We start from the raw sequence: 57,524 nt of genomic DNA, 5'->3' as shown, positions 1-57,524 counted from the left end.
GAATCTGTATTTGTTCTTATCCCTCGTGCTAAAATGCTTGATGCCGTCAATAAAGCAGTTCAGCAGATAATAAAATCTTTTCCAGGAAAGACTGCTGCATGTAGTAATGGTGTCCAGACTATATTCAAAAATTTATTTGGTTCTAACGCGTTGGATGGTAAAAGAGCCAATGATATGGTAAAATATTGGGAGGAGACTTCTGCTTCATGGAAACAAATTCCAATGTCTTCGGCTCAACGACTGGCGAATGATGGTTATTTTGTTGTTGCAGGACGATTTGAGTCCAGGCCAGGACATTCTGGACATGTAGTAGTTGTGGTACCGGGAGAAGAAAAACCAGGATGGGGTGGTTTGGTGCCGGTTGTAATGGATACCGGGTATGGAATGAGGTCTGTACAACAAAAGTTAAGTTCGAGTTGGAGAAAAGAGGCTAAAGACGAAATTCAGTTTTATTATTATAAAAACAAAAAATAATTGTTAGAAATGAAAAGGTTTTTCTTAATAATTTTGATATTCCAGGGGATTTGGTGTTCGGACCTTGTCGCTCAGGCATTGTTCACTCCTGTTTTTTCCTATAATGCCGTTGGAAAACCGGTCGCGAATAGTAAGTATTTGAAAATATTTACTTTAGGAAGAGAGTATGATTATATGAGAACATTGAAAACTTTCAGTTGTGCTTTGGCTACGCAAGATAAAAGCGGGAAGTATACGATCAGTCTTTCACGTTATGAGGAGAATGCCGACGATTCCGAGGTCTATAATCTGATATCCGTTTATCCGGACGGAGCGGCTAAGCCCTACGTTTTGAAACAGGCGGATGCATGGGAAAAACTTCCCGACGATTTGCGAAAATACGCCGCGAACGAGTATTTCATTACGATTCCGCTGAAAGATAATGCAGTGGCTTTGTTGTTCATCGGCCGTGCCTATGCCAACGATCCGCATCAACTGACTATTCTCGTTATGAGTAAATCTTATGTATGTACGGTTTACAATCGTCTGGCTAATATCACCGAAATCAGGCCTGCAACCGCTACGGCGTCTTTTTCCCTTAAGGGTGAGGCCTGGGGGATTTCTTTTACGATAAAGAATGAAAACGGAATACTGAAAATCAACGAGTAACCTGAATTATTCCGATTGTCGCTGCTTTTTTTGTGTATTTTTGAGGTAGTTGTTTTATTTGTCGTGAAATGAAAAAGTTTTTTTTAAGCGCTTTATTATTGTTTGCATTTGTCGTTGAAAGTACGGCCCAATGGGGAACGATGAAAAGTTTGTTGGAGAGTATTCCCGTGACGGCTCCTCCCACTTCGGATATGTCCAAACAGCTCAAAAAATGGGTAGTTCTTAACGAAGAGAATCGTAAATTTCCGGATGTTATATATCGGGATTTTCAGCGGACTCAACCGGAAGTTTATTCCGATCCGGATCGGGAAGAGTACTGCGCTGCATATTGCCAGTTCCGGAAACCCGGTAATGATAATTATACCGTTTTGGGCGTATCCCTCGGGGAGGCGGATGTGACGTCTACGCTTTTGGTTACTTATGATTTGAATGGAACCCAATTGGATTGGGTCGAGGTTGATGCTAAATTCTCTGATATCAAACTGAAACAATACAAGATCACACCTGAAATGAAACTTTTCGTTTACGAGTTGAAGCCGACTTCGCCGACACCGATTTATTATTACGAAGATTATATCCAGAAAAAAGTCGCTTCGCTGAATGCCCGGCGGATCGACACGGTCTATCAGATCGACGACAACGGCAAGGTCAATAAACTGTCCGAAAAGAAATATCAGCCGAAGGACTATTCTATGACGACCCTCGAAACCGCCGATATCTGGAACGGGAACGAAACGCCGCTACAGTAACGGAACGCCGGAATATGCGGTAAGGTGCAAAAGAAAGCGCGGCCCGGTTCGCCGGTCGCGCTTCTTTTTATATCTTTGATTATCTAATCTTTGTCGGATCGGAATGAAAAAAAACGATACCTGCCGGGGATTTCGGCCGGAATGCATACTGATTTGCTGGATAGGAGTAAATTTGTAGGATATCATCAAACCGGAGATTGCCTGCTTACAGCGAAGGCAATAATGGATAATTATGGATTGAAAGGACAATATGGGGGGGCGGATCATGTGTATCAGTTGATGTGGGAAGAGCGAGGAATGCTTAAACATTATGGAGTGGATTACAAGACTACTTTTGGGTTGGCTTATAAATGTATTAAACGGCATTTAGAGGCGGGGAGGCCAATTATAGTTGGTGTTGATCGTAAATTGGGGCTAAATTCTAACGAAGGAACGACCGATCATTGGATTCTCGTTACCGGGAGGGGGTACGATGACCGCCAAAAAATGTATTATTTTACTTATATTGAAACGGGAACAGACTTTGTAGATAAAGGTTGTAATAATAGTACGAACAGATTGTATTATGAAATTGAGAAAGTTGTATTATTTAATCCGTTCGCAAATGATAATAAAAGTTGCTATACTGTAAGCCAAGTTAGACCGAATGACGGAAAAAATCTTGAAGAAACCATATCGCAACCGACAAAACCGTAAAGAATAATTAAACTAAAGTTATGAAAAAAATATTTTTAACTGGATTTTTGCTTTTGATTTTTGCAACTCATGGCATAGCCCAATCGGAATGGATGAAAACGGTTATTGACAATATTCCTGTTACGGCTCCTCCATCCTCGGATATAACTAAACAACGTCGAGCTGCTTATAATGTCCCTGGTGAAGACAGGGGGTTCCCGGATTATACTTACAAGGATTTTCAACGTAATCAACGTATTACTTATAAAGATCCGGATCGGGAAACGGATTGTACTGCATATTGTCAATTTCGCAAACCGGGGAATTCCGAATTTACGATTCTGGGGATTAGTATCGACGAAGGGGATTACAGGGACATACTTCTGGCGACCTATGAATTCGACGGTTCTCCGATTGATTGGGTCGATGTGGAGGTTAAATTCGGCGATATCAAACTGAAGCAATACAAAATCACGCCAGAGATGAAGCTTTTCGTTTACGAGTTGAAGCCGACTTCGCCGACGCCGATCTATTTTTACGAAGATTATATCCAGAAAAAGATCTCTTCGCTGAATGCCCAGCGGATCGACACGGTTTACCAGATCGACGACGACGGCAAAGTCGAAAAGTTGTCAGAGAAGAAGTACCGGCCGAAGGATTATCCGATAACGACCCTCGAAACCGCCGATATCTGGAACGGGAACGAAACGCCGTTACAGTAACGGAATGCCGGAATATGCGGTAAGGTGCAAAAGAAAGCGCGGTCCGGTTCGCCGGTCGCGCTTCTTTTTTATATCTTTGATTATCTAATCTTTGTCGGATCGGAATGAAAAAAGTACGATACCTGGTTTACGGTCTGTTCGGGGGCTTCGTCGTTTTGTGCCCGCTGGTTTTCGATTGCTTTTCCGCGCTGTGCCGTTTCCGGGCGGCGTTCGTCTGCCTGTATGCTCTGGGTTTTATTTTTCTGTTGAAGGCGCTGCTGGTTCCCGGTAGACGGCTCCGTATCGCGCTGCCGGACGTGCTGCTCGCGCTGTACCTGTCGTGGGGCGCGTGCAACCTGTTGTTCGTTAAGGCCGGGGGAACGGACGCCCTGCCGATTTTCGAGTGGATTTCCCTGTTGCTGGGATACCTGTTGGCTCGCAGCGTGCCGGAGCGCGCCGTGCCGCTCGTCCTCGGAGCGATCGTCTGTTCGGGTTGCGTGCAGGCGGCGGTCGGATTTTTACAGTGGCTGGACGTACTTCCGTCCAACCACAACCTTTTTCCGGTTACCGGCAGTTTTATGAATCCGGGGCCTTACGGCGGTTACTTGGCCGTTTGCTGGGTCGTCGGCGCCGGTTTGGCGATCCGGGCGGTACGCCGGAGACGCTGGCCGTCGGCTGCCGGATGGGCGGTTGCCGTGCTGGTCGTCGGCTGTCTCCTGGTTCTGTCCGATTCGCGTGCCGCCTGGCTTGCCGTGCTGCTGGCGCTGGCCTGGCTGCTTTGCCGGGCCGCCGGGATTCGGTGGACGGGGATTCCCGTCGGACTGAAGATCGCGGCGGCAGTCGTTTTTGCCGTCGTCCTGTGCGCGCTGTACGGGTATAAAAAAGGTTCGGCCGACGCTCGGCTGCTGATCTGGCGGGTCAGTTGCCGGATGTTCGTCGAGTCGCCCGTTACGGGCAGCGGGATCGCTTCTTACGCTTCGCGCTATATGGATGCTCAGAGCGAATATTTTGCGGAGAATCCGCAGTCTCCGTTCCTGGATGTCGCCGGGAACAATCACCGGGCGTTCAATGAGTTTATTCGTGTGGGATGCGAGCAGGGCGCGATCGGCCTGCTGCTCGCGGGCGGATTCCTGCTGTCCCTTTTCGGAAAATCCCGTGCGGGCCGTTTCCGCGATCCGATCCGGGGCGGGATACTGGCGTTGCTGGTTTTTTCGTTTTTTTCCTATACGTCGGATATTTATCCGCTGAAATTTTATTATGCCCTGTTGCCGGGGCTGTTGCGACTGCGTCCGCTTCGCACCGCGACGGTGCCGGCTGTCGGACGGGGCGTCGCGGTCGCGCTCGTTCTGGCGGTCGCCGGCATGGCCGTTCGGTTTCAGGGGCGTTACGAACGCGCTTCCGACCGTTTGCAGGATTATATGCGGTCTCCTTCCGAAGAGAGCCTGAACCGGGTGAAAGACTGTCTCCCGGACGTGATCTATCATCCCGGTTTCATGTGGGAATACTGCCGGCATCTTTATCTGAACCGGCGGTATTGCGATTGTCTGGGCGTATTCCCCGTTTATCATGCCCATGTGCGGAAAACGTCGGAAACGCTGTGCGATCTGGGAAACGCTTATTTGAACGTTTACGGGTTCCGTGAAGCGGAGGCGTGTTTCGAGCAGGCCCGGCAGATGATTCCGACGCGTATCTATCCGCGGTACTGCTTGTTCCGGCTGTATCGGTCGCAGGGAGATACGCTCCGTGCCCGACAAACGGCCGAAGCGCTCGTCGCCTTTCCCGTCCGGATCATGAATTCCACGTCGATCCGCATAAAAGCCGAAGCCCGGAATTACCTGAAGCATCTCCGGCGGAACGATTGGTGATGCTGCGGAGAATCGGCGCCGGGGCTCTGCTCGCGGCGTTTACCACCAGACCTGTTTGCCGTCCTCGATGGTGAATATGCGTTCCTGAACCCCGCGCGTGTAATCGCGGATGAAGAACAGAGCGTGGGTGGGGATGCTGTCGTAGTGCAGTTTCAGGTTTTCTGCCTTCTGTTTGCCGAGCGAGGCCCAACCGTGTCGGTCTTTCCAGTAGAACAGCTCGTATTCGTCTCCGATCCACACGTTGTTGTCGTCGCTTCGGTAGACGAACAGGATGCGGTCCATCGAAACCGGTTTCCCGTAGTCCATGCCGGCCCATCCGTCGTAAGGGAACGGCGCGTCGAAGAACGTGAACGGATCGTTGTCGAACATGGCCTCCTTGTGGTTTTTCGGGTCCCCGATTCGGGTGCCCGGCGTGCCGATGATTTTACCTGTGTTCGGGACGGTGTCGCCGGCGAGGTAAAAGCGGACTTCGGCCATCTGGTTGTGCCGGTCGGGCGGAGACAGGAAACGCCAGTAGCGGTATTTGGCCGTATCCCGGCTCAGGTCGATCGTCCCGGTCGGATCGTTCCACCCTTCCGGAAATTCGAATACCGTGACCGAATCCCGAAAGTCGGGTCGGTTCGCCGCCTGGAATTTGCCGCCGATCAACCTTTTGGTCGTGTTGTACACGTGGTAATGGGGCGGGTATTTGCGCGTCAGGTCTACCGATTGCAGCCGGGTCGTGTCCGGGATCATATACTCCGCCCGTCCGTTCGCATCGAGCGTGAACGGATAGGAAAACGGGACGACTTTACCGTCGATGTAATACGACGGCAGGTAGGCGACGCTGCGCCCGATGTCTTCGAAGCGGACTTTCGACCGTTTCACTTCGCCCCATGCGATCGGAACCCAGTTCTTGTTGTCGAACATGGAGAGGTAGGCGAACCTGTTCTGCTGTTTCAGGCTGTCCGGAATGGATACCTCGATCGTCTGCGTGGACATGTACTCGGACGTTACGTCCTTGATGAAACTGTTGCGCAGAAACGGAGGAACGTCTTCTCCCGAGCGGTTGATACGGAACAGCAGCGGATTGATGGCGTACCCTTCCCGGAAAGCTTTCGCCATGGTTTCTCCCGGACGGTAGGCTTCGCCCGGAAACCCTTCGAACGGATCGAACTTTTCGTAGTTGCCGCCGGCGGTGGTCAGCACCGCGCACCAGGAGTGGCCCTCGTAACCGGTCGGCCACTGGGGCGTGTAGTCTACGGCCATCGGAATGCCTTTGCTCCGCATGACCGCCATGCAGACGATCCCTTTTTCGCCGCACGAGACGAAGTGTTTTTTCATCCAGGTCGACATCCTGATAGGTTGGTTGCCGTTGTAGGTATAGGGGCCGATGATCCGCATGTTCGGGAGCAGCGCGCTGTTGACGAACCGGGCGGCCCAATGGATCGAGTTTTTGTAATATTGGCAGCGATCCATGTCGCTCAGATCCACGATCGAATCGCAGAATTTCCGGCAGTATTCGCGCCAGTCGTCGGGCAGGAACGGGTCTTGCACTTTGTAGGGGAGGATGAATTCGCAGAAGTGGTCGAAATTCAGATGTGCCGACCACGGCGACGTCTTCCAGGTCGCGAAAGCGCTGTCGATATTTTTAATCAGGTAATCGGCCTTGATTACCTGGATGTCGGGTCTCAGGGATTCCTGTTTGAAAGGCATCTCTTTCGAAATCTTTTCGAGGGCGGGGACTTTGAACTTTTCCCAGTCCAGATTCCGGGCCATGTTGAAATCCGTTTTCGATAGCTCCAGGAACGACGTGTCCAGCGGGATCGCCATCACCGAGTCGGCCTTGTCGCAAAAACGGTTGGCCAGAACGGAGTCGACGCTGTAATGCCCCGGCATGTTCGTAATCAAGTAGACTGCGGCACGGTATTTCTGGCTGTCGGCCGGATTTTGTTTGTAGTGGTCGAGCACCCGTTCCAGTTCGGCCCGGTTGTCGCCTGCCAGGCTGAGCGCCCATTCCAGCGTAAATTCGCGTTGGGTGCAGCAGCAAAGAAGTATTCCCGATAGGAGTACGACTGATAGATAAAAATGGCGCATTTTTAATATTAAATAGGTTGAGTCTGCGGATCGGTCCGGACACGGCCGGGAACGATCCGGCGGGTACGGGCGGTTAATTGATTGCAAGATAAGAAAAATAGCGAAACGATCGTACATATCGTCGGTTTTATGCGCCGACGGAACGGCGTTCGTGGCGGGGTTCGTTTCGTTTGTCGTGAAATCCCGGTTTCGGAATCCGTTCCGGTTGCCGGATTCCGTCCCTGACCGTCGCGCGTGCGTCTTTGTCCGGGTCGGCTCTTCGCCGCTTCCGCCTTTTTTTTGCGGGAGACGCAAGATGTGCGGTCTGCGTTTTGTAATTTTTGTCGCGCGGCGCTTCCGGATCGGTTTTGCGGGGCTTCCCGGCGGGATTTCTGCCGGAAAACGGAGCCGGTTTTTCCGATGGGAGCGGCGGAGCGAACGAAATTTGCGCAGCGCGTTGAAAAGTGGGATAAAAAGAGCTTTTTATATTTTCGGAAGATTGAATAAATTCAAGACGGTTTGCCGTATTGACCGATTTGTTCTTGAAAAAGAGCGCGTTTTTTCAATTTTTAATGCTATTTTTGCAATATTATCTTGTTATATGTTGCGTCATTTCAGGACAAATGATGTACATTTGCAAAATAAAATAATAATACCGCATGTTGGATACGTGGCATAGACTTGAACGCGTAATAAAGTGGACCGGGTTGTCTGTAAACTCGTTCGCCTTGAATATCGGTTTAAAGAGGAGTGAAAACCTCTACCAGATAAAACGAGGCAATAACGGGATCAGCCGCGACCTGGCGAACCTGATTACGACCAAGTATCCGACGGTAAGCAAGGGGTGGCTGTTGACCGGCGAAGGGGATATGTTTATCGAATCGCAGCCGGCGACCGTCCCCGAAGGAGGCGGAGTGCCTTATTACGGGATGGACGTGCTTTCGGCCGTAGAGTCCGACTTGCGTTCCGAACCGCGTTTCCGGATCAATGTCCCGTTGTTCAACGACTGCGATCTCGCCGCCCTGAATATCGGGACGGCCATGCAACCCGAGATTCCGGCGGGGTCGATCGTCATTCTGAAAAAGTGGACGGTTCCGGCCATTATTCCCGGGGAGGCTTATCTGGTGGTGACCCAGTATTTCCGGGGAATACGCATTATCCGTTTCGGCGAAGATCCGACCGATATCCAACTGCTGGCGAGTAATACCAAACAGTACGATCCCATTTCGATCCGCAGCAGCGAAATTACGAAGCTGTTTATCGTAAGGGGGATTATCATCAAAAAAAGTTTGTAAGATTATGTTTTCGGGAATTGTAGAGACGACGGGGCGGATCGTGGCGATCCGCGAGGAGCGGGGAAACCGGCATTTCACGTTGGAATGTCCGTTTGCCGGAGAGTTGAAAATCGATCAGAGCATCGCGCACAACGGCGTGTGCCTGACGGTCGTAGAGCTGGACGGCTCCCGCTATACGGTCACGGCGATCCGCGAAACGCTGCTCAAGTCGAACCTCGGAGGGCTGACCGAAGGCGATCTGGTCAATCTGGAGCGCAGTATGCGGCCCGATGCGCTGCTGGACGGTCATATCGTGCAGGGGCATGTCGACCAGACGGCGCGCTGTACGGCGATCCGCGAGGCCGACGGCAGTTGGTACTATACGTTCGAATACGATCCGTCGGCGGGCAATATCACGGTCGAAAAAGGGTCGGTCGCCGTGAACGGGGTCAGTCTGACGGTTGTCAATTCGGCCGAGGGTTCGTTTCAGGTGGCGATTATCCCGTACACGCACGAGCATACCAATTTCCATACTTTTCGGGTGGGAACGGTCGTTAACCTGGAGTTCGATATCGTCGGCAAATACATTACCAAATTGGTGAAACAATATATCAAGGCGTGAGTTTCCCGCCGCCGGAACGAAGCGCCGCGATCCGGGTCGCGGCGCTTTCGCTTTCCGGATAATCGCCAAAGGGCTGTCGGGTGTGCTACTTTGGCTAAAAATAGCTATATTTGTTCGAAATACCGGGTTCGTACGACCCGTAGTAATCCGATCAATTCCTGGAATCGAAATGATGAATTCGCTTTTACCGTTGTTTGTCCGATGGGACGTGCATCCGACCCTGTTTACGTTCGGGCCGGTCGAGATCCGCTATTACGGTCTGATGTGGGCGCTGGCGCTCGGAATCAGCGCCTATATATTCAGTAACTTGATCAAACGCGAGGGGTACAGCGACAAGATGTTCGATTCGATCTTCTGGTACGGCGTCCTGTCGACGATCATCGGCGCTCGTCTCGGGCACTGCTTGTTTTACGATCCGGGTTATTACCTGACCCATCCCGTCGAAATCCTGTATATTCACCAGGGGGGACTGGCCAGTCACGGAGCCGCCGTCGGGCTGCTCGTCGGACTGTGGCTCTTTTCGCGGAAAAACAAGATGCCTTACATGTGGTCGCTGGACCGCATCGCGATTGCCGTCTGCATTGCCGGCGCGCTGGTGCGGATCGGGAACCTGATGAATTCCGAAATTTACGGCGAGGCGACTTCGCTGCCGTGGGGATTCGTTTTCGTAAGGGCCGGAGAGACCGTGCCGATGCACCCGACCCAGATCTACGAGGCGCTCGCCTACTTGATCCTGTTCGTCGTGCTGTGCTGGATGTATTACCGCAAGGACGTCGCCCGGAAGCGGCCCGGCGTGATGTTCGGTATCTTCCTGATCGCGCTGTTCGGCTTCCGTTTTTTCGTCGAATTCATCAAGAATCCGCAGGAAGAGTTCGAACGTGGCATGTTGTTGGATATGGGACAGTGGTTGAGCGTCCCGTTCGTGATTCTGGGCGTCGTCATCCTGTACCGGGCGCTTAAACGTCCTGCAAAAGAACTTTCTAAGAAAACGAAATAATGGATCAGGTCAGTAATTTGGTGTATAACGCGCTGGCGAAGCGTCAGGGCGTTGTCCTGCCGGGGATCGGAACGCTGTATGCGGTGACGGTTCCCGCAGAAATGCAGAAGCCGGGCGTCGTAACGCCGCCGGTCAACCGGGTGGAACTCGTAACGGACGAACTGCCGGGGATTCCGCACATCGTGGATCTGATCGCTGGGTACGACCAGACCGATCCCGAACAGGCGCGGGAGATCTATAACCGCTGGCTCGCCGAAAACTGCTCGGAGGAGGGAGTGACGATCGGGGCGGTGGGCAATATCCGCGAGGGCGTTTTTACGCCCGATCCCGGTCTGGAGGAGGCGTTGAATCCGGTGGATACGGGTGCGGTGCGCCTGCCCGGGCGGATCGATGCGAAACGGGTGGCGATGTGGGTCGTTTTCGCGGTGCTGATCGGCGTCGGAATTTCGGTCGGCGCGATCGTGTGGTACGAATACAGCGAACAGATGCGGATCGTGCGGCTGTCCGAACAGCCCGTATTGCCGGCGTCTGTCCCGGCCGCGCCGGATTCTCCGGCCGTGAAGGTTCCTGTGGCGGCCGGTTCCGATTCCTCGGCCGGAGAGTCCGGCGCTCCGGCGGGAGCGGATTCGTCTGCCGCCGTGCCTGCGAAACAGCCCGAACCGGTGCGCGAGCCGGCGACCGTTCCTGCGGCAAAATTAGTTCCTGCGACTGCTGCGATGCACTATTACGTGATCGTGGGTACTTACAGCACGGATCAGAATGCCGAGAAGTTCATCGCGTCGGCCAAAAAGAAAAACGATCAACTGGAATATGCGAAAATCCCGATGCCGAACGGAAAGATTCTGGTTTCCGTTTTCGGGGCTACGGCCGAAACCGAGGCGAATCGGATGAAGAACGAGGTGTCCGGCCTGTTCCCGGATGCGTGGGTTTTCAAATCCAAATCCGCACGATAGCTTCCGGTGCGAAGACGAAAACGGCCTGTTCCTTTCGAAAAGAACAGGCCGTTTTCGTTCTTGCGAGCGGGGTTTACAGTCCGAAATGACGCAGCGCTTTGGCGATTCCTGCGCGGTCGACGCCGGTGGTGACGTAGTCCGCCGCCCGTTTGACTTCGTCCGCCGCATTTCCCATCGCGACTCCGATTCCTGCGTGGCGCAGCATCTCGATATCGTTCTGGCCGTCCCCGAAAGCCATCGTTTCGGCGAGGTCGATTCCGTGCGCGCGGATCATCGCGTCGATTCCGAGTCGTTTGCTGCCGCCTGCCGGGACGACGTCGATGAAGTACGGGTTCCAGCGCGTCGAGTCGCAGTGCGGGAGCGAATCCATCAGCGTGCGTTCCTGTTCGGGGCCTACGAACGCCATGAGTTGGTAGATATCGTTGTGCAGTGCGGTTTCGGCCGGGACGACCGGCGGATCGGCAAAGTTGATCAGCTTTTGCGAAATTTTTACCTTGTCGTCGATCCGGTTGATGTACATCCGGTGCTCTTCGATGAACAGGCAGCCGAACGGGTCGCGGGCGAGCAGGTCGACAGTCGTTCGGATATCTTCCGCACGGATGCAGTTCTGGTAGATCACGCCGCGGTCGTCGTAACAGTACTGGCCGTTCAGCGTGATGTAACCGTCGAATGCGAGTCCGCCGAGGTTGTTCAGGTCGGCGTGGTGACGCCCGGTGGCGATGAACAACTTGATTCCCCGGGCGCGCAGTCTTTCCAGCGCTTGTACCGTCGACGGGGGAACCCGGTGGGTTTTGAAACTTACCAGCGTGCCGTCGATGTCGAAAAATACCGCTTTAATCATGGTCGTTGCGTGTTTGCCGGCCGGATGCCGGTTTTTATTTGTGCGGCAAAGATAAAGAAATTAATTTTGCCGCAGGATTTTGCCGTTTTACTGTGGCGGACCGATTACGAAATCATGCTGAAAACGAACTATCATACCCATACCGCCCGTTGCCATCATGCCGTGGGCAGCGATGAAGATTACGTGCAGAGCGCCATTGCCGGCGGGTTCCGAGTACTCGGATTTTCCGACCATACGCCGTGGAAATACGATTCTCCTTTTGTTCCGGAAGTGCGGATGATGCTCGACGAACTGCCCGGCTATCTGGCGAGCGTGCGCGCCCTGCGCGAGAAATACCGCGATCGGATTGAGATCAGGGTCGGACTCGAGTGCGAGTATTTTCCGGAATACATGCCCTGGCTTTGGGAGACGATCCGTCGCGAGCGGCTGGATTACGTGATTTTCGGCAATCATTTTTACGAATCGGACGAGCGATATCCTTATTTCGGTATGCACACCCGGACGCTTGAAATGCTCGAAATGTACGAAGAGAGCGTACTCAAAGGGATGGAAGCCGGAATGTTTGCTTACCTGGCGCATCCCGATCTGTTCATAAACAGTTATAAAACGTTCGACGAGCACTGTGCCCGGATCAGCCGCCGGATTTGCCGCAAAGCATACCGGACGGGCCTGCCGCTGGAATACAACGTCAGCCTGCTCGGTTACCGGGAGGAGCGCGGAGAGGTTATGTTCCCGCATCCCGACTTCTGGAAAATCGCGGCCGACGAAGGGTGTACGGCCATCGTCGGCATGGATGCGCACGACAACCGGATGCTTGAGAATACGGTTTTTTACGAACGGGGGGTGCGGGCGCTGCGCGAACTGAATATCAAAACCATCGATACCATTCCTTATTTCAGCTATTGACGCTTTCTATACGAACAGGGCCCGGATCACGTAATAACCCATTGCGAGCGATGCCGCCAGTTTCAATCCGGTACTCAGCAGAAATGCGACGAACGAACCGATCGCTACCCGGACGGCTTTCCGGAGATCGTCGCGGTCGTACAGCAGTTCCCCGATCAGCGCGCCCGCGAAAGCCCCGACGATCAGCCCTGCCGGCGGGAAAAACAGCAGTCCGACGATCATACCCACCGTCGATCCGGTCGCGGCGTATTTCGATCCGCCGAAACGCCTGGCCAGGTAGCCGGGCAGCAGATAATCCAATGCCGAGACGATCAGCGTAACGGCCGCCCATATCCACAGGAAGCGGCTGTCGAAACCGGCGTGTCCGCTCCAGCGCATCAGCAGCAGGGCGAGAAAGTTCAGCGGCGGCCCCGGCAATATCGGCAGGATGCAGCCGGCGACGCCGCCCAGCGTACAGAGGATCGCGAGAATGATCAACAGGGTATCCATTTTTTTCGGATTTTGTGATTTTCCGAAATTTGCGGCATCCCTTCCAACGTCGGAGAAAAAGGACTGCCGTAAACGGGTTGAAAATTATGAAAATCTTTTGAGACCGTTGCATTTTCGCGATTATTTTTCTAAATTTAAAGCTGTTTAGTGAATCTGAATCGAAGTCGAACCTAAAACTTTTTTCGATTATGAAGACATACACAACGCACGAGATCAAAAACGTAGTCCTACTCGGTGCCTCAGGCTCGGGAAAGACGACTCTGGCCGAGGCAATGGCTTTTGACGGAAAGGTGATCGACCGCCGCGGCAGTATCGAAAACGACAATACGCTGTCGGACTACACGGAGGTCGAACATCTGTATAAACGGTCGATTTACCCGACGATCCTGTTCGCCGAGTACAACGGGTGTAAGCTGAACATCATCGATACGCCGGGTTCGGACGACTTTTGCGGCGGGCTGTTTTCGGCGTTCAAAGTAGCCGACGTGGGCGTGATGTTGCTGAATGCGCAGAACGGTTTCGAAGTGGGGACGGAAATTCAGGCGCGCTATGCGCGTGCGCACGAGAAACCGATCATCGCCGTGATCAATCAATTGGACAGCGAGAAGGCTTCGTGGGAAAATACGCTCGAATCGCTGAGGGTGGCTTCCGGCGTGAAACCCGTGCTGGTGCAATATCCGGTCAATCCGGGGCCCGGTTTCGATGCGTTCGTCGATGTGCTGTTGATGAAAATGTACAAGTTCAAAGGCGATACCGGGATCCGCGAGGAACTCGAAATCCCCGAATCCGAAATGGAGCGGGCCCGCGAACTGAATCAAATACTGACCGAAGCGGCCGCCGAGAACGACGAGTCGCTGATGGAACTCTATTTCGACAAAGGCGTGCTGACGCAGGACGAAATGCGTTCGGGGCTGAAACTCGGGTTGGCCAAACGCGACTTGGTGCCGGTGTTCTGCGCTTCGGGCAAACGCGATATCGGGGCGAAACGGCTGATGGAGTTTATTATCAACGTGGCTCCCGGCCCGATCAAGGCTCCCGCTTTCCGGAACGTGGACGGCGGCGAAGTCCCGGCCGACAGCAAAGCTCCGACCGCGCTGTTCGTATTCAAAAGCGCCGTCGAACCGCATCTTGGCGAGATGACCTTCTTCCGGGTGGTTTCGGGTCGGGTGGCCGAAGGCATGGAACTGATCAATTCGAAAACGGGAAATAAAGAGAAGATATCGCAGTTGTTCGCCGTGGCAGGCAAAGGGCGCGTCAAAGTGACGGAAATGGAGGCCGGGGACATCGGCTGCACCGTGAAACTGAAGGGCACGCGTACGAACCAGACGCTGGCCGCCGCCGGATCGGGAATCGAGATCGAACCGATCAAATTTCCGGAACCCCGTTATCGGGCGGCCGTCCGGTCGGTCAAGACGGGAGAGGACGAAAAGCTCGGCGAGCTGCTGAATCGGGCTCATTTCGAGGATCCGACGATCCTGGTCGAGTATTCGAAAGAACTGAAACAGACGATCGTGCAGGGGCAGGGCGAACACCACCTGAATATCCTGAAATGGCAACTGGCGAATCAGAATAAGATCGACGTGGAGTTTTTCGCGCCGAAAATCCCTTACCGGGAAACGATTACCAAAGTGGCTGTCGCCGATTACCGCCATAAAAAACAGTCCGGCGGCGCGGGCCAATTCGGCGAGGTGTGGATGATAATCGAGCCTTATTTCGAAGGGATGCCCGATCCCGGGAAATATAAGGTGGACGGTAAGGATTTGGTGCTGAATATCAAAACCAAAGAGGAAGTAGCGCTCCCGTGGGGCGGGAAGCTCGTATTTTGCAGCGCCGTCGTGGGCGGGGCGATCGACGCCCGCTTCATGCCGGCCATCCTGAAAGGGATTATGGAGAAGATGGAAGAGGGGCCGCTGACCGGTTCGTATGCCCGCGATATCCGGGTGGTGGTTTACGACGGCAAGATGCATCCGGTCGATTCGAACGAGCTGTCGTTCAAACTGGCGGGCCGCAATGCTTTCAAGGAAGCTTTCAAAAAGGCCGGCCCGAAGATTATGGAGCCGATTTACAGCGTCGAGGTGCTCGTGCCGTCCGACAAGATGGGCGACGTGATGAGCGATCTGCAGAACCGCCGCGCGATGATCGAAGGGATGAGCAGCGACAAGGGATTCGAGCGTCTCGTAGCCCGGGTTCCGCTGGCCGAGATGTATCGTTATTCGACTACGCTCAGTTCGCTGACCAACGGGCGCGCGACCTATTCGATGAAGTTCGCCTCTTACGAGCAGGTGCCGGCCGATGTGCAGGAGAAACTGCTGAAGGCGTATGCCGATACCGATAAAGACGAATAACCGCCGTCGCTTCGACAATTCCGGGGAAGTCTCGCGCGAGACTTCCCCGGTTTGTTGCCGGGCGGCTTTTGGTTTTCCCGCCGTTTGTACGTACCTTGCATCGGTAAACGGATAAATGCCTGATTTATGATTGTCGATACGTTATCAGGATCGGGGCGGTACGACGCCCTGCATCCCCGGTTCAAAAAAGCTTTCGATTATGCCGTCGCCCGAATGGATACGTTGGCTCCCGGGAAATACGCCATCGACGGAGACGATCTGTATATCGTAATCAGCGAAGGGTTGCTCCGGCCGGAGCAGGAAGCTCCTCTCGAAGCGCACGATCGATACATCGACGTACAGATCCCGCTCCGGGTTCGGGGCGAAGAGCGGTTCGGATGGCGTCCGCGCGAACGGTGTATTCTGCCCCGGGGCGAATTCGACGAAGCGGCCGATATTGTTTTTTTCGACGATAAGCCTTCGTGCTATGTGTCGCTGCATCCGGGGGAATTCGTCGTTTTTTTCCCGGAAGACGCGCACGCCCCGCTGATCGGCAGCGGCAATGTCCGGAAAGCGATCCTGAAGATCCGGGCTGTGTGAGAGCCGGCGTTCGCTATTCGAAAAGGCGGACGATCGCCTGTTTTTTCTGCCTTAGGTAGGTGACCGGGAACCGGAAGAAGGACACTTTGTTCCCTGAGACGGAGTATATTTTCAGCGAGTCCGGACAGTTGCCTCTCATCAGTCCGACGGCGGTCTTTTTATCGAAAGCGCTGAAATAGAGTTTACACTCTTTGTCGTCCCGGAGCAGAGCGCTGCGGTACAGGCCGCCGGCATAGAATGAGCCCAGTTTCGGGGACGGGGCGAGCAACAGCCGCCGTTTTTCGAAAAAGAGTCCGTCGCGGCTGCTCCACAAGGTCAGGTTTCGGAAGTCGTAAATCACCATGTAATAGATGCTGTCGATCCGTTGTACGTCGATGTGCCAAGGGACGACGGCGGTGTCCGACAGCCGGCAATACTCTTTTTTCTGCCAATTTCTGCCATCGTCCGAGAACGAACGGCAAATGCTCCGGGATTCCCCGATATCGTTGACATACCACATGCAATACCGGCCGCCGATCTTTTGGATCGCGGGACTGACGATCATGCCTCCGGGGCCTTCGCGGACGACCGCCGGATCTTGGAGATCGATGACCGTTTCCCGTTCCGACCAGTGTATGCCGTCGGCGCTGTATTTTCGCAGGATGTATGTTTCGTCTCGCTGTGTGCGGCTGATGCGGTACCAGCACTCCAGCGTGTCGCCGTTCATCACCAGATGGGTGTCGGAAAAGAAATCCCGGTTCTCGATCTCGGTTTCGTTCAGGTCGTCGATCGGGTTGACCAAGTCGCCCGGCGTTTCCCAGTGTATGCCGTCGTGCGAGGCGTGGATGCACGGGTTTTCCCATCTGGCTCGGTAAGGAGGCAGGCCGTTCCAATCGCCGTCCGGCCCCAACGGGTAGGGCGTTTCCGCCATCCAGTAAGCATACCCGTTCCATCCTCCGGGAATGTATACCACCGAAGGATGGTAAGGTTGGGCGTTTCCTTCCGGCGTTTCGATGTCCAGCGGACTTTGGTTGTACGGTTCGAAAGCGAAATACCGATATACGTAGTCGATGGCGATCAATAGCGTGATTGCGAAAACGATATATCCGTATTTACGCTTGGTCCTAATTAGTTGCATGATGCAAAAGTAGACATATTTTCATACGTTGTATGCAGGATATAAGGTAAAATCCAAATAAATTCCGTCCGAAAAATTTGCAGATTCGAAAATTCGATATATATTTGCATTCGATTAATAGTTGTAATTAATACAAAATTGTAGATGATTCAGGATTTGCACCGTTATTTGATGGAATACGGCATCCGGCCTTCGTTGCAGCGGCTCGCGATCATGGAGTATCTCGTGACGCATCCGACGCATCCGACGGCCGACGAGATCCATACGGCGCTCAGTCCGTCGATGCCGACGCTTTCCAAAACGACGGTGTACAATACCCTGAAGTTGCTGGCTGCGCACCGCGCGATCCTGTTGCTCGATATCGACGAGCGGAACAGCCGTTTCGACGGGGATGTTTCTCCGCATGCGCATTTTCGTTGCCGGAGCTGCGGCGCGGTTTACGATCTGCCGTTGGCGGTCGATCCGGAAGCGTTGGAGGTGAGCGATCCGCGTCACGAAGTCGACGAAGTGCAGGTCTATTATAAAGGCTACTGCGAGCGGTGCCGGAAAAAATCGAACTAGTGGGTAAAATGAAATAATAACAGAATCAATCACTTAAAAACTTGATGGCTATGAAAAAGAAATTTATTTGTACGGTTTGCGGTTATGTTCACGAAGGGGATGCAGCTCCCGAATTTTGTCCGCAGTGTAAACAACCCGCGTCGAAATTTAAGGAAGTGGTCGAAGGAGAAGCGCTGACGTGGGCCGACGAACATGTGATCGGCGTGGCCAAAGGCGTAGACGAAGAGGTGCTCGAGGGTTTGAGAGCGCATTTTGCCGGCGAGTGCAGCGAGGTGGGCATGTACCTGGCGATGAGCCGTCAGGCCGACCGCGAGGGATATCCCGAAATTGCCGAGGCGTTCAAGCGTTACGCATGGGAGGAGGCAGAACATGCGTCGAAGTTTGCCGAACTGCTGGGTGAAGTGGTTTGGGATACCAAGACCAATGTGAAAGCCCGGATGGAAGCCGAAAGCGGCGCCTGCGAAGATAAGAAACGGATCGCTACCCGTGCCAAACAACTGGGACTGGATGCCATTCACGATACCGTCCACGAAATGTGCAAAGACGAAGCGCGTCACGGAAAAGGTTTCGAGGGACTTTACAACCGTTATTTTAAGAAATAACGATTCGAAAACGGATTTGACGGGCGGAACCCTCTGTGGCTCCGCCCGTTTTTCGTGTGCCGCGGGGTCGGATTTATTCGTCGGGGCGGGGGCTGTCCGGGATGTCGGGTACCGGATCGTTCGCACGAATGGAATCGTTGCGGAACGGAGGCGGATTTGTTTCCGAAAAATTATTAACTTTATCGCACGAACCTAACAGGGATGAATATGGAAGAGGTTGAGAAAGAGATTGATCTGGATGCCGAATATTACCAGCCGTTTTTGGATCTGGCGCGTTCGGTATTCGACGACGAGGTTTTCGGGGTGGTGCGTTCGGCATTGTGTCTGGCGGTCGACCGGTTGAAAGGGCTGGTTCGTCACGACGGGACGCCTTTCGTTACCCATTCGATCAATACCGCGATGATCGTGATTCAGGAGGTGGGACTCGGGCGGAATTCGACGGTCTCGACGCTGCTGCACGATGTGGTGCGCCTGCAGTTGATGGATGTTCATAAGCTCGGGAATCATTTCGGAAAACAGTGCGTCGGCATCTTGCAGGGGTTGTGCAACATCTCGGACGTCGATCCGAAAGTGGCCAACGACCAGGTCGATAATTTCCGGGAGCTGATCGTTTCTTATTCGACCGATCCCCGCGTGATTCTGATCAAGCTGGCCGACCGGCTCGAAGTGATGCGCCGTCTGGAGATTTTTCCGCCGGAGAAACGGGCCAAAAAATCGTGGGAAAGCCTGAACCTGTATGCCCAGATCGCGCATAAGCTGGGATTGTACAATATCAAATCCGAACTGGAGGATCTCGCCCTGATGCACCTGGAACCGGACGATTACGAGTACATCCGCAAGCGGTTGAACGAAACGGCCGCCGAACGCGAGGTATTTATCCGCCGGTTCGTGCGCCCGATCGAAGAAAAAATGCGGCATCTCGGGTTCAAATACCATTTGAAAAGCCGTACCAAGTCGATCTATTCGATTTGGCGCAAAATGAAGCGGATGCGAATCGGCTTCGACGAGGTGTTCGACCTGTTCGCGATCCGGATTATCATCGACTGTCCGCAGGAGCAGGAGAAGGCGCAGTGCTGGGCGATCTATTCGATCGTCACCGATTTTTATACGCCGAATCCCGACCGGATGCGGGACTGGATATCCATCCCGAAGTCGAACGGTTACGAATCGCTCCATACGACGGTCGTTTCCAATGAGGGGCGCTGGGTCGAGATACAGATTCGCAGCGAGCGGATGGACGAGGTCGCCGAACGCGGCGTGGCGGCCCATTGGCGTTACAAAGGCGTCAGCGGCGGAACGATGGGAACCGAGGAGTGGTTCACCAAGCTGCGCGAGATCATGGAGACGACTCAGCCGCAGGAGATCGCGCAGAAGTTTGATGCAAAGCTGTCGTCCGGCGAAATCTTCGTGTTCACGCCGAACGGCGACCTGCGCAAACTGAGCGAAGGGGCCACCGTGCTCGACTTCGCGTTCGATATCCATACCAATCTCGGAGCTACCTGCGTCGGCGGTAAGGTGAACCACCGTAACGTGTCGTTCCGCGAAGTGCTGCGCAACGGCGATATCGTCGAGATACTGACGTCGAAAACCCAGAAACCGAAAGCCGACTGGCTGAATATCGTCACCACGAGCAAAGCGCGCAACAAGATCCGGGCCTACATGCGCGAGGAGCAGGCCAAGGCGGCCAGTCTCGGGCGGGAGGAACTCGAACGCAAGATCAAGAACTGGAAACTCTCCATCACGATGGACGACGCCGTGATGGTGCTGAGCAAATACTACAAATTGCGGACGGGAACCGAGCTGTACGGGCAGATCGCACAACAGAAGATCATCCTGCCCGACATCAAGGAGATCCTGACCCGCCACCTGAACGGGACGCTGGACGACGGGCATCCGTTGAAAGCTCCGTCGGCCGCGAAGATCGTTTCGGACAACGACGACGCGCTGATTATCGACAATTCGCTAAGTAATATCGAATACAAACTGGCCAAGTGTTGCAATCCGATCTTCGGGGACGAAATATTCGGTTTCACGACGATCAACAGCGGGATCACGATCCACCGGCAGGATTGCCCGAACGCCCAGCGGCTGAAGGAACGTTACCCTTACCGGGTGTTGCCGGCGCGCTGGCAGCAGAACGCGGCGAAGGGCGCGTTCGTCGCGACAGTGCGTATCCAGGCCGAAGATGCGACCGGCCTGGTGAATAAAATCGCCGAAGTGATCAACCGCGACCTGAAGATCAATATCCGTTCGATGAGCCTGAACTCGTCGGGAGGGATGCTCTCCGGGTTGATCAACATCGAGGTGACCGGTACGCAATTGGTCGATGCCGTCGTCTATTCGCTGATGCGAATTAAAGGGGTGCAGAAAGTGTTCCGGGTAAATAAATAACCGCAGAGATGCCGGCTTCCACGCATATTTCTCTCAGCGAACTGCAGGCGCTTATCAAGCGCGGGATCGACAACGCCCATCCGCTGCCGTACTGGGTGACAGCGGAGATCAGCGAACTGAAGGTGAACTATTCCGGCCACTGTTACATCGAACTGGTCGAAAAAGGCGGGGCGAACCATGTGCCCAAAGCGAAAGCGAGCGCCGTGATTTGGCGCAGCGGTTATCCGATGATCGCGTCCTATTTCCAAGGAGCGACGGGCCAGATCCTCGCAGCGGGGCTGAAGGTGCTGGTCAAGGTGGTCGTTTCGTACCACGAACTTTACGGATTGTCGCTGCAGATTACCGATATCGACCCGACCTATACGCTCGGCGACATGGAGCGCCAGCGACAGGAGACGATCCGGCGGTTGCGACAGGACGGCGTGTTCGACATGAACCGCGAGTTGCCGCTGCCTGCGGCGATTCAGCGGATTGCGGTGATCTCGTCGCGGAATGCGGCGGGTTATCAGGATTTTATGAAGGAGATTTCATCCTCTCCCTACGGATTCGAAATTACGTTGTTCGACGCTTTCATGCAGGGGGCCGAAGCCGAGGAGTCGATCGTCCGGGCATTGGGCGAGGCGGCCGACCGGGCGGACGGTTTCGATGCGCTGGTGCTGATCCGAGGGGGCGGTTCGCAGAGCGATCTGGGGTGCTTCAACAGCTATCGGCTGTGCTGTTACCTGGCGCAGTTCCCGCTGCCGGTGATCGCCGGGATCGGACATGATAAAGACCAGAGCGTGGCCGATCTGGTTGCGGCCGTTTCGTTGAAAACGCCGACTGCCGTGGCCGTGTACCTGAAAAACGGGATGGCCGAATTCGATGCCGGACTCGACGATATGAGGAAGGAACTGAAGGAGGCGGCACAGGCGTTTTTCCTGCAGCGGCGCAGCGCGTTGAGGGATGCGGCGTTCGCGCTGAACCGGATTTCGACGCAGGGGACGCAGGCGGTGCGGCTGCGGCTGGAACAGTTGCGCGGTGCGCTGCGGCATGGGGCGGCGCAAGCGATCCGCCGCCGGGAAGACCGCACGGCGGCGCTGCAGGCGCAATTGCGGCAATCGGCTCGTTTTGCCTTTTCGGACGCGAATTTCCGACTCGATAATTTGTCGGCCATGCTCAGACACCGCAGCCGGGAATACGTCGCATCCCGTACGAAAGCGTTATCTTTGCTGGGCGACCTGGCGGCTACGCGCGATCCGGACCGGATTCTCGACATGGGGTTTGCCGTCGTGCGCAGCGGCGGGAATATCGTGACCGATCCGGTCGGCTTGCAGGCGGGCGATTCGGTAGAGATCGTGATGAAACGCCGGACGATAGAAGCAGAAATCAAAAAAATCAAATAGATGGAAAAATCGAAAATTACATATGCGCAGGCGATCGCCGAAGTGGAGCAGATCCTCGAGCGGTTTAACAATGAGCAGATGAACGTCGACGAACTGGGCGCTCAGGTCAAACGGGCCGCCGAGCTGATCCGGTTGTGCAAGGAACGGCTGCGAAAAGCCGAAAAAGAGGTCGACGAGGCCCTGAAAGAGGAGGAATAGCCCGATGAAGCAATTGATCCGATTCGTATTGCGGCATGTGCCGCGCCGTTATATCCAGCGGGTGGTGCACCTGTGCACGCCGCTTGTGGGGTTATTTTACGCCGGGAGCCGGGTGCAGTGCCCGGTGTGCGGCAACCGTTACCGGAAATTCATGCCCTACGGATACGTCAATTCGCGTGAAAATGCGTTGTGTCCGCATTGCCTGGCGCTCGAGCGGCACCGACTGATGTGGCTGTACCTGCAAAACGAAACCGACTTTTTCGAAGCGCCCGCGCGGGTGTTGCATATCGCTCCGGAGTATTGCTTCCTGAAGCGGTTCGGTCGGCTGCCGCAGTTGGATTACGTGACCGCCGATCTGGAGTCGCCGTTGGCGAAGGTTAAGATGGATGTGCAGCGAATCCCGTTTCCGGACGGGGAGTTCGACGTGATCTTCTGCAACCACATTTTGGAGCACGTCGACGACGACCGGCAGGCGATGCGGGAACTTTTCCGCGTGATGCGTCCGGGAGGCTGGGGGATCATGTTGTCGCCGGTCAATCCCGACCGCGAGACGACTTACGAAGATCCGTCGATCACCGATCCCGTGCAGCGTGAACTCCATTTCGGACAAAAAGATCACCTGCGCGATTACGGCAGGGATTACGGCGAGCGCTTGGCCGAAGCCGGGTTCGATGTCGAAGAGATCGACTACATCCGTTTCCTCAGTCCGGAAGCGGCGGCGTTGTACGGGCTGCGTTCGGAAATGATCTACCTCGTTCGGAAGGAATAAGGTTGGTTCGGGAAAAACGAACGCCTCTCTGCCGGAATGTACGTATCCGGCCGGGAGGCGTTTTTGTATCGGGCGGCGTCTTGCGTCAATCGATCGGTTCTGCGTCGAATTTCTGGATGTCGATGCCGACCGACAGTTTTTCGATCTGCGGCAGCAACGTCGTGAAATGCTTGGTCGCTTCGTGCTCGGCGAGCACTTCGGCGTTCTGCCAGACCTCGATGATCGCCAACCGCATCGGGTCGGTGGGATGCAAGTAAAATTCGTAGGAGATGTTGCCCGATTCCTGCTGCGAGGCTGTCGTAAGCGCTTCCAGCAGGGGCAGTACCTGCGGGCGGTTTTCTTCGGAGACCGTAATGGTTACGATAATGTTGATCATGGTATTTCGTTTTAAGTTAAACGTCGTTTCCGTTTAAACCGGGGCGTTGTTGAACGCCTCGGCGATCTGGTCGGCGATTTGGTCGACCGCCTGGGCCAGCTTGCCGCCGATCATCATCTTCATCATCATGTTCAGTTGCACATGCAGTACGATGCGCATCCGGGTGTCCTGCTCGTCGACGCTGACCAACTGCACCCAGAACGTGAAATCCATCGGGGAGCCGTCTTCGCCGGTCACTTTGACCAGCTTGTGCGGCTCTTTCTCGACGATCCGCAGGCTGACGGGAAACCCCTTCGCCTTGAACGAGCAGGTATTCTCCTCCGCCGTCCAGCCTTCCACTTTGTCGGCCAGTACCGGCGTGAGGTTGTCGAAGCGCGACAGGACGCTGTAAATCATCGAAGCCGGCCGCCGGATCCGGACGTGTTTGCTTTCGTATTTCTCCATTTTCGTGCCGCTTATTTTTTCCAGTTCGCCGGGTCGCGGCGCCACTCCTTCAGGGTCTGCAATTCGTCTTCGTGGACGTAGCCCTGGTTGACAGCCAGTTCGATCATCGTTTTGTAGTTGCTCAGCGTGTCGAGCTTCACGTCCGCTCCGGCGAAATTTTCTTCGGCGGTCGGAAAACCGTAGGTGAAGATCGCGACCATGCCCAGCACGTCGCATCCCCCCTCGCGCAGCGCTTCGACGGCGCTCAGGCTGCTGCCGCCGGTGGAGACCAGGTCTTCGACCACGACCACTTTGGCTCCCGGCCAGTATTCGCCCTCGACCTGGTTGGTCAGCCCGTGCGATTTCGGCGAGCTGCGGACGTAGATAAACGGCTTGCCCATTTTTTCGGCGACCAGTACGCCGTGCGCGATAGCTCCGGTGGCTACGCCGGCGATGATGTCCGCGTCGGGATATTTTTCGGAGATGATCTTCACGAATCCTTCGTAGATTTCCTTCCGGACGGCCGGATAGGAGAGGATCTTGCGGTTATCGCAGTAGATGGGCGAGTACCAGCCCGACGCCCAGGTGAAATGATTTGTCGGATTTAATTTAATTGCCTTAATTTGTAACAGACTTTCAGCGACTTTTTTGTCTAAATCACACATTATTACCATGTATAAAGTTTATATTGAAAACAGTGCCCTGCTGTTCGCGCAGCAGCTTCCGGCCGATCCGCAGGGCGAAGTATTCCGGGTGGCTCCCGGCGAAACGCCCGCTATTACAAAGTTCTTGCAAAAACTTCAATTTACCAAAAAGTTATACGTAATATCCGAAAATATTGAGCGTATTTTCGACGAATTCCGGGCATCGCTGCCTTTTATCGAGGCGGCCGGCGGTTTGGTGGTCGACGATGCGGCGAAAGTGCTGATGATTTTCCGCAACGGCCGCTGGGATTTGCCGAAGGGAAAACTCGAACCGGGCGAACGGATCGAAGACTGTGCCGTGCGGGAAGTCAGCGAGGAGTGCGGTCTACGGATCGAAGAACTGCAACGGAAAGAGCCGATCACGCACACGTTCCACTGTTACCGGATTCGGGAGCAGTGGGTGCTGAAACGGACGGCTTGGTATCACATGCGCTACGTCGGAGGGCAACGACCGCAGCCGCAGACGGTCGAAGGGATTACCCGGGCCGAATGGATCGCGCCCGAACGGGTGCCCGAACTGCTGAGCGGCACCTATTATACGATCGGCGACGTTTTTCGGGAAGCCGGTTATCCGGTGCGGTAGGGCTGCCGGATACTAAACGTTCGAACGATGAAAAGAGGTTTGTTCTTTGTACTGAAAGCCGTATGCTGCGTATGGATGGTTTTGCCGTACGGCTGTTCTTTCCGAAAAAACGATGATAAGATGAGTGCTGACCATGTACTGACCGACGCCGAACGATCGGCGGGGATACTGACGCCCGAGGTAATGTGGAAAATAAAGAGGGTCGGCAGCGCCGCCCTTTCGCCCGACGGCCGTACCGTGCTTTATACGGTTACGACCTACGACATGAAAGAGAACAAGGGAGTGACCAACATCCGTTCGGCGCCGGTATCCGGGGGCAAATGGATCCGGGTCACCGATCCCGGCAGCAACGAGTCGTCGCCTCAGTGGAGCGCAGACGGACGTACGATCTATTTTATTTCCGACCACGGAGGCAGCGACCAGGTTTGGTGTGCGGCTCCGGACGGGAACAACCGTCGTCAGGTGACCGACATCCCCGGCGGCGTCGAGGGCTTTTCGGTCGCTCCGTCGGAGAACCGGCTGATGTACGTCGCCCGGGTGCCGGTCGAAAAGCGCAGTTCGCCGGAAATTTATCCCGATCTGGACCGTTCGAAGGCGAAGATTTACGACGACCTGATGGAGCGCCACTGGAATTATTGGGACGACGGGAGCTACCGTCATATTTTCATCGCTCCGCTGACGGGCGGCGCGAAAGTGACCGGAGGGACGGATATTATGCCGGGCGAGCCGTGGGATGCCCCGACGGCGCCCTATTTCGATATTTCGGAAATCGCGTGGAACCGCGCCGGAACCCAATTGGCCTATACCTGTAAGAAGCTGACCGGGAAAGCGTATGCGCTCAGCACCGATTCGGACGTGTACCTTTACGACCTTGCGTCCGGGCAGACGCGCAACCTGACCGAAGGGATGCCCGGGTACGACAAATATCCGGTTTTCTCGCCGGACGATTCGATGTTGGCGTTCACCAGTATGGAGCGGGCCGGGAACGAGTCGGACAAGAGCCGACTGTTCGTCGAAACGCTGGCTACCGGCGAAAAACGCTACCTGACCCGGAACTTCGATTACAATGCGGGAAACGTGCGTTGGGACGGGAACGGGACGTTGTATTTCATTGCGCCTGTGCGGGGAACCTATCAGGTGTGCCGGGTCGACCTGGCGGACGATTCGGTGCGCGTGCTGACCGCAGGGGCGCACGATGTCAATGCGATTACGCTGAACGGGGGCGAACTGGTCGGCGAAGTGACTTCGCTGTCCGCTCCGACCGAACTTTTCAGGATCGATCCGGCGGACGGAACGATGACCCGGATCACGAATACCAATCCGGAAATCTACGATCATATCCGGATGGGGGAGGTGCGCGAATGTTGGATACGGACTACCGACGGCCGGCAAATGTTGACGTGGGTCGTGCTGCCGCCGGATTTCGATTCGACCGAACGCTATCCGGCGCTGCTGTACTGTCAGGGAGGACCGCAAAGCGTCGTAAGCCAGTTCTGGAGTTACCGTTGGAATTTGCAGTTGATGGCAGCGCAGGGATACGTGGTCGTCGCACCGAACCGGCGCGGCGTGCCTTCGTTCGGACAGCAGTGGCTGGATCAGATTTCGGGCGATTACAGCGGGCAGAATATACGCGATTACCTGAGCGCGATCGACGATGTGGCCGCGGAACCGTGGGTGGACGGCGGCCGGTTGGGCTGCGTCGGGGCGAGCTACGGCGGATATTCGGTGTTTTTTCTGGCCGGGCATCATCAAAAACGCTTCAAAGCTTTTATAGCCCATTGCGGGATGTTCAATCTGGAGAGCATGTACGGGGCGACCGAGGAACTATGGTTTCCGAACAACGATCTGGGCGGTCCGTACTGGAGCGACGACACGACGGCGCAGCGGTCGTATGCCAATTCGCCCCATAAGTTCGTGAAAAATTGGGATACTCCGATTCTGATTTTTTCGGGTCAGGGCGATTTTCGGATTCCGTATACCGAGAGCTTGCAGGCCTTTACGGCGGCCCGGCTGATGGGGGTGCCGAGCCGGTTGGTGTCGTTCGAAGACGAGGCCCACCAGATTTTCAAACCGCAGAATTCTTTGGTTTGGAACCGGGAGTTTTTCGGATGGCTCGATAAATATTTGAAGCATACGGAGACCGATTCGGCGCAGTCCCCCGATTCGTCGAAAAGATAACCCGGAACAGGATTTTTCTCCGGATAATACGGAGAAAGCGAAAAACAAGCGGGGCGGACTTCGAAGTCCGCCCCGCTCGGGTTATAGGATCGGATGTCCGATTCCCGGTTCCGTTAGAAGAATTTCACACGGTTGTCGGTGATCTTGCTCTGTTCGGTCAACGCCTGGTTGACGCGCTCCATAATATAGGCCTGCGCGCTCGCTTCGAGGCGTACCTTTTCGCTTTCCGGGGTTACGTTGTCCACTTTGGCTCTCGAAGTTACGTCGAACAGGAAGACGCCTTTCTGTCCGGCAACGGGTTTCGACAGCGTATTTTCCTTCGCTCCGGTAACGGCTCCGATCAACTTCGGTTCTACGCCGACGCTTTCGATGTAGAACGAGTTGAAGTCGATGTTAGCCGCTTCTTTGACTTCCAGGTTCAGTTTGGATGCCACTTCGGCCAGCGAGCTTCCGGTCATCTCCTGAGCCAGGATTTCGCCTTTTTTCTGTTCGCGCAGGATCGAAACGATCTGCGGAGATACGGTTTCGAGCGGTGCGATTCCGTCTTCCGAAACGCCGGTGATGGCGGCGATTACGTAATTGCCGTCCACTTCCATGATGGCGGATACGTCGCCTTTGTTTCCGTTATAGGCCCAGCGGACGATTTCACGCGAATTGTTGATGCCGCTGACGTTGCGGTCGGTATTTTTGATCCGTACGACCCGTTTCGACAGCGAATTGTCCGTAGCCGCTTTTTCGAAGTTTTCGTACGATCCGGCCGCTTCGCTGATGAATTTGCTGGCGTTGGCGTAGATGGTTTGCTGGGTCGTTTCGCTCGGTTCGATTTTATAGGTGATCGTGGCCAACTGCACTTTTTTCTTCGGTTCGCTCTTGTAGGTTACCTGTCCGACATGGATACCGAACTGCGTCTGGACGGTGAAATAGTCGCCCTTGTTCGTTTCCAGGACGGCTTCGCTGAATTCCGGAACCATCTGTTCGGGCTGGAAGACGCCCAGGTCGCCGTCTTTCGCTTTCGCTCCGGGGTCCTGCGAATAGGTCGCCGAAAGTTCTGCGAAGGAGGCGCCGCCTTTCAACGCGTTCAGAATGCTGTCCGCAGTGGCCTTCTGGTCGGCTCCGATCAGGATGTGACGCGCTCCGACCGAGTCCGGCAGCATTTTGGAATCGGCCACGCGGGCCATCGTGTACATGTCTCCTTCTTTGGTCGGGCCGTACATTCCGTTGCTGTTCGCTCCGAAGGCGAACGCGGCCAGTTCGGCGGGCAACTGATCTTCCGTGAAATACCGTTTTTCGGTCGGGTTCTGGGAGTTCAGCGTGGCGTATTGCAGCGGGGTTTCGCTGACGGCGAATTCCGCGGCGATCTCGTTGATGTGCTTTTCGGCATCGACGTAATCGCTGTCCGAAGGCAATACGTCGAACAGTACGTATTCGATGTCGCGCGAGGCCGTCTGACGGAAAATATTCTTATGAGCGTCGTAATATTTTTTGACTTCGGCTTGCGAGATGTCGATCGTCGAATCGGCGACCTGCGAATAGTCCTTGACGATGTACGAAATGGCGCTGGTTATGTCGGAATTGGCGACGCCCTGTTCCACTTCGAGATCCGTAACGTACATTCCCTTGGCGACCAGCGTGATGTATTTGGACAGGTAACGCTGCTGAATCATCTGGTCTTTGATGAAGTTCCAAACCAGCGCCGCGGTGGGATCTTTGTCTATCTGGGTCACGAAATTGCGCACGATCGCCGGGTCGAAGGTTCCTGTGTTGGGATTCGTGAAAGTGGTGCGGATCACCGGCGAGATGAACGAACCGTCCACCATGTCGATCTGCTCGTTCTCGCTGACCTGAAGTCCCGATTGTTCGAAGCCGGGCTCCCAGGCGTACTGCATGATCAGCGCCTGCCATACTTGGTTTTTCACATTCTCCTGCTGCTCGGCCGAAAGGCTCTGCGATCCGTACATGGTCTCCAGGGCTTTCGTATAAACGTCGACCTTATCGGCGAATTCGGCGTAACCGATTTTCTCGCCGTTGATCGTGCCGACTTTCATTTTGCGATCGTTCATCAGCTTGGCTCCCGTGTTCCCGAAATCGCCCAACAGAAAAGAGAGCAGAGCGATTCCGATCACCACGGACACGATAATTCCGCCCCGGGTCCTTAATGTGTTTAATGTTGCCATATTAGAGATTTAGTTTTTGTTTACTGCGTTTGAAACATATAACAGGTTCCAAAGGTAATAAAATTCTTTTTTGTAATAACAAAACGGAGTTAAGATTCTCCATTTTTCTCCCCGCTGCGTCCGGTTCGGGCCCGTTTTGCGGTCTTTTCAGAGGATCGTGACGCGTACCAGTTCGATTTTAGAGGCGTTTACGCGCAGGATTTTGAGCCGTTTGTTGTCTGCCAGGATGGTTTCGCCGACTCCGGGTATGCCCTGGTACTTCGAAATTACATAGCCTGCCAGCGTGTCGTAGTCGTCGCTTTCGGGGAAGTCGAGCCGGTATTTTTCGTTGATGGCTTCGATCTCGAGCCGGCCCGAAAACAGGAACTCCGTGTCGCTCATCTTTTTCTCCACCAGATCCTGCGAGTCGTGTTCGTCTTCGATCTCTCCGAAGATCTCTTCGAGGATATCCTCGCTGGTCACCATGCCGGCCGTCCCTCCGAACTCGTCGATCACCACCGCCACCGAATGGTGTTTCTTGATAAAGGTGGCCAGCAGTTTCCGGGTCGGCATACTTTCCGGCACGTAATCCACCTTGTTAATGATTTCCAGGATGCTTCCGGGTTGCTGGAACAGGTTTTTGGTATGGATGAAACCGATGATGTTGTCGATACTCCCGTCGTAGACCAGCAATCGCGAAAACTGCGTTTCGACGAAACGTCTGGTCGCTTCTTCGACCGGACAGTTCTGTTCGACCGCTTCGATGTCGACGCGGGGAACCATGCAGTCGCGCACCAGCCGGTCGGAAAAGTCGAGCGCGTTTTGGAACAGGCGGATGTCTTTTTCGTTTTGCTGCTGTTCGGGGCTGTCCGAGACTTCGTCCAGCAGGTGGGCCAGATCCACTTTGTTGAACGTGTTGATCCGCTGTTCGCGGTTCAGCGACAACCCGAAGATTTTGAAGATACCCACCGCGATCAGAGTCGTCAGTTTAGCGACCGGATAGAACAGCAGGTAGAAAAAGTAGACCGGGACTGCAAAGTTTTTATAGTAGAAATTCGGGTTCAGGTGTACGACCGCCTTCGGGATGAATTCGGCCGTGAAGATGATGATCAGCGTCGATACCAGCGTTTCGATCACGTAGGACGCGCCGTTGCCGAGGATCAGTCCGCTCCGGACGAGCAACAGTTGGATCAATACGCTCATCTGCAATGAGTAGATGACCAATGCCAGGTTGTTGCCCACCAGAATCGTCGTGATGTACTGTCCCGGATATTTCGAGAACAGGCCGGCCACGTAGCCGAACGCCCGGCTTTGTTTCTTTTCGATTTCGAGTTTCAGTTTGTTCGACGACAGGAACGCGATCTCCATACCCGAAAAAAATGCGGATAGAGCCAGCGAAACGACGACGGTAATGATGACGGCAAGCATGCTGTTCGGTTGCGTTTTTCGGGAAGCGGGTAGACGATTCCGCTTTCCCGTCGCAAAGATATGAATTTTCCGGATTGATTCGTCCGGTCGGGTACGCTATTGAACGGCGGTCGGCTCCGGTTTTTACGTAAGAGCGGTTGCCGTCCGCGAAAACCGGAAAATAGGGTGGGCGTTCGGAACGGTCGGCCCCGTGCCGTTGCGGTTTACGAAACGTCTTAACGGATCCGAATGGCCGGCAACGCTTTTTGCAGCGTTTCCCGGTCGACCTCGAAATAGTGGTAGGGGTACAGGTAGGTCGGACGGATCAGCCGGGCCGTTTCGACGAACATCTGGTCGCTCATCGTGTAGGGCAGGTTTTTCGGCAGGAAGGCGATATCGACCGGACCCAGCTTTTCCATCTCCGGGATCAGTTCGGTGTCTCCAGCGATATAGATCCGCAGGTTCGCCACTTCGAGCAGATAGCCGTTTCCTTCGCCTTTAATATGGAACGGAACCCCCGGCGAACGCATGGCGATCCGGTTGTAGGCGGCTGTGGCGCGTATGCGGAATTCGTTCCAGGCGGTTTCTTCTCCGTTTTTCAGCGCTTGGCCGCGTCCGAGTTCGCGGATCGCCAACGGGCTGCCGATGATCTGCGTCGAGGGCTTCTCGATATCGGCGATCGCGAAGGAGTCCAGGTGGTCGCCGTGATGGTGGGTGATCAGGATCAGGTCGGCTTTCGGAAGCCCGCTGTAATCGGCTATGTCGCCGTAAGGATCGACGTGGATGATTTCGTCCCCGTAGCGAAACATTACCGAAGCGTGACCGATGTAGGTCACTTCGAGCGTTTTGTCGGTAGTCGGATATGTATCGGTCATAATCGTTCTTTTTGAAATTTTGTTTGACAAGCGTAAATTTACGAATAGTTTGTAATTTTGTCGCGCAAAAATTGATTTGATCCATAATGAAACCTTATCTTACAATCGGGATGCTCGTTATCTCCAATATTTTCATGACTTTCGCATGGTACGGACAGCTGCATCTGCGGGGGCAGCGTTGGTTCGACACGCTGCCCCAGTTGCTGGTGATCGTGTTCTGCTGGAGCATCGCGTTTTTCGAATACATCTTCCTGGTGCCGGCCAACCGGATCGGGTTTCAGGGGAACGGAGGGCCCTTCACGCTTTTCCAATTGAAAATTATTCAGGAGGTGGTTTCTCTCACCGTGTTCACCGTATTCGCCCTGACTTTTTTCAAAACCGAGACGTTCCGCTGGAACCATCTGATGGCTTTCGTGTGCATGGTGATGGCGGTCTATTTTATTTTTAAAAAGTAATTGCCGGAAAAGTTTTTTCTCGGAGAAAATTCGAAACCGGACGGAGCCGGGGACGGATCGGCGTTCGTATCCGGTGACAGTGAATCGTTTTGTCTTGAATCCGGTAACGAAGCGGCCCGAAATATTTCGGGCCGCTTCGTTTGTTTTTTATTTCCTCCGACCGTTCCGGCGGGAGGTCGGTGTCCGCTTCCGGACGGTACTGTCAGGCGCGGGTTTGTCCGTCTCCTTCGACGATGTATTTGTAAGAGGTCAGCTCCTGAAGCGCCATAGGGCCTCGGGCATGCAGCTTCTGCGTGCTGATCCCGATTTCGGCTCCGAGGCCGAACTGGGCGCCGTCCGTAAAGGCGGTCGATACGTTGGCGTATACGCAGGCGGCGTCGACCCGCTGTAAGAACAGCCGGATCGTCTCCGGGTTTTCCGATACGATGGCTTCGCTGTGCCGCGACGAGTAGCGCGCGATGTGTCGGATCGCCTCGTCGACCGAGCCGACCGTTTTCACCGACATGCGGTAGGAGAGGAACTCCGTCCCGAAGCTGTGTTCGTCGGCCGGTTGCAGCAGTTCCGCCGGATAGTGCCCGTTCAGGGCTTTCCATGCCTCTCCGTCGGCAAGGATAACGACGTTTTTGCCGGCCAGCGGCGCGCATAAGGCGGCCAGGTCGGCGAGCCTGTCCCGATGGAAAACGAGGCAGTCGAGCGCGTTGCATACGCTTACGCGGCGCGTTTTGGCGTTCAGTACGATGGCGGTTCCCTTTTTCAGGTCTCCGTCGCGGTCGAAATAGGTGTGGCAAATGCCCGCTCCCGTTTCGATGACCGGGACGTGCGCGTTCTGCCGGACGAAGTCGATCAGCCCTTTGCTGCCGCGCGGAATGATCAGGTCGACGTAACCCACGGCGTTTAGCAGTTCGGCGGTCGCCGCTCGGTCGGCCGGCATCAGCGTTACGCAGTTTTCGTCCAATCCCTGTTCGCGCAACACCTCCCGGATGACCCGGACGATCGCCTCGTTCGAACACCGGGCGTCGCTGCCTCCTTTCAGGATGCAGGCGTTGCCGGATTTCAGGCACAGCGAGAAAACGTCGAATCCGACGTTCGGCCGCGCTTCGTAAATCACGCCGATCACGCCGAACGGTACGCTTACTTTCGTGATCTTCATTCCGTTCGGACGGACTGTTTCGCTCAGTATTTTTCCCAGCGGCGACGGCAGCGACGCGACATTGCGGATGTCGGCGGCGATGCCCGCGATGCGTTCGCGGTTCAGCAGCAGGCGGTCGTACATCGGGTCGGACGGCTCCATCCGCGCCAGGTCCTCCCGGTTGGCTTCGAGGATTTCGTCCGTGTGCTTTTCGGCGGCGTCGGCCAGTGCGGTCAGCGTCCGGTCGATTTTCGATGCGGAAACGCAGTTCAATTCCCGCGACGCTTCGAGCGCTTTTTCAAAACAGTCTTTCAGTTGCATGGCTTTCTGTATCGTTTGTTAATCGTTTTCCTGTCAGTCGAGGTATAGGTAGTCGTAATGGACGACCGGCCTTCCTCCTTTTTGCCCCATCGTTTGGCGCGCCCTGGCGCTGCTACAGGCGACGCGCCCGACCCCGATCGGTTCGCCGTCCGGGGCGACGATGCGGACGATATCGTCCTTCTCGAACTCCCCTTCCACACGGTTTACGCCGATCGGCAGCAGGCTCGTCGCCGACGGGCCCGTCAGAGCCGTATAAGCGCATTCGTTGATGTGCAGCTCGCCTTTGGCGAATCCTTCCGAATGGGCGATCCATTTTTTGACCTGCGAGATCGTTCGCGGGGCCGGAACGAAGCGCGTCGAGACGACTTCGGATCGTTCGGCCAACAGTTGCGGCAGGATGTTGTCTCGTTTGCCGTTCGCCACGATTACCTCGATCCCTTCGTCGGCCACCTTCATCGCGATTCGGCATTTGGTCAGCATACCTCCGCGGCCGAACTGCGATTTCCCGGTGCAGATGTACTGCGCCAGGTCGTCGCGCTGCGAGCCGATCTCCCGCAGTACGCTCGATGCGGGGTCTGCCGGGTTGCCGTTGTAGATGCCGTCGATGTTGCTGAGGATAATCAGCGCCTCGACGTCCATCATCGCGGCGATCAGGCCCGACAGCTCGTCGTTGTCGGTGAACATCAGTTCCGTCAGCGAGATCGTGTCGTTCTCGTTGACGATCGGGATCACGCCGTTTTCGAGCATCACCGACATGCAGTGCTGCTGGTTCAGGTAGTGGCGCCGCGTCGAAAAGTTCTCTTTGGTCGTCAGCACCTGTCCGCAGGTGATGCCGTATTCGCGGAACAACTCGTAGTAGTGGTTGATCAGCTTCACCTGTCCGACGGCCGAAAAGAGCTGGCGGGCCGAAACGGAATCCAGTTTCCGTTGCGTCTTCAGCTCGTTGCGTCCCGATGCGACGGCCCCCGACGACACGAGAATCACCTCGACGCCTGCGCGGTGCAGCGCGGCGAGCTGGTCGGTCAGCGCCGACATCCGCGTCGTGTCGAGCGTCCCGTCCGGGCGGGTCAGCACGTTGCTGCCTACCTTTACGACAATCCGTTTGAATCTGTATGAGTTGTTCATAATCTTTGCTGTACGGTCGTTAACGGCTTTTGAGCAATCCGGCGCGGACGGCTTCGCTGAAACCGCCTTCGGCCATCGCGTCGAGTCCTTTCAGCGTCAGTCCGCCGGGCGTGGTCACCTTGTCGATCTCGGTTTGCGGCATCGTGCCGTTGGCTTGCAGCAGGGCGAGCGCGCCGCGCATCGTCTGCATGACGATCTCGCGCGACTGGGTTTCGTCGAAGCCCAGTTCGACGCCTCCTTTGATCGAGTCGCCGAGGTATTTCAGCGCGAAAGCGATTCCGCACGACGCCAGCGAAGTGCCGGCCGCCATCATCGCTTCCGATACCACTACGGTCTGTCCGAGTTCTTTGAACAGCGTGACCACGGCATTCAGCTGGCTTTCCGAAGCGCCGTCCGATGCGATGAACGTGACGCTCTCGCGCAGCGAGATCGCCGTATTCGGGATCAGCCGCAGCAACGCCGGGCGGACGTCTTTCCCGTTGTCGAGCATGGTTTTCAGTTTTTCGAAGCTGACGCCCGCCACGACCGATGCGAGACATTGCCGGTCGAAGTTGAGTTTATCCCGGAACGTGGCGGATACCTCTTCGGCCAGCCACGGTTTGACGGCCAGGATGATCAGGTCGGCTCCTTCTACGGCCGCGGCGTTATCCTGAGACGTCCGGATCGCGGAGTTCAGGCCCTTGATTCGTTCGAGCGCGGCGGCTGAAGGATCCGCTACGGTCAGATCCGATGCTTTCATCAATGTGCTGGCCGCCAGTCCTCCGGCGATGGCGCCGCCGATGTTGCCTCCTCCGATAATCGTGATTTTCATGGTTTCGATGTTTTATTTTTTTATTGAAACGTATGCTATTAACTTACAAAATTACGAAAAATCTCTGGAAAAGACGAGCAGAAAGGGAGAAAGGTACGCGAAATAATTATAAATAAAGTGTTTGCGGAAATAAAAGAGGACAAGGGGAAAAACGGGGTAACGCAAAGGAAGGCGGATTTATGAAGTAGTACGGTTTTCAAATCGTTACCCGCTGAAAGATGCTTTCTCAGTAAAACAACCTCTATTTGTGACAGCGGTGCCATAGACGAGTTCCGTTACTGTTTTGATGGCGACGGCAAGTTTCCTGTCGCTATTGTCCTTGGTTCTGACGGCATAGATGATTCTTTCGACACAGAGGAAAATCAAGTAAATTTCTACGTCCAGACTTTGGAATCCATAGTCAAAAATGGCATTGATACTGAAAAAACAACATTTTTATTTTTAAGCTTCGGCAGCAAAGACACGCCCCGCCCTTCTCAAAAAAGACGCGGCGGGAAACGGAAAATCGACGTATGTCCGAAAACTCCCCGAATTTTTTCGTTAATTTTGTACCGGACAAATTGCTCGAATCGTATGGACTTCGGATTTTTGAAAATCGCAGCCGCCACACCGGGCGTGAAGGCGGGGGATTGCAGCCATAACATCGCCCGAATCGCCGGATTGATTCGGGAAGCCGACCGGCAAGGCGTCTCCGTCGCGGCATTTCCGGAGCTCTGCATCACCGGATACACCTGCGGCGACCTGTTCGGCCAGCCTTTCCTGATCGAACAAGCCGAACGGGCTCTCGCACGGCTGCTCGCCGACACGGCCTCCTGCCGGACGGTCTGTATCGCCGGTATGCCGCTGGCTGTCGACAACCGGCTCTACAATACGGCCGTCGTATTCGGCTCCGGCATCATTTTCGGAGTCGTGCCGAAGACTTACCTGCCGAATTACGACGAATTTTACGAAGCGCGCTGGTTCGCCTCCGGCGCGGAACCCCACCGCGAAACGGTCGAACTGTGCGGACAGCAAGTTCCGTTCTCGACCGACCTGCTTTTCGAAGACGGGAAAGTCTGTTTCGGTGTCGAAATCTGCGAAGATCTGTGGGTTCCGCACCCGCCGTCCTCCCGCCTCGCAGTGGCCGGGGCCACCCTGCTGGTCAATCTGTCGGCAAGCGACGAAATGGTCGGCAAGCACGCTTATCTCCGTTCGCTGATCGCCCAGCAGTCGGCCCGCACGCTGTCGGCTTACCTGTACAGCTCGGCCGGATTCGGCGAATCTTCGACCGACGTGGTTTTCGCCGGCAACGGCCTGATCGCCGAAAACGGAATCTTTCTGAACGAATCGGAACGCTTCTCGCTCGAAGAACAACTGACCGTAGCGGAAACGGACATCGAACGGCTGCTGACCCTGCGGCGCAAAACCAATACCTTTGCATCCTACGGCAGCGGCACGCTCTGCAAACGCATCCCGGTCGCCCTGCGCGCCGACCGCGAACAGTTTCCGGTCGAACGCGGTTTCAATCCGAGCCCGTTCATCCCGGACGATCCGCAGCAAATGCAGCAGCGCTGCGAAGAAATCTTCAGCATCCAGGTCGGCGGACTGGCGCAGCGCATCCGGCATACCGGCACGCATTCGGCCGTCGTCGGTATCTCCGGCGGGCTCGATTCGACGCTCGCCCTGCTGGTAGCCGTCCGCACGTTCGACAAGTTGGGACTCCCGCGCCGCAACATTCTCGGCGTCACGATGCCCGGTTTCGGAACGACCGACCGCACCCATACCAACGCCCTGCGACTGATGGAATCGCTCGGGGTCGGCATCCGCGAAATCAGCATCCGCGAAGCCTGCGCCGTCCATTTCCGCGACATCGGGATGGACGACGCCGACCGCAGCGTCGCCTACGAAAACGCCCAGGCCCGCGAACGCACGCAGATCCTAATGGATCTGGCCAACCGCACGGGCGGACTGGTGATCGGCACCGGCGACCTTTCCGAACTGGCGCTGGGCTGGGCTACTTACAACGGCGACCACATGTCGATGTACGGAGTCAATTGCGGGGTTCCGAAAACCCTCGTTCGCCACCTGGTGCGCTGGGTGGCCGCGCATCCCGACTACGAAGTCGCCCGGGGGTGGTTGCTCGACATCGTCGACACCCCGATCAGTCCGGAACTGCTGCCTGCCGACGAAAAGGGCGAAATCGTACAAAAGACCGAAGACCTGGTCGGCCCTTACGAACTGCACGACTTTTTTCTGTACCATTTCGTCCGGTTCGGCTGCCGCCCGGCCAAACTCCATTTCATGGCCTGCCGGGCGTTCGCCGGAAAATACGACGCGAAAACCGTCAAAAAGTGGCTGACCGTATTCTTACGGCGTTTCTTCTCGCAACAGTTCAAACGATCGGCATTGCCCGACGGGCCGAAAGTGGGATCGGTCAGTCTGTCGCCCCGCGGGGACTGGCGTATGCCGAGCGACGCTTCGCCCGCCATGTGGATCCGCGAAGCGGAAAGCCTGTAAATAATGGACCAAAAAATAGCGAAAAATCATTTTTTTTATTTTCCTTTGTAACGAACGGCGCGTATAAAGCATCTTATAAAACATAACGGATCGCCATGCTCCGCAAGGAAAACGCGATCCGGGCCATGAAACCAATAACCGTAAAACGAAATACGCTATTATGAAAAAACTCATCTCGTTTTCAGCGTTGTGCCTGACGATTGTGCTGTCGGTTCAATCCGTATCGGCACAGGGAACGACTACCCTGATCATGAAGGACGGCACACAGCAAGAAGGCTACCTCCGCTCGCCGTTCTATTCGACGATCCAGTACGTTGATCTGAGCCAGAGTCCCACCGCCAAGCCCCGCCGCTATCCGATCGGAGAGATCGACCGCATCGTCATGGTCGGGCTCGACGGCGATACCGTCAATTATGTCCGGGAGATTCGCTACCGAATGTTCAAATCGAACTCTCCGGACACTAAAAAAGAGAAAGGCCGTTACCGGATGCCCGTCCTGTTTCGCGAAGATTACCGGGGCAAGGACGGCATCGCGCTGCTGACCGAATTCCGCGAAACGGAACAGACGACCGGCCTGCGCACCGCTCTGCAGAAAGAACGCTGGTGCTACGTAAAACTCAAAGACGAACCCGCCGCGCGGGTACTGTCGGTCAGCACCGCGGGAGAGAACCCCGAAAGCACGCAGAAAAACTTCGTCCGGTTCGCCAAACAGACTTTCGCCAACTATCCGGATCTGGTGCAACGAATCGAGAGCAACGAATTTTCGGTCAAGGACCCGCTCAAATTGGTAAAGGCCTACGAGGCGATCGTGACATACTGACAAGGCCTTCCTCCCTCCCGCTCCCAAACGGACGAAGAAAAGATAAGACGAAGGAATTCGTTCGGCGTTTGTAAAAATTGGCCATCTGTATAAAAACCTATCGGAAAGACGTTTCCGATAAATGCGATCATTTCATGAAACCATTGATTAAACTTACCGGCTTTGTCAAAAGTTGTCTGTTATTGTTGCCGATAACATTCCTATTTTATCCTTTCACAAAATTGATGTTATTTCTATCCTACCTAAACAAGCTGTTGGTATGGATATACGGGAATAAAAAGAAATTCGAATACCGCGAACCCGTCGCTTTCAACCGGAATTACAACAACAGATACAATCTATACAAATACATATCGGACAATTATTTAAAGGACAATTCCGAAATCGTTTATCTCGAGTTCGGAGTCGCCGGAGGCACCTCGTTCAAATGGTGGTTGAATGAGAATAAAAACGATTCTTCCCGTTTTTACGGATTCGATACTTTCGAAGGTCTTCCTGAGAATTGGGGCATGTTTTTTCGAAAAGGAGACATGCAGCATCAAGAATCACAGGTACAAGATAATCGCGTAAAGTTTGTCAAAGGATTGTTCCAGGATACTTTGGTTCCGTTTATCCAAGAAAATAGGGGTGACTTAAAATCCGCTGTCCGGAAGATCATACATATGGACGCAGACCTTTATTCTTCCACGATTTTTGTCTTAACTCAGCTTTATCCGTATCTGCAACCGGGCGATATCATTCTATTCGACGAATTTAACGTGCCTTTGCACGAATTCAAAGCCTTTAATGAGTTTACAAAGGCATTTTATATCGAACTGAAACCTTTAGGCGCGGTCAACAATTACCTCCAGGTTGCTTTTGTGGTTAAATAAAAATGCATTCGTAATTCCCAAATCTTTTGAAACGCCCACAAATAAAACTACCCGTCATGAAAAGTCTAAACGTCGCCGTACTGTCCCTGCTGTTGTTCGCAGGCGCCGCAGCGAACGGCCGGCCGACTGCCGGCGATCCGGCCGCCCCGGTAAAAACGGAAACAGGCAAAGACTCCGTTACCGCAAAAGCCGACGTATTACCCTCTTTCCGCGGAGGACCGGAACGCCTTGCCGAATATCTCAGGGTCAACCTGCGTTACCCGAAAGAAGAGGTAGCCGCCGGAACGGAAGGCAGGGTTGTCGTCCGCATGGTTATTTCCAAAACGGGCGAAGTCCGGGAGCCGGAGATCGTTCAGTCGTTGTCTCCCGCCTGCGATGCCGAAGTAATACGCATCGTCCGTGCAATGCCGCGCTGGAAACCGGGTAAATCCGGCGGCCAACCGGTAAACGTCTATTTCACGCTGCCCGTCACTTTCAGGCTGCCGAAATAATCCGGAAAAGCAAAGTAAAAACACGGGGGCGCTGTCAACGGACAGCGCCCCGTGTTTTTACATCTACCCCTTGGATCGGCAATCAGCAAACGACATTGACGATCTTACCGGGAACGACCACCACCTTTTTCGGGGTTTTCCCTTCCAGGTACTTCCCGGCGGCGGGATCGGCCAGCACGGCCGCTTCGACCTCTTTCGGAGACAACGACAGCGACAGTTCCTTTTTAAACCGCATCTTTCCGTTAAACGATACCGGATATTCGAAACTATCTTCCACGAGGTATTTTTCGTCGTACTCCGGGAAACGAGCGTCGAAAACGGAAGTTCCGTGCCCCAATTGTTCCCAGACCTCTTCGGCAAGGTGCGGAGCGAACGGCGCGATCAGCACGACCAGCGGTTCGAGCACCGCGCGTTTCGCGCACTTCTGGTTGCTCAGTTCGTTCAGGCAGATCATAAAAGCGCTGACCGACGTATTGAACGAGAAATTTTCGATGTCTTCGGTCACTTTCCGAATCGTTTTATGCAGCGTCTTCAGCTCCCCGGCCGTCGGTTTTTCGTCGGTCAGAATCAACTTCCCGTCGCGGTCGAAGAACAGCCGCCAGAACCGGCGCAGGAACTTATGCACGCCGTCGATGCCGTTCGTATCCCACGGCTTGCTTTGTTCGAGCGGGCCGAGGAACATCTCGTACATCCGCAGCGTATCGGCCCCGTAATCGCGGACGATGTGGTCGGGGTTGACGACGTTGTACATCGATTTCGACATCTTCTCGATGGCCCAACCGCAAACGTATTTCCCGTCTTCGAGCACGAATTCGGCGTCGGCGTACTCGGGCATCCATTTGCGGAACGCGTCCAGATCGAGCACGTCGTTGCGCACGATGTTGACGTCCACGTGGATCTCCTGCGTATCGTACCCGTCTTTCAATCCTACGGAGACATATTTATTGGTTCCCTTGATCCGGTAGACGAAGTTCGAACGCCCCTGGATCATCCCCTGATTGATCAGCTTTTTGAAAGGTTCCGGCTCGCAGACGCAGCCTATGTCGTACAAAAACATATTCCAGAAACGCGAATACATCAAGTGTCCGGTCGCATGCTCGATGCCGCCGACGTACAGGTCCACGTTGCGCCAGTACTCGTCCGCCTCTTTCGAGACGAGTTCCTTGTCGTTATGCGGGTCCATGTAGCGCAGGTAGTAGGCCGACGATCCGGCGAAACCGGGCATCGTGCTCAGTTCGTACGGATACCCTTCGTCCGTATGCCAATCCTTCGCCCGCGCCAGCGGCGGTTCGCCGTCGGCCGTCGGGCCGAAATCCCGCATCGGAGGCAACTGCAACGGCAGCCGGTCTTCCGACAGCGGACAGGCGACGTCGTCCTTATAATAGATGGGAAACGGCTCTCCCCAGTAACGCTGTCGGCTGAAAATCGCGTCGCGCAGCCGATAGTTGACCCTACGACTGCCGAATCCGCGCTTCTCTATCTCGTCGATCATCGCAGGAATCGCTTCCCTGACATCCATACCGGTCAGGAATTCGGAGTTGATCATTGTTCCGGACTTGGCGTCGTACGACCCGACCGACAGGTCGCCGCCCTCGACCACCGGAACGATCGGCAGACCGAAGTGCTTTGCAAAGGCGTAATCGCGGCTATCGTGCGCAGGCACGGCCATGATCGCGCCCGTCCCGTAACCGGACAGCACGTAATCGCTGACATAAATAGGAATCTCCTTGCCGTTGAACGGATTGATCGCGTAGCCGCCGGTGAACTGGCCGCTCACGCGCTTGGTGTCGGCCATACGTTCCCTTTCGGAACGTTTTTTAGCTTCTTCCAGATAATTTTCGACGGCGTCCTTGTATTCCGGCGCGGTCAGTTTGCCGACCAGCTCGTGTTCCGGAGCCAGCACCATGAACGTAACCCCGAAAATGGTATCCGCCCGCGTCGTAAAGATTTCGAGTTGCTCGTCAAGCCCTTTCAATCCGAAAAACACCTGTGCCCCTTCGCTGCGGCCGATCCAGTTGCGCTGGATCTCTTTCAGCGAATCGCTCCACTCGAGCCGGTCGAGCCCGTCGAGCATCCGCTGCGCATAAGCCGTCACGCGCAGCAACCACTGTTTCATTCGCTTTTGCTCCACCGGGAAACCGCCGCGCACCGACAGCCCGTCCTTCACCTCGTCGTTAGCCAGCACCGTACCGAGCCCCGGACACCAGTTCACCATCGTATCGGCGCGGAACGCCAGCCGGTAATTCTGCAAGACATTCTCTTTTTCGGCCTCGCTCATGACTTTCCACTGGGCTGCCGTAAACGACATCTCCCGGGTGCAGGCTGCGTTCAGCCCCTCGGTTCCCGCCCGCTCGAACGCTTCGACCAGCTTCGAAATCGGCAGCGCCTTGTTCTCGTCATTGCAGTAAAAACTGTCGAACATTTTGAGGAAGGCCCATTGCGTCCAATGGTAATACCCCGGATCGCAGGTACGCACTTCTCGATCCCAGTCGAAACTGAACCCGATCTTATCCAACTGTTCGCGGTAGCGGTCGATGTTTTTCTCGGTCGTAACGGCCGGATGCTGCCCGGTCTGGATCGCATACTGTTCGGCCGGCAGTCCGAACGCGTCGTATCCCATCGGATGCAGCACGTTGAATCCTTTCAGCCGCTTGTAACGCGTATAAATGTCCGACGCGATATACCCCAGCGGGTGTCCGACATGCAGCCCCGCCCCCGACGGGTACGGAAACATATCCAGCACGTAGAACTTCGGCCGCGACGGATCGACTTCGACCTTGTAGGTTTTACGTTCGATCCAGCGTTTCTGCCACTTCTGTTCGATTTCCGCGAAATTGTACTCCATAAGCCCTTATTTTTTGCTTTTCATAATTGTCCGGTAGATGCCTTCGAGGTCGAAACCGCAGATACGGCGCAACTGTTCCTGCGTGCCCTGCCCGATGAAACGGTCGGGAATCCCGAGCAATTCCGCCTGCGGTCTGTAACCGTACGCATTCATAAATTCCAGCACGGCCGATCCGACTCCCCCCGTAACGGTTCCGTCTTCGACGACGACGATCCGCCCGAAACGCCTGCCTACCTCGTGCAAACAGGTCGCATCCAGCGGTTTGGCGAAACGCAGATCGATGTGGGCGGCCGAAACGCCATCGGCCGAGGCCCGTTCCACCGCTTCGGCTACCGTATTCCCCACATGCCCCAACGACAGCACCGCCACATCCGTCCCGTCGCGCAGCCAGCGACCGCGTCCCACCGGGATCTCGCGGAAAGGCTGCCGCCAGTCGGATCTCACGCCCGCCCCCCGCGGATAGCGGATCACGAACGGGCCGCGCCCGAGCGAAGCCGTATACATCAAGTTCCGCAGTTCGACCTCGTCCATCGGCGCCGCGACGGTAATGTCCGGAATCGAACGCATATAGGCGATATCGAACGCTCCCTGGTGCGTGGCGCCGTCCTCGCCGACCAGTCCGGCGCGGTCGAGGCACATCACCACGTTTAACCCCTGCAGCGCCACGTCGTGAATCACGTTATCGTAAGCCCGCTGCATGAACGACGAATAGATGTTACAGAACGGCACCATGCCGGCCGCAGCCAGACCCGCCGAGAAAGTCACGGCATGTCCTTCGGCGATCCCGACGTCGAAACAGCGCTCCGGCATCTCGCGCATCAGGATATTCAACCCGCAGCCGGTCGGCATCGCGGGGGTGATCCCCACGATCCGGTCGTTCGTCCGGGCCAATTCGAGGATCGTCTCCCCGAACACCTTTTGATAAAGAGGCGGCTCGTCGCCGTTGCCGCCGTGGGTCGCACGTTCCCCGGTTTCCGGATTGAAAACTCCCGGCGCATGCCATATTTTCTGATCCCGTTCCGCCGGACTGTATCCTTTTCCTTTGACGGTCAGCACGTGCAGTAATTTGGGACCTTTTATCTCCTTCAGATCCTGCAGCACACGGGTCAGTTGCCCTACGTCGTGTCCGTCCACCGGCCCGAAATAGCGGAAGCGCAAACTCTCGAACAGGTTGCTCTGCTGCAGGAAGCCCTGTTTCAGCGCATTACCCACTTTTTGGATCAGCCGTCTCAGCCGCGGAGTCCGCTCCATATGCGCCCACGCGCGGTTTTTCACGGCATTGTACCGTTTCGAAGTCGAAATGCTCAGCAGGTATTCTTTCAACGCGCCTACGTTCGGGTCGATCGCCATCCGGTTGTCGTTCAAGATCACCAGCAGATCGGTATTGGCCGCCCCGGCGTTGTTCAATCCTTCGAAAGCCAGCCCCCCGGTCAACGCTCCGTCGCCGATCACAGCCACCGCATGCCGCCGCTCGCCGCGCAAGGCCGTCGCCGTCGCGATGCCCAACGCCGCCGAAATGGAGGTCGAGGCATGCCCTCCCCCGAACGCGTCGTAAGCGCTCTCCTCCATCTTCGGGAATCCGCTCAGCCCGTTCAGCTTGCGGTTCATCCGGAAACTGTCGCGGCGGCCGGTGATGATCTTGTGGGCATAGGCCTGATGGCCCACGTCCCAGATCAGCTTGTCGTACGGCGTATCGAATACGTAATGCAACGCGGCGGTCAGCTCGACGACGCCGAGACTCGATCCCAGATGGCCGGGATTCAGCGCGAGCTGCTCGATGATGAATCGACGCAGCTCGTCGCAGTAGCCGACCAGTTCCTGCTGCGAAAGTTTCCGCAGATCGGCCGGAGAATCGATCCGGTAGAGGTATTTGTAGGATGATTCGGTCATTGGGGACCCTAAAAAACAATTTAGACGCAAAGGTAATAAATTACCGGCAAATATCGGCCCGCGGATAGTTTTTGTACATTCTAAATTGTTTTGTATCTTCGTGGCAGATATGCCGGCGGCGGATCGTTCCCGGTTCCGCCACGGACGGCGAAGCCGGCCGCCCAAAAACTTTGGATCTATGAAAAAACTGATTGTCCTCGGTTTGGTTGCCCTGACTGCGTTTTCATGCGTCTCAACCAAAAAATTCAATTCGATGAAAGCCGAAGCGCTGCGCTTGGAAGGGGAACTGACCGCTTCGAAAAGCCGCCTCGAAGATATGGGGGCCTTGAACGACAAACTGACGGCCGAGAAAATGCAGTTGATTGCCGACACCACGCGCCTGTCGAACGACCTGAAGGAGTGTAAGAAACGTTATAAGCAACTGTTGGCCGACGGTTCCGCCGAATCGGCGCGGATGTTGCGCGAACTCGAGGACAAGGAGATGGCGCTGAACGACCGCGTCCGCCGCGTGGCCGAACTCGAAGGGATGCTTAAAAGCCGCGAGGAGGCGATCGACGCCATCCGCCGCAAAGTGACCGACGCGCTGACCGGCTTCGAAGGCAAGGGATTGTCGATCTCGATCCGCAACGGCAACGTATACGTCTCGATGGACGACAAACTGCTATTCCGTTCGGGCAGTTTCGAAATTGACCCGAACGGCGCGCGCGCCGTCCGCGACCTGGCCGAAGTGCTGGCGCAGAACGCCGATATCAACGTGATGGTCGAGGGACATACGGACGACGTGCCCTACCGTCCGAACGGCCAGTTGAAGGACAACCTCGACCTGAGCGCGAAACGCGCCACGACCGTCGTGCGGCTGCTGCTCGAAAACAAAGGGATCGACCCGAACCGCATCATCGCCGCCGGACGCGGCGAATCGCTGCCCGTCGATCCGGCCAAAACGTCCGAAGCGCGCGCCAAAAACCGTCGCACCGAAATCATCCTGACGCCGAAGCTCGACGAGCTGATGCAACTGATGGAAAAACAATAAAAACGAAAACATGTCGATTTATAAACGCGTCCTGTTAAAACTCAGCGGCGAATCGCTGATGGGAGCTCAGAAATACGGTCTTTCTACCGAGGTGTTGAACCAATATGCCGAACAGATCCGAACAGTAGCCGCCACGGGCGTGCAGGTCGGCATCGTAATCGGAGGAGGCAATATCTTCCGCGGGCTGAGCGGAGTAAGCCGCGGATTCGACCGCGTCAAGGGCGACCAGATGGGGATGCTGGCGACCGTTATCAACTCGCTGGCGTTACAGGGCGCGCTCGAAAGCGCCGGAGCGAAAGCCCGGGTACTGACGTCGATCCGGATGGAACCGGTCGGGGAACTCTATACGAAGGCCAAAGCGCTGGAACTGATGGAAGCCGGCTGGATCGTCATCATCGCCGGCGGCACGGGCAATCCGTACTTCACGACCGACACGGCTTCGGCGCTGCGCGGCGTAGAGATCGAAGCGGAGGTACTGCTGAAAGGCACGCGCGTGGACGGCGTCTATACGGCCGACCCGGAAAAAGATCCGACGGCGACCAAATTCGCGGAGATCACGTTCGACGAAGTGTACCGTCGGCGGCTGAAAGTGATGGATCTCACGGCATTCACGATGTGCAAGGAGAACGACCTGCCGATCGTGGTATTCGACATGGACACGCCGGGCAACCTGCAAAAAGTGATCGCCGGCGAACCGATCGGAACGGTCGTGAAAAACGACTGACGTCTCGACGGTCCCTGCCGGGAAATCCCAGCGGCGGCATGATAACGAAAACACGTTTTTGACTTAAAACATACACGGACATGATAGAATCGAAAGAACTTCTCGACGCGGCCCAGGTGAAAATGGACAAAGTCATCGCCCACCTGACCGAAGAACTCGCATCGGTCAGAGCCGGCAAGGCGAGCGTCAACGTACTCAACGGCATCCTGGTCGAATATTACGGCACGCCGACGGACATCTCGCAGGTAGCCAGCATTACGGTGCCCGACGCCCGCACCGTACTGGTGCAGCCGTGGGAAAAGAAAATGATCCCGGTGATCGAGAAAGCCATCCTGGTCGCCAACATCGGCCTGACGCCGTCGAACAACGGCGAGCACATCCGGCTGAATATTCCGCCGCTGACCGAGGAGCGCCGTAAAGAGCTGGTAAAACAGATCAAGGCGGAAACCGAAACGGCCCGCGTAAGCCTGCGCGGCATCCGCCGCGACCTGGTCGACGCGTTCAAGAAAGCGCAAAAAGACGGTATGCCCGAGGACGCGGCGAAAGACGGCGAAGAGTCGGCCCAGAAACTGACCGACAAATACGCGAAGAAAGTGGACGACCTGTTCTCCGCTAAAGAGAAGGAGATCATGACGGTCTGACCGGCACTTCGTATCCGGAAAATCACAAAACCGCATTTTTGCATAAATGCGGTTTTTGCATTCGGCACAGAACCGACCGATTAAAAAAAAACAAACGTCTAAAGACACATGAAAAAAATAACGAAACTGTGGGGGTTGCTGTTGATCGCTCCGGCCCTGCTTTCATTCTCGCAGGGAGAAACGCCCTCCGCCGCCGACCGGGACGAAGTGCACCGCTTCATCCGGAACTCGTGGGACAAGACCGTCCGGTTCAACACCGAAGACGAAGGCACCCGCATCGGTCTCCCGTACCGCTACACCGTGCCGAGCATCAGCGGCGCATTCCAGGAGATGTACTACTGGGACACCTATTTCACCGGCGAGGGGCTGATCCTCGACGGGCATGTCGACCTGGCCCGGAGCAACGCCGAGAACATGCTCTACATGGTAGACCGTTTCGGTAAAATGTACAACGGCAACCTGACCGTATTCCAAAACCGTTCCCAGCCCCCGTTCCTGAGCATGATGATCGCCAGCGTCTACCGCAGCACCGGCGACAAGGAGTGGCTGCGCAAAGTGCTGCCGACGCTCGAAAAAGAGTACCGATTCTGGATGAGCGAACGGATCGCGCCGACCGGTCTGAACCGGTACGGGAACGAAGGCACCGACCGGGATAAGATGGATTTCGTCGACATGCTGAAAGTGCGCTTAGGCAGTCGTTTCAAGACGGACGGGCTCTCGCACCAAGAACTGCTGGACGTCGGCTCGCACTACATCGCCGAAGCCGAATCGGGTTGGGATTTCAATCCCCGGTTCCAGACGCGCTGCATGGACTTCTGCCCCGTCGATCTGAACGCGAACCTGTATCTGTACGAAAAGAATTTCGAATTTTTCGCGGATGAACTCGGCGACAAAGCCGCCGCAAAACGGTGGGCGCGCAAAGCGAAAGACCGTAAAAAACTAATCCGCAAGTACTGCCGAGACCCCCGAAACGGCATGTACTACGATTACGACTACGTGAACGGCAAGCGTTCCGACGTCGTTTCGGCGGCAGTGTTCAGCCTGCTGTATGCCGGAGCCGTCCCCATAAAGGACGCTCCGGGGATCGTCCGCGCGCTCGACGCGCTCGAATTCCCGCACGGTATCGCCGCCTGCGAGAACAAAGACTACCCGTACGCCTACCAATGGTCGTACCCGAACGGCTGGGCTCCGCTGCATTTCCTGGCGATCAAAGGCCTGGACAATTACGGTTTCCGCGAGGACGCCCGCCGCATCGCGTCGAAATACGCCGCTACGGTAATCCGTAATTTCCAGAAGACCCGCAACCTGTGGGAGAAGTACAACGTCGTGGAAGGCAACATCAACGTCAGCAACGAATACGAGATGCCGACCATGGTCGGCTGGACGGCAGGCACCTTCGTCTTTGCGACCGATTACCTCGACCGCACCGCCCGCTGAAGCCCTTATTCCGGCACGGAACTTGCTCTTTTCCCGGTTACGGCCCCGGGAGAGAATCGGATAGCTATCATTCTATCTTGGTATGTTTCGTGCATATGATTTTGTTATGTTTTTCTTATTCACTGGTGGTGCAGGTCGCAAAGCCTGTGATTCCCTTCCGGGGCTTTTTTTAACAAAAATAAAAACCTTTCGAACGTAAATTTCGAAAGGTTTTCATTTATTTACTCTTGTTTCGATTTTCTACGGGCCTCGTACCACTCCTGCCGGATTCCCCGTATTTTATTCCGATGCTCGATGATATCGTTTATTTGCGCATGGCGTTTCCGAAAAGCTTTGAACGTATCGACCGATACCTGGTATTTCCTGCAAACCGACACGATCGTCGCGCCGTTACGCAACATCTCGACGATTTCGGCGCAATTCTCGGACAGAATCCGGAACTTCGGGCAAAAACCTTTCCTTCGGCCGAGCTGCACGCCTTCGGCCTTGCGTAGGGCGAGCGCCTCCTTCGTACGCATCGAGATCAGGTTCCGTTCGATCTCCGCCACGAGACCGAAAGCGAAGCACAGGACTTTACTGTTGATCGTATCGTCAAAGGCATAACCGTCCTTGGTCGAATAAAGGGTAATCCCTTTATCCAAACAATGTCCCATGATCGTCATAATTTCCGTAAGCGTTCTGCTCAACCGCGAAATTTCGGTAACGATCAACGTATCGCCGTTTTTCAAACGCCGCAGAATACTTCCCAGCTTGCGGTCCTTTTGATCTTTCTTGCCGCTGACCACCTCCGTCACCCAACGATCGATTTCCATATTCCGGGTCTGGGCGAATCGAAGAATCTCATCTTGTTGATTTGACAGGTGTTGCTTCTCCGTACTGACTCTCAAATATCCAACCACCATAAGTTTTTATTCCAATAAATTTATTTCCACATACCCAACGGGGAAAGCCGGTTTAAATATAGCAAAAAACGGCGTATATACATTACAAAAAGATCGAAATACGGAGGAAAAGACGTTCATTTTTAACTGGTCGTTTTTAATTATCAGATAGATATTTATACTCGCATCGGTAGGTTTTCAACACGCTGATCTGTATTTTTTTATAAGAAATCTATTTTTTAATAAAAAAATTTGTATCTTAGTGGTTAAAGATCAACGTTTGAATCTGTTTGATTGCGATTAACAATCTAAAAACAAGGACATTAAAACATAAATACAAAAACTACTTGCATGTCACACGACTAAAAACAGTATCGGAAACTAATGAAAAGGAAGCGGACGCATGGCGAATAATTAACTTTCAAGGAGTAAAATTTGCCGTATTTTAAACAAAGAAACGATAAGCCGAAGCGATTAAGGGAAGAATGATGTGTCAAGGGTGGAGGATATCGGCATCTTTTATATTCTTTACGTACCGGAAACAAAGAAACTACACATACACTTGTCTAAATATTTCTTTTAACTTGTTTAATTATGAAAAAATTAGTCTTTTCGATTCAAGTATTCATCGTCACACTGCTGGCCGTACAGTTGACCAGTTGCGAGGGTTTCCCCGGACCGGAACCGATCTCGGAGCAATACGCCCGGCCCGAAGAGGTCATCGTACCGGGAGTTCCGGTAGTCAAAGGCGATGGAAAATCGATCTACCAACCCGCCTCTTCGAGCGATTTCCGTTATGCCGCAGCGATGATCGCCAATTCGAACGGCACGATGAGCGCCTGGTTCTCCACTCCGGGAGGAACGACCGGCTCGCTTCCCGCCGCTACCAGTCTGAACGGTTCCGGCGACGGAGGCGGTCCGTACCCCATGCACAGCAACGGCAACAGCGGGGCGATCAAATACACATTCAACCAATCGTTCTACGGATGGATCGTGGACTGTCCGGGATGGAGCACGAATACGGCCTGCTTCCACTGGGAGCTTTACCAATGGAATGACAACTACATTTCAACGGTAAGCGGAACCCCGATCGCCCAATACGACCACATGAACTACGCAGACAACAGCTCGCTGGAGATCAATACGAACAACAGCGGTTACGCCGACGAGACCGGGAACGTCAAATTCCCCGCCGGCACCTACCTGCTGTATATGGAACGCATCTCCGGAACCCCGGGTTGCTGGGGCGCCGGCATCGGGGAAAACATGACCGTATGGCACAATGGCACGGAGTTGAGCGGAACGCAGGCATTCAGGACAAAAGTCCAGTACGTTTCCCCGGCCGACGTAGGTTATTCGGCCCAGATCAGGTATTACACCGCATCGTCGGTAACGAACGATCTCACCTGGTCGGAAGACGATATCGTAGCCGTAGCGCCCACCGACAAAAAAGCCGACAGCTATTATGCAAAAGATCCCGCAGTGGTTAAAATCGGGGACTACTATTATATGGTCTACACGGGCTCGACGACCGTCGTGGAAACCACCGACAACGAACTGTTCGTTGCCCGCAGCGCGACCCCGGACGGGGAAAACTGGGAGAAATGGAACGGAACAGGTTGGGGAGGCGATCCCGCGGCGATCGTAAGCGCTAACCTGACGGCCGAAGAGACCTTCTTCGGCGTGGGAGAAGCCAGCCTGATCGTCAAAGACGGACAGATATACCTGTATTACACTTACAACGATCAGGCTATCGACGTCTACGACATCCACCTCGCCACGGCCAATGCCAGCGATTCGAACTGGCCCGCGGCACTCTCCGACAAAGGGAAAGTCATCGACCGCAATAAATTCGCGGCAAATTCCGTGAGCGGTTGCGATGTCAAATACGTCGAAGAGTTGAACTGTTTCCAGGCCATTCATGGAGTAAATGTCAACGAAGTGAACACCTACCTAGCCATATGGCAATCGACGGACGGCATCACCGGATGGGAACAGATCGGCATCGTCACCGACAATACCCGCGTCCGCCTGAAATATCCGCGGGTCGTAGGCAACGACCAGGGACATGTCACTTCCGCAGTACACCTGCTTACCTATCAGTACGGGATAAGCAGATCGAGCTGGAGAACTTGGATGAGTTCCTATCAATATGCCGAGTAAATCGGACAACCAACAGGGTAAGTGAAGTAAATTAATGGACAGTAGTTTTCGTTTTCTCTTCGGGTAAAAAATCCGGGATTCTCCCCCCAGTAATTCCGGGAATACCCTGTTTATCCGGAGAATTTAAAAGCCGCCCCGAGTGATTCCGGGCGGCTTTTTCATGAGTCGGGCGAACAGGCGTTCCGCAACACCGGCCGTTGCCGGCAGCGGTTCGCCGTTCGCTCTTTTTTGTCCGGATGCCGCCACCGCCGTTGCACGATAATTGCAGCGCCTTCCGATCTCAACCGGAGACTTATGAAAAAAATTCTCGCATTCGCCGTTCCGATACTGGTTTGCCTGCTGCTGGGCTACCTCGCCGGACTGATCCAGGCGGATTCCATCCGCGAATGGTATCCGACCCTGCGCAAACCGCCGCTGACGCCGCCGAATATCGTATTTCCCATCGCGTGGGGAATCCTTTACCTGTGCATGGGCATATCCGCCGGACTGATTTACCTTTCCAGCGCTCCGCAGAGAGACTTTCTGATCCGTCTTTTCTGCGTTCAACTGTTCTCGAATTTCATCTGGAGCTACCTGTTCTTCTACCTGCGAAATCCGCTGCTCGGTATGATCGATATTCTGACGCTCGACATATTCGTCATTTACTACCTGATCAAAAGTTATCCGGTCAGCAAAACCGCATCCGTCCTGTTCGCTCCTTATGCGCTGTGGGTACTGTTCGCCACCTACCTGAACGGCTACATCATGCTTACCAATTAGCAGTCCGCGCGCAAATATCCCGCGTCGTCGGGTCGGCGACGCGGGATATTTGCTTTTTATCGAACGACTTACAGGCCGGGATTGATCGCGGAACCGTTGACGTTCGTCCAGTCGGTAATCGTCGGATTGGAGATCGTAATGGCGGTACGGGCAATGCTGACCGCATAAGTGTATTTGGAGCCGGCCGCAAATGTCGTCGTCGTCAGCGACGCCGGCGGAACCGCAATGGCCGAAGTTCCTCCTTCGTTGAGATTGATCGCCAGAGTCGGCGCCTGGCTGTAAGTGCCGGGGAGCACCAGCACGTAAACCGAAGCAGACGTCGCGCTGAGCGTCACGGTCGCGCCCGGCGTCATCGTAGTCGTATTGGTCACGCCGCTGCCCGGCGTGATCGCACCGGTGGAAAGCGCGATGGTCGAATTGCCGTCGGTCGTATAGACCTTATCCGAACTTCCCGCAGCGACCGTAAAAGAGGTCAGCGTCGTGTTCGCCGCGATACTGCTGTTGATGGTGATATCGAACTCGAGCAGCGAGAGCGCATGGGTAAAAACAAGACCGACCGCTCCGGCCGAGCGAAGCACCCCGGAAGAAGCCAGGTTGTTCGAGATCAACAGGTCGAGCGCCGGGTTGACGGTTCCCGTCTGCACATTCAGCGCAGGCACCTTCACCGCCGAAGCCGAACTGTTGCCCGAGGCATAAGGCGAATAAGCGAGAAAAGTATGAGGAGTGGTGGCCGGAGCCCCCCAGTAAATCGGACTGTCGGCGCTCCAAGTCGCGCTCGCGCCGTTCCCGGTCGCGGAAAAGGAAACGTTCACGGCAGCGGGAACCGACTGCGTGCAAAACAGCCCGAGCTGGTCGCCGCTTTTCCACGCCGCCGTGCTGCCGGTAATCGTCGTTTTGGATTCGGGGATAACGTCGGAGACCGGCTTCGAGTCGGCGATTCCGGCCAGGATCGTAATTTGTTGCCCGTCGTCGGCCGTGGGCCGGCATTCGTCGTCGCGGTCGCAGGCGATCCACGCCGCGGCAACCGCCGTCAGGAATAACATCTTTTTCATAACCGATTAATTTTAATGGATAAAACTTTTATTCGATAAATTTATCACCGTGTCCCGCTCGATCGTTACGGGCAATTTCCCCGCAGCGCCGCACGGCTGCGGAACTTTCGTGATGATCCCGCCGATTTTGACATTGTAAACATATTTGGTTCCGGCCGAGAAGGTGTTGTTCGACAGGTTCGCGTAATCCGTATCCTGATTGCTGCCTATCAGCGGGGCAACGGTGAACTTGACAGCCGGCACGGGATTGAGGTATTGTCCCGGAAGCGCCAGCACATAGACCGTCACGGGAATGCTGCCGATCAGCCCGGTCGAAGGGATGCTTTTGGTCAGGGTCTGCGCGTAGACGGAGCTGTTGTTCGCCGCCGCCTGCACGGCGCCGGTTACGAGGTTGTAACCGATCTGGGCGACCGTATTCACGGTATTGACGATGCCGTAACCGGACGATCCGCTCGCCGTATTTCCGCCCCGCAGCGTCAGGCTCTTCAGCGTATAGGTATTGATGACTCCCATCGTAATGTTGAACTGCAACACCGAAAACGCATGTGAAAAAACGAACGCTACCGAGGAACCCGCCGGATAGGCCTGTTGCTTCGGCCCCGTCACGAGCATGTCGCAGGCAACGTCGACCGCCGTCGATACCTGCTGGTTCGCCAGCACCGGCATCGGCACTACGTTGGACTGATTCGACGCATTGTACGGATAGTAAGCATAGAAGGTGTGCGTGGCGGTACGGTTGTACCAGTACATCGGGGTCGTCGTACTCCACGCGCTGCCGTTATAAGAAAAAAGCACGTTACTGCGGCCTGTCAGGGTCTCGCTGATGCCGATCCGGTCGCCGGAAACGAACGAAACGGCGCTGCCACTCGCGCTGGTTTTAGATGCCGGGGCCGCCGGGCGAACTCCCCCCGACACTTCGACAGCCAGCTCCGGCACCGGCGGATCTTCCTCCGTCCAACCGGTACATCCGGCCAGGAAAACAACCGAAAAAAGCAGTGCGCGCATCATCCGAGTGAATAACCATGTATTACGATTATAACATAAACGCTGCCAAACCTTACCGGACGACCGCCCCGCCCTCCGGCGGGCTTCGTTGCAAAAAACAATATTTTGAGCTAAATTTGCGGAAGCATACAGAGTACAATTCAATTCAACCGAATCCGGCATGAAATCAAAAATCAAAGTCAATCATCCCGTTGTGGAGCTCGATGGCGACGAAATGACCCGCGTCATCTGGAAATTCATCAAAGACAAGCTGATCCTTCCCTACCTCGACCTGGATATCAAATATTACGATCTAAGCATCCAAAACCGCGATGCCACCGACGACCGGGTTACCGTAGAAGCCGCCGAGGCGATCAAAAAATACAACGTCGGCATCAAGTGCGCCACCATTACGCCGGACGAAGCGCGCGTCCGGGAGTTCGGTTTGAAAAAGATGTGGAAGTCGCCGAACGGCACGATCCGCAACATCCTCGACGGAACGGTCTTCCGCGAACCGATCATCTGCCGCAACGTGCCGCGCCTGGTGCCCGGATGGACCCGTCCGATCTGCATCGGGCGTCACGCTTTCGGCGACCAATACCGCGCGACGGACGTCGTTACGAAAGGTCCCGGCAAACTGACCATGACCTTCACCGGCGAGAACGGAGAGAGCCGGTCGTGGGAAGTGTACGATTTCAAGGGCGACGGCGTGGCGCTGTGCATGTACAACACCGACGCGTCGATCCGCGGTTTCGCTCACGCCTGTTTCAACATGGCCCTCAGCAAGAAATGGCCGCTGTACCTGAGCACGAAAAATACGATTCTGAAAAAATACGACGGCCGTTTCAAAGACATTTTCGAAGAGATCTACCGCAACGACTACAAGCAGCGGATGGACGAGCTGGGACTGGTCTACGAACACCGGCTGATCGACGACATGGTCGCTTCGGCGCTGAAATGGAACGGCGGCTTCGTATGGGCCTGCAAGAACTACGACGGCGACGTGCAGTCGGACACCGTCGCGCAGGGCTTCGGCTCGCTGGGGCTGATGACCTCGGTGCTGGTCACTTCGGACGGCAAGACGATGGAAGCCGAAGCGGCGCACGGCACCGTGACCCGCCACTACCGGATGCACCAGCGGGGCGAGGAGACCTCGACCAACCCGATCGCGTCGATATTCGCCTGGACGCGCGGTCTGGCGCACCGTGCCGCACTCGACGGCAACGAAGCCCTGGCGCATTTTTCCCGCGCGCTCGAAGAAGTTTGCGTCGAGACGGTCGAATCGGGCAAGATGACCAAAGACCTGGCGCTGCTGGTCAAGGGGTCGAAAGTTTCCCGCGAAGATTACCTCAACACCGAAGAGTTCCTCGCGGCGCTCGACGACAACCTGCGCAAGAAACTGGCGTAAAATGCGTTCCCCTTCCGTATTGCGGCGGCCCGGCTTCGGAAAAAGCCGGGCCGCCCGTTATATGATACTGCCAAAGTCCTTCGCCGGATTCTCCCCCGGAACGGATTCACAGCCGGTCTTTGTTCCGATAGCGGTAGCGCAGAAACAGAACGCCCGTTACGATCAGCGCGGCGGAGAGTCCCGTATAAAATACGGCGATAAACGTCTCCGGCAGCCAGCGGCACGTCCGAGCCAGGATACCGAACAGAATCATGAAGCACATCACGATCCACCCCTTCGCATCGAAAAACGAAAACGGGCAGTTCCGGTCGCCTTTCCGCTCGATCCGCTGCGTATGTTTGTAAAACAGACGTTTGAAAACCAGGTTGAAGAACAACAGGAACACGACGATCGCCTCCCCCGCCCGGAACAATCCGTAATGGGACTGACTCGCCCACGTGACCACTCCGATCCGCAGAATATTCGCCCCGGCCACGATCCAGACGATCCCGGCCGTCACGAGCAGCGCCCGCCTGTTGACCCCGAACTTACGGGCACGTTTTTCCATAAGCGTTCTTTGTCCGGCAAATTTATCAAATAATCCGCCAAAAACAGCGGGCCGCCGCTCGCAGGCCGCCGCCGGCCGGAGAACGGCAGCCCGGCAAACCGCCCCGTCCCGAAAAGATCGCCCTGCGGACAGCGGGAAAATACAAGCAGGAGGCGGGCGGCTCCCCGTTTTCGGGAAGAATCCGCCGCAAAAATTTTGCAATAATCGAAAAGTGTATTAAATTTGCACGCTGTCCGAAAGAAACGGGCAGTAAAACGGTGGACGTAGCTCAGTTGGTTAGAGCGTCGGATTGTGGTTCCGAAGGTCGTGGGTTCGAGACCCATCTTCCACCCTGTCGGATTTATCCGCAAAAGCGCCTTTAAAAAGGGCGCTTTTTTATTGTCCGGTTTGCCTTACCGCTTCCAACGCGGACGCTGCCCCCGTCCCGCAAAACGCGCCCCATCCAACCCGAACGATTTGTCCGGCAATCCATTGCCGCCGCCCGATCCGCACGCCGGCCGCCGCGTCCAGCGGCAAACCGGAATTGAAACGTACGGATAATCGCGCCGCCCATATTAAACGAACTCCTCCTTTTTGAATACGAAACGCACGACGGGGCCCGTCCCCATGTCCGACCAGTCGAGAAACTCCAGTTCGACCGGGGTCAGCTTATCGACCAGCACCGGGCGGCCTTCGTGCAGCAGCCACCCGCGCGGTCGGTCGAACGCGTAGGGAACCGTAGCGACTTTCAGATACGATTCGTAACGGTCCA

53 protein-coding genes and 1 tRNA gene (1 of these 54 running past the window's edge) are annotated in these 57,524 nt (G+C 55.3%); 34 read left to right on the top strand and 20 right to left on the bottom strand.

Translation table 11 applies throughout. From position 1 onward, the window contains the following. The 6 genes from C1A08_RS04625 to C1A08_RS04595 form a co-directional block, all read left to right on the top strand. On the top strand, positions 1-474 hold the end of the coding sequence (locus C1A08_RS04625) for a hypothetical protein (protein WP_101571737.1). Its footprint begins 1,029 nt before the window's first position; 474 of the gene's 1,503 nt are visible here — the last part of the coding sequence; the start codon falls outside the window, past its left edge; its stop codon occupies positions 472-474. Positions 475-483: 9 nt separating this feature from the next. Next, entirely contained in the window at positions 484-1,122 is a 639-nt protein-coding gene (locus tag C1A08_RS04620) for a hypothetical protein (RefSeq protein ID WP_145996518.1), read from the top strand. A gap of 368 nt (positions 1,123-1,490) precedes the next feature. Beyond that, the gene (locus tag C1A08_RS13210; RefSeq protein ID WP_180951524.1) at positions 1,491-1,871 is read left to right on the top strand and encodes a hypothetical protein; all 381 of its coding nucleotides are present in this window, start codon (positions 1,491-1,493) and stop codon (positions 1,869-1,871) included. 90 nt (positions 1,872-1,961) lie between these two features. After that, a complete protein-coding gene (locus C1A08_RS04605) occupies positions 1,962-2,567 on the top strand; it encodes a hypothetical protein (protein WP_180951523.1) in 606 nt (201 codons plus the stop codon). A gap of 461 nt (positions 2,568-3,028) precedes the next feature. Then, on the top strand, positions 3,029-3,268 hold the full coding sequence (locus tag C1A08_RS04600) for a hypothetical protein (protein WP_145996517.1): 240 nt from the start codon (positions 3,029-3,031) through the stop codon (positions 3,266-3,268). A gap of 104 nt (positions 3,269-3,372) precedes the next feature. Beyond that, a complete protein-coding gene (locus C1A08_RS04595; RefSeq protein WP_101571725.1) occupies positions 3,373-5,112 on the top strand; it encodes an O-antigen ligase family protein in 1,740 nt (579 codons plus the stop codon). A gap of 39 nt (positions 5,113-5,151) precedes the next feature. Here C1A08_RS04595 and C1A08_RS04590 read toward each other — a convergent pair whose 3' ends face one another. Further along, positions 5,152-7,188, bottom strand: coding sequence for a hypothetical protein (locus C1A08_RS04590; protein WP_118456987.1), 2,037 nt, complete (start codon positions 7,186-7,188; stop codon positions 5,152-5,154). 707 nt (positions 7,189-7,895) lie between these two features. Between C1A08_RS04590 and C1A08_RS04585 the strand changes: the two genes are divergently transcribed. The 4 genes from C1A08_RS04585 (at position 7,896) to C1A08_RS04570 (ending at position 11,013) form a co-directional block, all read left to right on the top strand. After that, entirely contained in the window at positions 7,896-8,462 is a 567-nt protein-coding gene (locus C1A08_RS04585) for a S24 family peptidase (RefSeq protein ID WP_257937045.1), read from the top strand. 4 nt (positions 8,463-8,466) lie between these two features. After that, positions 8,467-9,063 carry a riboflavin synthase gene (locus C1A08_RS04580; protein ID WP_101571719.1) on the top strand — a complete coding sequence of 199 codons (597 nt, stop codon included), beginning with the start codon at positions 8,467-8,469 and terminating at the stop codon, positions 9,061-9,063. Between the two features lie 172 nt (positions 9,064-9,235). Then, positions 9,236-10,060, top strand: a complete 825-nt coding sequence (gene lgt / locus C1A08_RS04575) for a prolipoprotein diacylglyceryl transferase (RefSeq protein ID WP_055202469.1) — start codon at positions 9,236-9,238, stop codon at positions 10,058-10,060. Continuing rightward, positions 10,060-11,013 (top strand): SPOR domain-containing protein, encoded by a 954-nt coding sequence (locus C1A08_RS04570; RefSeq protein WP_101571717.1) that lies wholly within the window; start codon positions 10,060-10,062, stop codon positions 11,011-11,013. The genes lgt and C1A08_RS04570 overlap by 1 nt, the downstream gene beginning before the upstream one ends. Positions 11,014-11,086: 73 nt before the next feature. Here the strand turns inward: C1A08_RS04570 and C1A08_RS04565 are convergent, their stop codons facing one another. After that, positions 11,087-11,854, bottom strand: coding sequence for a Cof-type HAD-IIB family hydrolase (locus C1A08_RS04565; protein WP_101571716.1), 768 nt, complete (start codon positions 11,852-11,854; stop codon positions 11,087-11,089). 117 nt (positions 11,855-11,971) lie between these two features. Between C1A08_RS04565 and C1A08_RS04560 the strand changes: the two genes are divergently transcribed. Beyond that, entirely contained in the window at positions 11,972-12,760 is a 789-nt protein-coding gene (locus C1A08_RS04560; RefSeq protein WP_101572047.1) for a histidinol-phosphatase, read from the top strand. A gap of 6 nt (positions 12,761-12,766) precedes the next feature. Here C1A08_RS04560 and C1A08_RS04555 read toward each other — a convergent pair whose 3' ends face one another. Continuing rightward, a complete protein-coding gene (locus C1A08_RS04555; RefSeq protein ID WP_101571714.1) occupies positions 12,767-13,249 on the bottom strand; it encodes a DUF456 domain-containing protein in 483 nt (160 codons plus the stop codon). 188 nt (positions 13,250-13,437) lie between these two features. On the opposite strand from C1A08_RS04555, the gene C1A08_RS04550 reads away from it, so the two are divergent. Next, positions 13,438-15,594: an elongation factor G gene (locus C1A08_RS04550; protein WP_101571712.1), complete on the top strand. Its 2,157-nt coding sequence runs from the start codon at positions 13,438-13,440 to the stop codon at positions 15,592-15,594. A gap of 126 nt (positions 15,595-15,720) precedes the next feature. After that, a complete protein-coding gene (locus C1A08_RS04545) occupies positions 15,721-16,173 on the top strand; it encodes a YhcH/YjgK/YiaL family protein (protein ID WP_055202458.1) in 453 nt (150 codons plus the stop codon). A 13-nt stretch (positions 16,174-16,186) separates the two neighbouring features. On the opposite strand, the gene C1A08_RS04540 is transcribed toward C1A08_RS04545, so the two are convergent. Then, the gene (locus C1A08_RS04540) at positions 16,187-17,290 is read right to left on the bottom strand and encodes a hypothetical protein (RefSeq protein ID WP_101571711.1); all 1,104 of its coding nucleotides are present in this window, start codon (positions 17,288-17,290) and stop codon (positions 16,187-16,189) included. A gap of 144 nt (positions 17,291-17,434) precedes the next feature. Between C1A08_RS04540 and C1A08_RS04535 the strand changes: the two genes are divergently transcribed. From C1A08_RS04535 to C1A08_RS04510, 6 genes are all read left to right on the top strand, one after another. Continuing rightward, complete coding sequence (locus tag C1A08_RS04535) at positions 17,435-17,851, top strand: Fur family transcriptional regulator (RefSeq protein WP_055202454.1); 417 nt, start codon at positions 17,435-17,437, stop codon at positions 17,849-17,851. 50 nt (positions 17,852-17,901) lie between these two features. Then, positions 17,902-18,453, top strand: coding sequence for an NADH peroxidase (locus C1A08_RS04530; protein ID WP_055202452.1), 552 nt, complete (start codon positions 17,902-17,904; stop codon positions 18,451-18,453). A 207-nt stretch (positions 18,454-18,660) separates the two neighbouring features. Next, complete coding sequence (locus C1A08_RS04525) at positions 18,661-20,844, top strand: RelA/SpoT family protein (RefSeq protein ID WP_101572045.1); 2,184 nt, start codon at positions 18,661-18,663, stop codon at positions 20,842-20,844. 8 nt (positions 20,845-20,852) lie between these two features. Beyond that, positions 20,853-22,226 (top strand): exodeoxyribonuclease VII large subunit, encoded by a 1,374-nt coding sequence (gene xseA / locus C1A08_RS04520; RefSeq protein WP_101571708.1) that lies wholly within the window; start codon positions 20,853-20,855, stop codon positions 22,224-22,226. Then, positions 22,227-22,424: an exodeoxyribonuclease VII small subunit gene (gene xseB / locus C1A08_RS04515; protein WP_055202449.1), complete on the top strand. Its 198-nt coding sequence runs from the start codon at positions 22,227-22,229 to the stop codon at positions 22,422-22,424. It begins immediately after the preceding gene. Positions 22,425-22,428: 4 nt separating this feature from the next. Next, positions 22,429-23,193, top strand: a complete 765-nt coding sequence (locus tag C1A08_RS04510) for a class I SAM-dependent methyltransferase (protein WP_101571706.1) — start codon at positions 22,429-22,431, stop codon at positions 23,191-23,193. Between the two features lie 85 nt (positions 23,194-23,278). Here C1A08_RS04510 and C1A08_RS04505 read toward each other — a convergent pair whose 3' ends face one another. From C1A08_RS04505 to pyrE, 3 genes are read right to left on the bottom strand one after another with little or no spacing between them, the layout of a single operon-like run. Further along, positions 23,279-23,569 (bottom strand): putative quinol monooxygenase, encoded by a 291-nt coding sequence (locus C1A08_RS04505; protein WP_055202445.1) that lies wholly within the window; start codon positions 23,567-23,569, stop codon positions 23,279-23,281. 33 nt (positions 23,570-23,602) lie between these two features. Further along, complete coding sequence (locus C1A08_RS04500; RefSeq protein WP_055202443.1) at positions 23,603-24,013, bottom strand: polyketide cyclase; 411 nt, start codon at positions 24,011-24,013, stop codon at positions 23,603-23,605. Between the two features lie 11 nt (positions 24,014-24,024). After that, on the bottom strand, positions 24,025-24,657 hold the full coding sequence (gene pyrE, locus C1A08_RS04495) for an orotate phosphoribosyltransferase (RefSeq protein WP_055203497.1): 633 nt from the start codon (positions 24,655-24,657) through the stop codon (positions 24,025-24,027). A gap of 7 nt (positions 24,658-24,664) precedes the next feature. Here pyrE and C1A08_RS04490 point away from each other — a divergent pair, with 7 nt between their 5' ends. Together C1A08_RS04490 and C1A08_RS04485 are read left to right on the top strand one after the other, a co-directional pair. Further along, positions 24,665-25,279, top strand: coding sequence for an NUDIX hydrolase (locus C1A08_RS04490; protein ID WP_101571704.1), 615 nt, complete (start codon positions 24,665-24,667; stop codon positions 25,277-25,279). Positions 25,280-25,399: 120 nt separating this feature from the next. After that, complete coding sequence (locus tag C1A08_RS04485; RefSeq protein ID WP_257937044.1) at positions 25,400-27,457, top strand: S9 family peptidase; 2,058 nt, start codon at positions 25,400-25,402, stop codon at positions 27,455-27,457. Between the two features lie 113 nt (positions 27,458-27,570). Here the strand turns inward: C1A08_RS04485 and C1A08_RS04480 are convergent, their stop codons facing one another. The 3 genes from C1A08_RS04480 to C1A08_RS04470 all read right to left on the bottom strand — a co-directional run bounded on the left by C1A08_RS04480 (position 27,571) and on the right by C1A08_RS04470 (position 31,892). Continuing rightward, positions 27,571-29,631 (bottom strand): peptidylprolyl isomerase, encoded by a 2,061-nt coding sequence (locus tag C1A08_RS04480; protein WP_101571700.1) that lies wholly within the window; start codon positions 29,629-29,631, stop codon positions 27,571-27,573. Positions 29,632-29,778: 147 nt separating this feature from the next. Next, positions 29,779-31,038 carry a hemolysin family protein gene (locus tag C1A08_RS04475; protein ID WP_055203495.1) on the bottom strand — a complete coding sequence of 420 codons (1,260 nt, stop codon included), beginning with the start codon at positions 31,036-31,038 and terminating at the stop codon, positions 29,779-29,781. A 215-nt stretch (positions 31,039-31,253) separates the two neighbouring features. Further along, positions 31,254-31,892: an MBL fold metallo-hydrolase gene (locus C1A08_RS04470; RefSeq protein ID WP_055202434.1), complete on the bottom strand. Its 639-nt coding sequence runs from the start codon at positions 31,890-31,892 to the stop codon at positions 31,254-31,256. Between the two features lie 86 nt (positions 31,893-31,978). On the opposite strand from C1A08_RS04470, the gene C1A08_RS04465 reads away from it, so the two are divergent. Beyond that, positions 31,979-32,347 carry a DMT family protein gene (locus C1A08_RS04465; RefSeq protein WP_101571698.1) on the top strand — a complete coding sequence of 123 codons (369 nt, stop codon included), beginning with the start codon at positions 31,979-31,981 and terminating at the stop codon, positions 32,345-32,347. A 202-nt stretch (positions 32,348-32,549) separates the two neighbouring features. On the opposite strand, the gene C1A08_RS04460 is transcribed toward C1A08_RS04465, so the two are convergent. The 3 genes from C1A08_RS04460 to C1A08_RS04450 are packed head-to-tail and all read right to left on the bottom strand — an operon-like array spanning position 32,550 to position 35,733. Then, positions 32,550-33,797, bottom strand: coding sequence for a glutamate-5-semialdehyde dehydrogenase (locus C1A08_RS04460; RefSeq protein WP_101571695.1), 1,248 nt, complete (start codon positions 33,795-33,797; stop codon positions 32,550-32,552). 33 nt (positions 33,798-33,830) lie between these two features. After that, positions 33,831-34,922, bottom strand: a complete 1,092-nt coding sequence (gene proB / locus C1A08_RS04455; RefSeq protein ID WP_101571693.1) for a glutamate 5-kinase — start codon at positions 34,920-34,922, stop codon at positions 33,831-33,833. A gap of 19 nt (positions 34,923-34,941) precedes the next feature. After that, positions 34,942-35,733, bottom strand: a complete 792-nt coding sequence (locus C1A08_RS04450) for a pyrroline-5-carboxylate reductase family protein (protein ID WP_101571691.1) — start codon at positions 35,731-35,733, stop codon at positions 34,942-34,944. A 573-nt stretch (positions 35,734-36,306) separates the two neighbouring features. On the opposite strand from C1A08_RS04450, the gene C1A08_RS04445 reads away from it, so the two are divergent. From C1A08_RS04445 to C1A08_RS04430, 4 genes are all read left to right on the top strand, one after another. Further along, on the top strand, positions 36,307-38,229 hold the full coding sequence (locus tag C1A08_RS04445; RefSeq protein ID WP_101571689.1) for an NAD(+) synthase: 1,923 nt from the start codon (positions 36,307-36,309) through the stop codon (positions 38,227-38,229). Positions 38,230-38,389: 160 nt separating this feature from the next. Next, the gene (locus C1A08_RS04440) at positions 38,390-39,049 is read left to right on the top strand and encodes a hypothetical protein (RefSeq protein ID WP_101571687.1); all 660 of its coding nucleotides are present in this window, start codon (positions 38,390-38,392) and stop codon (positions 39,047-39,049) included. A 134-nt stretch (positions 39,050-39,183) separates the two neighbouring features. Beyond that, positions 39,184-39,921 (top strand): TylF/MycF/NovP-related O-methyltransferase, encoded by a 738-nt coding sequence (locus tag C1A08_RS04435; protein ID WP_101571685.1) that lies wholly within the window; start codon positions 39,184-39,186, stop codon positions 39,919-39,921. Between the two features lie 56 nt (positions 39,922-39,977). Beyond that, entirely contained in the window at positions 39,978-40,412 is a 435-nt protein-coding gene (locus C1A08_RS04430) for an energy transducer TonB (RefSeq protein ID WP_055205211.1), read from the top strand. Positions 40,413-40,494: 82 nt separating this feature from the next. On the opposite strand, the gene leuS is transcribed toward C1A08_RS04430, so the two are convergent. Then, positions 40,495-43,257, bottom strand: a complete 2,763-nt coding sequence (gene leuS / locus C1A08_RS04425; RefSeq protein WP_101571683.1) for a leucine--tRNA ligase — start codon at positions 43,255-43,257, stop codon at positions 40,495-40,497. A gap of 6 nt (positions 43,258-43,263) precedes the next feature. Then, positions 43,264-45,147, bottom strand: coding sequence for a 1-deoxy-D-xylulose-5-phosphate synthase (gene dxs / locus C1A08_RS04420; RefSeq protein WP_101571681.1), 1,884 nt, complete (start codon positions 45,145-45,147; stop codon positions 43,264-43,266). Positions 45,148-45,325: 178 nt separating this feature from the next. On the opposite strand from dxs, the gene C1A08_RS04415 reads away from it, so the two are divergent. The 4 genes from C1A08_RS04415 (at position 45,326) to C1A08_RS04400 (ending at position 48,979) form a co-directional block, all read left to right on the top strand. Then, on the top strand, positions 45,326-46,177 hold the full coding sequence (locus C1A08_RS04415; RefSeq protein ID WP_228385751.1) for an OmpA/MotB family protein: 852 nt from the start codon (positions 45,326-45,328) through the stop codon (positions 46,175-46,177). A gap of 10 nt (positions 46,178-46,187) precedes the next feature. Beyond that, positions 46,188-46,901, top strand: a complete 714-nt coding sequence (pyrH, locus tag C1A08_RS04410; RefSeq protein WP_055205207.1) for a UMP kinase — start codon at positions 46,188-46,190, stop codon at positions 46,899-46,901. 80 nt (positions 46,902-46,981) lie between these two features. Further along, the gene (frr, locus tag C1A08_RS04405) at positions 46,982-47,542 is read left to right on the top strand and encodes a ribosome recycling factor (protein ID WP_153497806.1); all 561 of its coding nucleotides are present in this window, start codon (positions 46,982-46,984) and stop codon (positions 47,540-47,542) included. Positions 47,543-47,650: 108 nt separating this feature from the next. Continuing rightward, positions 47,651-48,979, top strand: a complete 1,329-nt coding sequence (locus tag C1A08_RS04400) for a trehalase family glycosidase (protein ID WP_101571679.1) — start codon at positions 47,651-47,653, stop codon at positions 48,977-48,979. Positions 48,980-49,200: 221 nt separating this feature from the next. Here C1A08_RS04400 and C1A08_RS04395 read toward each other — a convergent pair whose 3' ends face one another. Next, complete coding sequence (locus tag C1A08_RS04395; protein ID WP_101571677.1) at positions 49,201-49,881, bottom strand: recombinase family protein; 681 nt, start codon at positions 49,879-49,881, stop codon at positions 49,201-49,203. Positions 49,882-50,454: 573 nt separating this feature from the next. Here C1A08_RS04395 and C1A08_RS04390 point away from each other — a divergent pair. Both C1A08_RS04390 and C1A08_RS04385 read left to right on the top strand, forming a co-directional pair. Beyond that, complete coding sequence (locus C1A08_RS04390) at positions 50,455-52,023, top strand: hypothetical protein (RefSeq protein WP_101571675.1); 1,569 nt, start codon at positions 50,455-50,457, stop codon at positions 52,021-52,023. Between the two features lie 294 nt (positions 52,024-52,317). Next, on the top strand, positions 52,318-52,782 hold the full coding sequence (locus C1A08_RS04385; protein ID WP_055205203.1) for a TspO/MBR family protein: 465 nt from the start codon (positions 52,318-52,320) through the stop codon (positions 52,780-52,782). Between the two features lie 68 nt (positions 52,783-52,850). Here C1A08_RS04385 and C1A08_RS04380 read toward each other — a convergent pair whose 3' ends face one another. Together C1A08_RS04380 and C1A08_RS04375 are read right to left on the bottom strand one after the other, a co-directional pair. Next, the gene (locus tag C1A08_RS04380) at positions 52,851-53,834 is read right to left on the bottom strand and encodes a fimbrillin family protein (RefSeq protein ID WP_101571673.1); all 984 of its coding nucleotides are present in this window, start codon (positions 53,832-53,834) and stop codon (positions 52,851-52,853) included. Between the two features lie 12 nt (positions 53,835-53,846). Continuing rightward, positions 53,847-54,842, bottom strand: coding sequence for a fimbrillin family protein (locus tag C1A08_RS04375; RefSeq protein ID WP_180951522.1), 996 nt, complete (start codon positions 54,840-54,842; stop codon positions 53,847-53,849). Positions 54,843-54,999: 157 nt separating this feature from the next. On the opposite strand from C1A08_RS04375, the gene C1A08_RS04370 reads away from it, so the two are divergent. Further along, complete coding sequence (locus tag C1A08_RS04370; protein ID WP_101571669.1) at positions 55,000-56,226, top strand: isocitrate dehydrogenase (NADP(+)); 1,227 nt, start codon at positions 55,000-55,002, stop codon at positions 56,224-56,226. 106 nt (positions 56,227-56,332) lie between these two features. Here the strand turns inward: C1A08_RS04370 and C1A08_RS04365 are convergent, their stop codons facing one another. Continuing rightward, complete coding sequence (locus tag C1A08_RS04365; RefSeq protein ID WP_101571667.1) at positions 56,333-56,773, bottom strand: hypothetical protein; 441 nt, start codon at positions 56,771-56,773, stop codon at positions 56,333-56,335. Between the two features lie 256 nt (positions 56,774-57,029). Between C1A08_RS04365 and C1A08_RS04360 the strand changes: the two genes are divergently transcribed. After that, positions 57,030-57,105: transfer RNA gene (locus C1A08_RS04360), tRNA-His, on the top strand. Between the two features lie 222 nt (positions 57,106-57,327). Here C1A08_RS04360 and C1A08_RS13205 read toward each other — a convergent pair. Then, positions 57,328-57,524, bottom strand: a 197-nt coding sequence (locus tag C1A08_RS13205; protein ID WP_180951521.1) for a hypothetical protein, incomplete at its 5' end; no start/stop codon positions are given.

Source organism: Alistipes sp. cv1 (genome assembly GCF_900240235.1).
GTDB classification, from domain to species: domain Bacteria; phylum Bacteroidota; class Bacteroidia; order Bacteroidales; family Rikenellaceae; genus Alistipes_A; species Alistipes_A hominis.
The sequence above is the reverse complement of the archived record's forward strand: the minus strand, read 5'-3'. Positions and strand labels throughout refer to the sequence as shown.

What these genes read in the sequence shown, in the direction of transcription:
- xseB (WP_055202449.1), top strand. Translation starts at nt 22,227, where the DNA reads ATGGAAAAATCGAAAATTACATATGCGCAGGCGATCGCCGAAGTGGAG.
- C1A08_RS04620 (WP_145996518.1), top strand. Translation starts at nt 484, where the DNA reads ATGAAAAGGTTTTTCTTAATAATTTTGATATTCCAGGGGATTTGGTGT.
- C1A08_RS04510 (WP_101571706.1), top strand. Translation starts at nt 22,429, where the DNA reads ATGAAGCAATTGATCCGATTCGTATTGCGGCATGTGCCGCGCCGTTAT.
- proB (WP_101571693.1), bottom strand. Translation starts at nt 34,922, where the DNA reads ATGAACAACTCATACAGATTCAAACGGATTGTCGTAAAGGTAGGCAGC.
- C1A08_RS04465 (WP_101571698.1), top strand. Translation starts at nt 31,979, where the DNA reads ATGAAACCTTATCTTACAATCGGGATGCTCGTTATCTCCAATATTTTC.
- frr (WP_153497806.1), top strand. Translation starts at nt 46,982, where the DNA reads ATGATAGAATCGAAAGAACTTCTCGACGCGGCCCAGGTGAAAATGGAC.
- C1A08_RS04540 (WP_101571711.1), bottom strand. Translation starts at nt 17,290, where the DNA reads ATGCAACTAATTAGGACCAAGCGTAAATACGGATATATCGTTTTCGCA.
- pyrE (WP_055203497.1), bottom strand. Translation starts at nt 24,657, where the DNA reads ATGTGTGATTTAGACAAAAAAGTCGCTGAAAGTCTGTTACAAATTAAG.
- C1A08_RS04590 (WP_118456987.1), bottom strand. Translation starts at nt 7,188, where the DNA reads ATGCGCCATTTTTATCTATCAGTCGTACTCCTATCGGGAATACTTCTT.
- C1A08_RS04480 (WP_101571700.1), bottom strand. Translation starts at nt 29,631, where the DNA reads ATGGCAACATTAAACACATTAAGGACCCGGGGCGGAATTATCGTGTCC.
- C1A08_RS04600 (WP_145996517.1), top strand. Translation starts at nt 3,029, where the DNA reads ATGAAGCTTTTCGTTTACGAGTTGAAGCCGACTTCGCCGACGCCGATC.
- C1A08_RS04430 (WP_055205211.1), top strand. Translation starts at nt 39,978, where the DNA reads ATGAAAAGTCTAAACGTCGCCGTACTGTCCCTGCTGTTGTTCGCAGGC.
- C1A08_RS04445 (WP_101571689.1), top strand. Translation starts at nt 36,307, where the DNA reads ATGGACTTCGGATTTTTGAAAATCGCAGCCGCCACACCGGGCGTGAAG.
- C1A08_RS04530 (WP_055202452.1), top strand. Translation starts at nt 17,902, where the DNA reads ATGAAAAAGAAATTTATTTGTACGGTTTGCGGTTATGTTCACGAAGGG.
- C1A08_RS04505 (WP_055202445.1), bottom strand. Translation starts at nt 23,569, where the DNA reads ATGATCAACATTATCGTAACCATTACGGTCTCCGAAGAAAACCGCCCG.
- C1A08_RS04555 (WP_101571714.1), bottom strand. Translation starts at nt 13,249, where the DNA reads ATGGATACCCTGTTGATCATTCTCGCGATCCTCTGTACGCTGGGCGGC.
- C1A08_RS04380 (WP_101571673.1), bottom strand. Translation starts at nt 53,834, where the DNA reads ATGAAAAAGATGTTATTCCTGACGGCGGTTGCCGCGGCGTGGATCGCC.
- C1A08_RS04500 (WP_055202443.1), bottom strand. Translation starts at nt 24,013, where the DNA reads ATGGAGAAATACGAAAGCAAACACGTCCGGATCCGGCGGCCGGCTTCG.
- C1A08_RS04535 (WP_055202454.1), top strand. Translation starts at nt 17,435, where the DNA reads ATGATTCAGGATTTGCACCGTTATTTGATGGAATACGGCATCCGGCCT.
- C1A08_RS04375 (WP_180951522.1), bottom strand. Translation starts at nt 54,842, where the DNA reads ATGATGCGCGCACTGCTTTTTTCGGTTGTTTTCCTGGCCGGATGTACC.
- C1A08_RS04370 (WP_101571669.1), top strand. Translation starts at nt 55,000, where the DNA reads ATGAAATCAAAAATCAAAGTCAATCATCCCGTTGTGGAGCTCGATGGC.
- C1A08_RS04490 (WP_101571704.1), top strand. Translation starts at nt 24,665, where the DNA reads ATGTATAAAGTTTATATTGAAAACAGTGCCCTGCTGTTCGCGCAGCAG.
- C1A08_RS04550 (WP_101571712.1), top strand. Translation starts at nt 13,438, where the DNA reads ATGAAGACATACACAACGCACGAGATCAAAAACGTAGTCCTACTCGGT.
- leuS (WP_101571683.1), bottom strand. Translation starts at nt 43,257, where the DNA reads ATGGAGTACAATTTCGCGGAAATCGAACAGAAGTGGCAGAAACGCTGG.
- C1A08_RS04440 (WP_101571687.1), top strand. Translation starts at nt 38,390, where the DNA reads ATGAAAAAACTCATCTCGTTTTCAGCGTTGTGCCTGACGATTGTGCTG.
- C1A08_RS04415 (WP_228385751.1), top strand. Translation starts at nt 45,326, where the DNA reads ATGAAAAAACTGATTGTCCTCGGTTTGGTTGCCCTGACTGCGTTTTCA.
- C1A08_RS04390 (WP_101571675.1), top strand. Translation starts at nt 50,455, where the DNA reads ATGAAAAAATTAGTCTTTTCGATTCAAGTATTCATCGTCACACTGCTG.
- C1A08_RS04475 (WP_055203495.1), bottom strand. Translation starts at nt 31,038, where the DNA reads ATGCTTGCCGTCATCATTACCGTCGTCGTTTCGCTGGCTCTATCCGCA.
- C1A08_RS04565 (WP_101571716.1), bottom strand. Translation starts at nt 11,854, where the DNA reads ATGATTAAAGCGGTATTTTTCGACATCGACGGCACGCTGGTAAGTTTC.
- xseA (WP_101571708.1), top strand. Translation starts at nt 20,853, where the DNA reads ATGCCGGCTTCCACGCATATTTCTCTCAGCGAACTGCAGGCGCTTATC.
- C1A08_RS04485 (WP_257937044.1), top strand. Translation starts at nt 25,400, where the DNA reads ATGAGTGCTGACCATGTACTGACCGACGCCGAACGATCGGCGGGGATA.
- C1A08_RS04435 (WP_101571685.1), top strand. Translation starts at nt 39,184, where the DNA reads ATGAAACCATTGATTAAACTTACCGGCTTTGTCAAAAGTTGTCTGTTA.
- C1A08_RS04525 (WP_101572045.1), top strand. Translation starts at nt 18,661, where the DNA reads ATGGAAGAGGTTGAGAAAGAGATTGATCTGGATGCCGAATATTACCAG.
- pyrH (WP_055205207.1), top strand. Translation starts at nt 46,188, where the DNA reads ATGTCGATTTATAAACGCGTCCTGTTAAAACTCAGCGGCGAATCGCTG.
- C1A08_RS04545 (WP_055202458.1), top strand. Translation starts at nt 15,721, where the DNA reads ATGATTGTCGATACGTTATCAGGATCGGGGCGGTACGACGCCCTGCAT.
- C1A08_RS04385 (WP_055205203.1), top strand. Translation starts at nt 52,318, where the DNA reads ATGAAAAAAATTCTCGCATTCGCCGTTCCGATACTGGTTTGCCTGCTG.
- dxs (WP_101571681.1), bottom strand. Translation starts at nt 45,147, where the DNA reads ATGACCGAATCATCCTACAAATACCTCTACCGGATCGATTCTCCGGCC.
- C1A08_RS04450 (WP_101571691.1), bottom strand. Translation starts at nt 35,733, where the DNA reads ATGAAAATCACGATTATCGGAGGAGGCAACATCGGCGGCGCCATCGCC.
- C1A08_RS04580 (WP_101571719.1), top strand. Translation starts at nt 8,467, where the DNA reads ATGTTTTCGGGAATTGTAGAGACGACGGGGCGGATCGTGGCGATCCGC.
- C1A08_RS04470 (WP_055202434.1), bottom strand. Translation starts at nt 31,892, where the DNA reads ATGACCGATACATATCCGACTACCGACAAAACGCTCGAAGTGACCTAC.
- C1A08_RS04400 (WP_101571679.1), top strand. Translation starts at nt 47,651, where the DNA reads ATGAAAAAAATAACGAAACTGTGGGGGTTGCTGTTGATCGCTCCGGCC.
- C1A08_RS04595 (WP_101571725.1), top strand. Translation starts at nt 3,373, where the DNA reads ATGAAAAAAGTACGATACCTGGTTTACGGTCTGTTCGGGGGCTTCGTC.
- C1A08_RS04395 (WP_101571677.1), bottom strand. Translation starts at nt 49,881, where the DNA reads ATGGTGGTTGGATATTTGAGAGTCAGTACGGAGAAGCAACACCTGTCA.
- C1A08_RS04570 (WP_101571717.1), top strand. Translation starts at nt 10,060, where the DNA reads ATGGATCAGGTCAGTAATTTGGTGTATAACGCGCTGGCGAAGCGTCAG.
- C1A08_RS04365 (WP_101571667.1), bottom strand. Translation starts at nt 56,773, where the DNA reads ATGGAAAAACGTGCCCGTAAGTTCGGGGTCAACAGGCGGGCGCTGCTC.
- C1A08_RS04460 (WP_101571695.1), bottom strand. Translation starts at nt 33,797, where the DNA reads ATGCAACTGAAAGACTGTTTTGAAAAAGCGCTCGAAGCGTCGCGGGAA.
- lgt (WP_055202469.1), top strand. Translation starts at nt 9,236, where the DNA reads ATGAATTCGCTTTTACCGTTGTTTGTCCGATGGGACGTGCATCCGACC.